A 54,414-nucleotide genomic window follows, 5' to 3' on the forward strand; every position below is an offset into this window, starting at 1 on the left:
TTTTGTTGAATAATATCAAGATGAGTCAAGTGTCATGTGATGGTTCATTCAAGAGTTATGTTTTTTACATATCAAGGGGAAGATGAGATATTTTTGTTTTTTATTGAAACTTTTTGAAAAGTCCGCTGTCTAACCGAATGAGGCCTTAATAAGAAGTAAAGGATTGTTGTTTGTGTTGGAGTTATTCAGTCATTATGTATTGCATTTCGAACGTTATTTTATATTAAGCAGACAAAGCACGCTGCTGATTCAATGGTCAATTGTTGTTCTGGCGGGCATATATCTTTTGGTGCATCATCCCAAAATAAACCGGCAGCGCACAATGTTCTTGGCGGGTGTTATATTGCGGATTGTGCTGCTGGCAGGGGTGTCTGTTGAACTTATTCACCAGGTGCAATCAACAAACTTCACGAGCGTGTACTTAAGAGAGGACGGAAATGAACTGCTGCCGCTGCTGCATTTTTTGTTATACGGTTATGTGCTGCTAACGGCTTTTCACTACATGTTGATGCTTCGTGATCATGGCGGAAAGGGTATGTTTTATACGTTCGACCTGGCCGTTGTCAGTTTGCCGATCGTACAAATGATTTTTAGTTTCTTTTCGTATTGGAAGGAATACCCGGTTGGGATGGAGCCGATTGCATTCGTGTTTCTGTTCTTCATCATCACTCTTCCCATTGTGTTGAATGTAGTGTTTTTCAAGCTGTATTGGAGAACGAATAAGATCTTACTAGGTTTATTTTATACGTTGATTATCGGACTGCTTGTCTTGCTACTTGCGCCATATCCCAATCAAATCTCAAAAGATTATGGTGCAGTAATGCCATATACGATTTATTTGACAATGGCGGGATTTTTGATGAGCTATCATCTGTTCCAAAAGTCAGGAAAGGTTTATGTGCGTGTGAATAAGTGGCTGCCGATGGCTGTCATGGTGTTTTTTGTCCTTCTCTTAAATCCGATATATAACATAGCAACGGCTGCTTTCTCTGTATCAAAACCGATAAATGTCCATGATTCATTCAATTTTGTCGGGGAGCACATTTCATCAGAAAAAGCGGAACAGATACTAAAGTCATTTTTTCCTACGGATGAAACACTTTATTTACACGATACGAACATGGATGTGCATTATTTCTACTCATTTGAAAGCAAGAGTTATAAAGCTGAGGTAGATGAAGTATCGCAGCTGATCCGTAATTATGAATACTTACAAAAAGCGCATGGGAAAAAGCTAACGAATCAGGAGTACAAGCGGAAGTCCATCGCTTTCCTTGAGCGACACGGACGTATGTTACATAAGGATCATATCGAAACAAACGTATCTAATGAGGACGGCCAGACAGTCGTACGTATATACCTGAAAAACCGACTTCATAAAAAAGATCATGCTGATGATGGCGCGGTATTTTATTGGGAAAAGGAAACCTTAATGGGTTTTAGTGAAGATCCTTCGATTTATCAGCTTGACTCTCTTTTGCATGTTCATATAACAGAACAAGACATTCACGACAAAGTGGAACAAATGTTTACAGCGCTGAACATATCAAAACAGCCTTATCAGATCACTGGTATTGAAAGCGACAGCCTGCTCGGAAGCATGGTGCGTGTTGAAACAAAAGAGGGAGTTATATTGGAATTTGATGGAGAATCCGGTAGTTTACACAGTCTCTCGATTCCAATGAAAAAGGAAATTTCACTGACTAACAGCCGGCTGCAGCAGCAGGTATTAACGGTCTTCGATGCTGATGTATCAGAAATGAAGAAAAAAAGCAGGAAGAGTGACTTGGTAATGTATACTGATTCTTCTAAAACATATGAGTTTTTTGAAGATCAAGGTCAGCTAAATGTTTATGTATACAGCGATACACCTGATCAGGCATTCCCATATACGTATCGTGATGGAACATTGGCTTACGAAAAAGTAGCTTCTGCATATCAGGATGTCATTTACAAAAAGCGTATGCGTCCGATTATCGTTCAAAGAGGGGATGAACGACATTATGCATGGCTGATCATTATTCAGCCGTTTGGTTCAAATCGCCATGATGCCTATGTAGTGGATGGAGAAACACAAGAGGTGAAAAGTCTTTATGAATCATAAAGAAAAAGAGTCCGTTTTTTTAGACTTATACGACTTGTATAAAGAAGGAGAGTTAGAGGATGAATCAATGGAATGGATGAAACAGCATGAGTCCCTATTTGAAAAGAATGCGGAGGATTTAAAGAGTAGAACTTGTTTAAAGAGAAGCCCTGGTGCTGAGGAAGAAAGCCAAATGAGATATATGAAAGTATACCTGTCTTCCATGTATATCTGTTTCATTTTATTGGCCATTTGGATGACGGTGTGGTTTTACTTTTAATGAAGCATAGGGATTCCATTGAGGACTTGTATCGGCAGTATTATCAAGAAATTTTAAATTATTTATTCAGAAGGACTCATCACCTTGAAACAGCCAAGGACTTAGCGCAAGACACGTTTGTGAAAGCTCTTAACGGCCTGGCCTCGTTTAGGGGGCATTCTTCCATCAGAACATGGCTCTACACCATTGCCCATCACACCTTTATCAATTGGTACCGCAGGGATGTCAAATACCAATTTACTGATATCAGCAAAAATGAAGGGTTAACGCAAACAACTTATGAGCAGCCTGAACAGTATCTGTCACGGACGGTAAAAAGCGAAACGCTGCGGCAGGAGCTCCTGAAGTTAAAAGATCAGCATCAATCCGTTTTGATTTTAAGAGAATTCCAAGAGCTTACTTATGAAGAAATCGCTGAGATATTAGGATGGAGTCTTTCTAAGGTGAAAACCACATTGCACCGGGCTAGATTAGAGCTGAAGAAAAACATGACGAAAAGGAAAGAGGAGGAGCGGATATGACGTGCTATTTAGTAAGGGACCTGCTTCCTCTGTATCTTGAGGGTGATTGTAAAAGAGAAACGGAACACATCATAGAAGAGCATTTAAAAATATGCAGCAACTGCAAAGACATGTATGACACGATGGCTGAGCCATTTGAATTGGAAAGTGAGCAGGCTGTTGAGGAGGCTTTTCTGCCGGAAGAAGAAATGCGTTTTAAACAGAGGTACTATGGTTTACTGATCATAAAAGCTGCCTGCTGGTTTGGAGCGGCATTTGCCGTGATGCTGATCATCAAACTGCTAATATAAAGCAAAGCGCTTGTCCGTCTGACAAGCGCTTTTTTAGATTAAGCCTGGGGATGAATCATATCGTAGATAGCGGCAAGCTGTTCTTGTGACAGGGCACTGAAGAGTTTTTCATAAACGTCAGCTTGCATTGGCGTTGCGCCTGCTTGTACCGCTGCATCTTTATCATAGCTGTATACATCATCTTGCAGCACAATGGCTGCTTGAAGAATGTGAATCTTTAAGGAAACAGCGGAGAAAAATTGTTCAAGTGCAAGTGCTTCTTTTTCTGTGAAGCCAAGTTCAACTGCTTTTTCTGTATCAAATTTATAATCTCCATCCTCGAGATACACACATTGTGAAACAATGCTGAAAAATTCTGATGTCGATTCCCACAATTTTGCGATGACTTGAGCCTCTTCTTTTGTCATTCCTAACTCGACAGCTTTTTCGCTGTCGAAATAATATACACCGTCTTGTTCGTATATACACTGATTTAGAATATCAATAAATGCATTGATATCTTCGTTTGTGACTGTCTGATGCTGAACATAAACATCAGTGTGATCAGCCGGTGTTTTTGCGCTGGCTGCATCAGGGCCGAACGTTAATAGAGCAGCTGAGGTCATTGCGGCAGTCGTTAGCATCGCTTTTTTTACAAATGTGTTCTTCATGTTTCTTCTCTCCCTTTTATGGATTGTGCTACAAATTCCATTATAGGGAGTGATTACCGATAGAGAAATAGGCGCTATGGTATTTTATGTGTATCGTTGTCGAACTACTTTTTGAAGGCTGCGTGTGTGATCGTTAGAACGATTGTCTATGTATGAAGGATGATTTGCATCTTCCTAACTAAGAAACAGGGGAGATAAGGCTTAAAGAAATGAAAAACACCGCTTTCTTTGCGGTGTTTTTTGATTACAATGTCGCCGGCGGGGCAATGCTTTTAATCAAGCAAACCCTGTTCGCGCATTTTCTTTTTCAATGTAAATCCGCCGCCCATAACGGCGCAAACAAGTACAATGCTGGCGATAATGCCAATAGCGCTTTTTTCAGCGATAAAGACGCCGATCAGCATAATGCTGAAAACCGCTGCAAATGCAAATAATAGTAAAAGCCAATTCGTTTTTTTCATATTTTCCATCCCCTTTTACGTCTTATATTAAGTTTACTGAAAAACGTGACGCTTTTAAAGAGGATGTGTGGTATAATATGAAAGTTATCTAATTTTTTTAGGAGATGAAAAAGTGAAACTTCGAAATGATCTTCGCAACATCGCGATTATTGCCCACGTTGACCATGGGAAAACGACTTTAGTCGATCAGCTTTTACATCAGGCTGGAACGTTCCGTGCCAACGAACAGGTTGCTGAACGCGCAATGGACTCTAATGATCTTGAACGCGAACGCGGCATTACAATTTTGGCGAAAAATACTGCGATTAACTATAAAGATACACGTATCAATATTTTGGACACCCCTGGACACGCAGACTTTGGGGGAGAAGTAGAACGGATTATGAAAATGGTTGACGGCGTAGTGCTTGTCGTTGACGCATATGAAGGCTGTATGCCTCAAACTCGGTTCGTTCTGAAAAAAGCTCTTGAGCAAAACCTGAACCCGGTTGTTGTTGTAAACAAAATTGACCGTGACTTTGCCCGTCCTGAGGAAGTAATCGATGAAGTTCTTGATCTGTTCATTGAGCTTGATGCCAATGAAGAGCAGCTCGAGTTCCCAGTAGTATATGCTTCCGCGATTAATGGAACAGCGAGTCTTGATCCGAAACAACAGGATGAAAACATGGAAGCTTTATATGAAACAATTATTAAGCATGTTCCGGCACCTGTTGATAATGCAGAGGAGCCGCTTCAATTCCAAGTTGCTCTTCTTGACTACAACGACTATGTAGGCCGTATCGGAATCGGACGCGTATTCCGCGGCACGATGAAAGTCGGACAGCAGGTTTCTCTTATGAAGCTTGACGGAACGGCTAAGTCATTCCGTGTAACAAAGATTTTTGGTTTCCAAGGCTTAAAGCGTGTGGAAATTGAAGAAGCAAAAGCGGGAGACCTCGTTGCGGTATCCGGGATGGAAGATATCAACGTTGGTGAAACGGTATGCCCTGTAGACCATCAAGATCCGCTCCCGGTGCTTCGCATTGATGAGCCGACACTTCAAATGACATTTGTCGTGAATAACAGTCCGTTTGCAGGCCGTGAAGGCAAATATGTAACGGCTCGTAAAATCGAAGAGCGTCTTGAATCACAGCTTCAGACGGATGTGAGCTTGCGTGTAGAGCCAACAGCTTCTCCTGATGCTTGGGTTGTCTCCGGACGCGGTGAGCTGCACTTGTCAATTTTAATTGAAAATATGCGCCGTGAGGGTTATGAGCTTCAAGTGTCAAAACCTGAAGTTATCATCAAAGAAATTGACGGCGTACGCTGTGAGCCTGTTGAGCGTGTGCAAATTGATGTGCCTGAAGAGCATACTGGCTCTGTCATGGAATCAATGGGAGCACGCAAAGGCGAAATGGTGGATATGATCAACAATGGAAACGGCCAAGTCCGTCTTATCTTTACAGTTCCTTCCCGCGGATTGATCGGTTACTCTACTGAGTTCCTATCATTAACACGCGGATTCGGTATTCTGAACCATACGTTTGACAGCTACCAGCCGATGCAGGCGGGCCAAGTCGGCGGACGCCGTCAAGGTGTGCTTGTATCAATGGAAAACGGAAAAGCGACATCTTATGGTATTCAAGGAATTGAAGACCGCGGTGTTATCTTCGTTGAGCCGGGAACTGAAGTATACGAAGGAATGATCGTTGGAGAGCATAACCGTGACAATGACCTTGTTGTTAACGTCAGCAAAATGAAACAGCAAACAAACGTCCGCTCTGCGACAAAGGATCAGACAACTACAATTAAAAAAGCGCGCATCATGTCTCTTGAGGAGTCTCTAGAGTACTTAAACGAAGATGAATATTGTGAAGTAACACCTGAATCCATCCGTTTAAGAAAGAAAATCCTCAATAAGAACGAACGTGAAAAAGCGGCTAAAAAGAAAAAAACAGCAGGATTGTCTTAAGCTCGTGCAGAATTTGAAAAGATAGAACCCGTACGTTTACAGGGGAGGGAATCTTTTTGAATGACGTAAGCGAACGCCTGTCGTTCTTCGCCGCTCTATATCAAGTAGACCGGCAGCCTGCGGCAGGCATGTGGCTGCTGTACGGCACGATTTTTGTGTTGGCCGTTATTGTATTTAAGCTTGGATTTGCTAAACGGCTTCCTGTGTTAAAATCAGCGGTGGTGTATGTATTTCTTGCTTTAGGCTGCACTGTTTTGACTTTTTTAGGAGTGTTTTTGCCCGTGGCAGAAGGATTGGTTGTCGCTGCGCTGATTTTAATCATTTACAAAATTCGGCTGTATCAGTCGAAAAAGGGACAGTCTGCAAAATCATAAAAGACTCAGCTTTCAGCTGAGTCTTTTTTTGTTCTGTATGTTAAGCGGCCGCTTTATTTTTTGACTTTTTCTTTTTTCTGCTGTCCCGGGTGAAACGTAAATTTTCCCGTTTTCAGCCGTTCTTCTGTTTTTTTGGCAATCCGATCGTGGCATTCCTGGCACATATATGTATGGATCGGGCGGTTTCGAAGCCGTTTCGCGATCAGGGTATCATCATCAATTGTTTCAATTTTATCGCAAATAGAACATTTGACCCTCATCATATCACCTCTTTCACTAACATGTATTATAGCACGGATCAGAAGCTGTCCAAAATAAGAAAAAGCTAAAGCGCAAGGCTATAGCTTAATCATTGTTGTTCTTTTTCATATGATGATCTGATTGATCGTTTTGTTCCTTCTCCATTTCCTGCTGCTGTTTTCTATTTAATTGATCATTTTGCTGCTTTGTTTGCGGCTCGTCTTCATTGTCAATCACATCGTTAGGCACTTCGGGAAGCACTCTGCCGACAATCGCAGCTAATTCATCCAGTATGCCTGTTACCGGATGGCCCTCACTGATTTCTCTGCTCATTTCACGCAGGCGGCTGACCGTATCGGGATCTGCAATAACAACTGCGTTGGCGCCATATCGATCATTTTTTAGAGCCTGTGCTACAGAGTATTTGATGGTTTCCACTTTGCTTCTGTCCAAAGTGTCATCGACATCAATCCCAACAACAGCATAACCTCCCAGCACAACAGCTGTTGCATCCTTGACGTCGGGGTTTCTATCAGCAACGCTGACCAGATGCTTGGCTATATCCGCTCTAGTTCCATTGTCTTTTGTTTCCTGAGTTGTGTCCTTTACATGAATCGGTTTAGTCTCCTGCTGTCTTGTTGATTCCTTTTCAACATTCTGGTCCTGTTTACCTTGTTGATAGGCACAAGCGGACAGGATAAGCGTCAGCTGTATGATAATGAAAAGAATTCGCACTTGCGGGTCCCTCCTTGAAATGCTTTCATTAATTTTATTGTTGAATTAACCTTCTATCTTTATGCACAAAAACATATATTTTAGCAGGCATTCACCTTTTTCATCAAAAGAGAAGCAGGAAGAACTTTGACCCTTATATCAGGAGGCTGAGACTTGAGTAAAATTTATGTGTTAGATACGAATGTGTTATTACAGGATCCTAACGCGATATTTTCTTTTGAAGAAAACGAGGTTGTCATCCCTGCTGTCGTATTAGAAGAGGTTGATTCAAAAAAACGGTATATGGACGAAGTTGGGAGGAATGCGAGGCATGTATCTAAGCTGATCGATGCGCTAAGGCAAAAAGGCAGGCTGCATGAGCATGTGCCGCTTGACACTGGTGGCACACTGAGAATTGAACTGAATCATCGTTCGTTTCACCAGCTGCAAGAGATCTTTATTGAAAAGACGAACGATAATCGCATATTAGCTGTTGCGAAAAATCTAAGCCTAGAGGAAGAAACAAAGGAAAATGGCAGGCCGGTTATCCTCGTCAGCAAGGATGTACTTGTTAGGGTTAAAGCGGACGCAATTGGACTTCTTGCCGAAGATTTCTTAAATGACAGGGTTGTGGACAATGATGAAATGTACAGCGGCTATAAAGATATATATATCAGCCAGCAGCTGTTCAGCTCTTTTTACGGGAAAAACCAAATTTCTGTAAACGATGTGAAGCAGCATGCGTTTTATCCGAATCAATTTGCTTTAATGAAGGATGAGCTGGGAGGGTCCTCCTCGGCTGTCGGGATTGCAGATAAAACCGGAACGGTATTAAAAAGACTCGTATTTGATGATGAACATATATGGGGGATCAGGCCGAAAAATGTACAGCAGACAATGGCGTTAGAGCTTTTGCTGCGGGAAGATATTCCGCTGGTTACCCTGATCGGAAAAGCGGGGACCGGAAAGACGCTCTTAGCCTTGGCGGCAGGGCTATTACAGACAGAAGACTTGGGGATATATAAAAAGCTGGTCGTCGCAAGGCCAATTGTACCTGTTGGCAAAGACATCGGGTATTTGCCAGGCGAAAAAGAGGAAAAGCTAAAGCCTTGGATGCAGCCAATTTTTGACAACTTGGAGTTTCTGTTCAATGCGAAAAAACCAGGGGAGCTTGAGGCTATTTTGGCGGGAATTGGCTCAATTCAGGTAGAGGCGCTGACTTATATCAGAGGGAGAAGCATTCCAGATCAATTTATTATCATTGATGAAGCGCAAAATTTGACCAGGCATGAGGTAAAAACATTGCTAACGAGGGTCGGTGAGGGCAGTAAAATAGTCTTAATGGGCGATCCTGAACAAATTGATCACCCATATTTAGACAGTCTGAACAATGGTTTGGCCTATGTGGTCGAGCGGTTTAAAGGACAACCCATCTCAGGCAGCGTGAAGCTGTTAAAAGGTGAGAGATCAGGTCTCGCCCAGCTTGCCGCTGACTTGCTGTAACATTAAATGATTTCGATTTCTTTTAAATCGGTAATCGGCTGTTTATGATGAACCGGATTTTCAAAGTAAATATGCACGGGGCCGCCTTCTTGAATCGGCTTACCTGCCTCACTGAAATGGACAATACTGTTCAAAGCGGTTTCCAGAGAAACGGCGGCCTTTCCTGAACTTGTGACAAATACACATTGTGTCGCAGAGCTGTTCGGCTCGGCATTTTTCAGCACAGTCCCAAGTCTCATTGCAAAACTGCCGTTCATCAGTTTTTGCTTCTCGTATTGTTTTTCTGTCTTTAAAGTCGGCGGCGCAATCCGGCCCTCTCTGATGACGCGCTCTGAATCAAGCTCGGATTCATCCCCGGTAGATTGTAATGTGTCTTGACTGCCCCCTTTGCGGTCAAACGAAAATTTGCGATCATCAAAAATCCAGACGCTTGGATCAATGGTAATCGGATATGTAACATTGCCTTTTACTTGGATAACGCTCATAATATGACCCCCTTCTCTCAAAATTATAAAAGTTTTCGCATGAATTGTCACTTTGTGTACAAATTATGTATATTGAAATGCTGAGGGAACGAGGGTGTTTGCATGGTATGCCGGCATAATGATGAGCTTGAAGCCTTAGTGAAAAAGGCGAAAAAAGTAACGGACAAGGGGGAGGTAGCCAGTTATATTCCTGCCTTGGCAAAAGCTGATAAACACGATCTGTCAGTGGCGATTTATTATTCCAATAATGTTTGCCTGTCAGCAGGTGACGTAGAAAAAACATTTACGCTTCAAAGTATATCGAAAGTCCTTGCACTTGCTTTGGTATTAATGGAATACGGCAAAGATAAGGTCTTCAGTTATGTTGGACAGGAGCCGACCGGTGATCCGTTTAATTCAATTATCAAGCTGGAAACAGTAAATCCGAGCAAGCCGTTAAACCCTATGATTAATGCCGGGGCATTGGTAGTGACAAGTTTGATTAGAGGAAGAACGGTGAAAGAGAGACTTGATTATTTGCTATCTTTTATTAGAAGGCTGACAAACAACCAAGAGATTACATACTGCCGGGAAGTGGCTGAATCCGAATACAGCACTTCAATGATTAATCGGGCAATGTGTTATTATATGAAGCAGTACGGCATTTTTGAGGATGATGTAGAAGCAGTAATGGATTTATACACGAAGCAATGCGCGATTGAGATGAGCAGCTTGGATTTAGCGAAAATCGGATCTGTATTTGCATTGAATGGCAGAAATCCTGAGACTGGGGAGCAGGTCATCTCAAAAGATGTCGCAAGAATTTGCAAAACATTTATGGTGACGTGCGGAATGTACAATGCAAGCGGGGAATTCGCAATTAAGGTCGGAATCCCTGCGAAAAGCGGCGTATCCGGCGGGATTATGGGCATTTCACCTTATGATTTCGGGATCGGTATTTTCGGTCCGGCATTGGACGAAAAAGGCAACAGCATTGCAGGTGTAAAGCTTTTGGAAATCATGTCTGAGATGTACAGGCTGAGTATTTTTTAATTTATGTCATCTGCTTAAATCCTCTTGCATTTTCTGCTGATACCCTTTATGATAAATAGAAGAATTAGGTACTCGCCTGGGGAACGGAGGGATACTTTTGGCTTCAGAGATGATAGTTGACCATCGGCAAAAAGCTTTTGAACTCTTAAAAGTTGACGCTGAGAAGATTTTGAAGCTGATCCGAGTACAAATGGATAACTTAACGATGCCTCAATGTCCTCTATATGAAGAGGTCTTAGATACTCAAATGTTCGGGCTTTCGAGGGAAATCGATTTTGCTGTCCGCCTGGGATTGGTTGATGAAAAAGACGGTAAAGACCTTTTATACACATTGGAACGTGAATTGTCTGCATTGCATGACGCGTTTACAAGTAAATAAATGATAAAACTCAAACTTATTAACAGTTTGGGTTTTTTTATAACCGCTATTTTTCTCTCTTAAAGACGGTCTTTTTTTACACATTCCTTCCGAATCGTATAGAGATTCTTCGTCTCGTTTGATAAATTGTAGTAAAATAAAAAAGATAAATACATAAAAACCATAGTTAATGGAAGTTAGAAGCAGGGAAGAGGATGTTATGTTAAAAAAAATGCTAAAATCTTATGATTACTCACTGATATTCGCAATTGTTTTACTGTGCGGATTCGGTTTAGTGATGGTATACAGCTCAAGCATGATTACGGCTGTCTCCCGGTATGGAGTAAGCAGTAATTTTTTCTTCATGCGGCAGCTGTTTGCTTTAATTGCGGGTGGCGCTCTATTTATTCTCATGGCGTTGTTTCCTTATAAAGCACTGGCCCATCAAAAGTTTCAGAAGGGGATACTGCTTGTATCTGTTCTTGCGCTTATCTCACTGTTTGTTTTCGGGCATGTTGCCGGAAACGCGCAGAGCTGGTTTAAAATTGGCGGAATGAGTATCCAGCCGGGGGAATTTGTGAAACTGGTCGTGATTTTATATCTTGCAGCCGTATATGCAAAAAAACAAAGTTATATCGACCATCTGTTAACGGGAGTAGCCCCTCCGGTAGTCATGACGCTTGTGATTTGCGGGTTAATTGCCATGCAGCCAGATTTCGGTACAGCCATGATTATCGGGCTGATTGCGACGTGCATGATCTTGTGCTCCGGCTTCAGCGGAAAGACACTGATGAGGCTTGTCATACTGGGCGGAATTGTTTTGATTTTAGTCAGCCCGATTATCTATTTGAATCAGGATAAAATTTTAACTGAAGGCCGTTTAGCGCGTTTTGAGAGTCTTGAAGACCCATTTAAGTATGCAAATTCATCAGGTTTGCAAGTGATCAATTCTTATTATGCGATCGGCTCAGGCGGCATTTTCGGTCTGGGGCTCGGTGAAAGTATCCAAAAATACGGATATCTGCCTGAATCACACACTGACTTTATTATGGCTGTCATTGCTGAAGAGCTCGGCATTTTTGGGGTATTGTTTGTGATTTTCTTATTGGGTTTTGTCGTCATAAAAGGTTTTTATATTGCCAGAAAATGCGAGGACCCGTTTGGAAGTCTTCTAGCGATCGGCATTTCAAGCATGATTGCCATCCAGTCGTTTATTAACCTTGGCGGTGTCAGCGGATTAATTCCGATTACAGGGGTTACCCTGCCATTTATCAGTTACGGGGGCTCTTCTTTGGTGCTGCTGCTGGGGAGTATGGGGATATTAGCGAATATCAGCATGTTTGTAAAATATTCAGAGAATAAGAAAAAGAGAGAACCCTTGGCGACGAAGGGACTGAAAAAGAAACAGCTTAAAAAAACTGTTTATCAGTAAAAAACAAGTGTGTACAGGGGAAGGATATTCCGCTATGATAGATTATATTCCATTCGGGTAAGGGGGAAAAAAGTTTGTCTCAGCAATCGATACAAAAAGTATTAGTAGCAAACAGGGGAGAAATTGCAATCCGAATATTCCGGGCGTGTACCGAGTTGAATATTCGTACAGTTGCGGTCTATTCAAAAGAAGATTCCGGTTCCTACCATCGGTACAAAGCGGATGAAGCATACTTAGTCGGTGAAGGGAAAAAACCGATTGATGCTTACCTGGATATTGAAGGGATCATTGATATTGCGAAAAGAAACAAAGTCGATGCAATTCATCCGGGATACGGTTTCTTATCTGAAAATATTCATTTTGCGAGACGATGTGAAGAAGAAGGCATCGTATTCATTGGTCCAAAATCCGAGCATCTCGATATGTTTGGTGACAAGGTAAAAGCGCGTGAGCAGGCAGAAAAAGCCGGAATCCCCGTGATTCCCGGAAGCGACGGTCCTGCAGAAACGCTTGAAGCTGTTGAACAATTTGGACAAGCTAACGGTTATCCGATTATCATTAAAGCCTCGCTTGGCGGCGGCGGCCGCGGTATGCGGATTGTCAGAGCTGAAAGTGAAGTCAAAGAAGCATATGAACGTGCAAAATCAGAGGCGAAAGCAGCCTTTGGCAATGATGAAGTTTATGTAGAAAAATTAATTGAAAATCCGAAACATATTGAAGTTCAGGTGATTGGAGACAAGCAGGGCAATGTCGTCCATCTTTTTGAAAGGGATTGTTCCGTTCAACGACGCCACCAAAAGGTCATTGAAGTGGCGCCAAGTGTATCGCTGTCACCTGAATTAAGGGATCAAATTTGTGAGGCGGCTGTTGCGCTTGCGAAAAATGTAAACTATATAAATGCGGGTACGGTCGAATTCCTTGTTGCAAACAACGAGTTCTACTTTATTGAAGTAAATCCTCGCGTACAAGTTGAACACACGATAACAGAAATGATTACGGGTGTCGATATTGTTCAAACACAGATCCTTGTTGCCCAAGGGCACAGTCTTCACAGCAAAAAAGTAAATATTCCTGAGCAAAAGGACATTTTTACAATCGGCTATGCCATTCAGTCACGGGTTACGACTGAGGATCCGCAAAATGATTTCATGCCTGATACAGGAAAAATCATGGCTTACCGTTCAGGCGGCGGTTTTGGTGTCCGTCTTGATACCGGAAACAGCTTCCAAGGCGCCGTGATCACACCATACTATGATTCACTGCTCGTTAAGCTTTCAACTTGGGCTTTAACGTTTGAACAGGCGGCTGCCAAAATGGTACGAAACCTTCAGGAGTTTAGAATCAGAGGCATAAAAACGAACATTCCGTTCCTTGAGAACGTTGCAAAACATGAGAAGTTCCTGACAGGGCAATATGATACGTCTTTCATTGACACAACGCCTGAATTATTTATTTTTCCTAAACAAAAAGACCGCGGAACGAAAATGCTCACTTACATCGGCAATGTGACAGTGAACGGCTTCCCCGGAATCGGGAAAAAAGAAAAACCGGCGTTTGACAAGCCGTTAACCGTAAAGATAGACGCTGATCAGCAGCCCGCCAGAGGAACAAAGCAAATTCTCGATGAAAAAGGTGCAGAAGGGCTTGCAAATTGGGTTAAGGAGCAGAAATCTGTCCTTTTAACAGATACGACATTCAGGGATGCCCACCAATCGTTATTGGCAACTAGAATCAGATCGCATGATTTGAAAAAAATCGCAAATCCAACGTCTGCATTATGGCCTGAACTGTTCAGTATGGAAATGTGGGGAGGCGCGACCTTCGATGTAGCCTACCGATTCCTAAAAGAGGATCCGTGGAAACGTTTGGAAGACCTTCGTGAAGAAGTGCCGAATACCTTATTCCAGATGCTGCTTCGCTCATCAAATGCGGTTGGCTATACGAATTATCCGGACAATGTGATTAAAGAATTTGTGAAGCAATCAGCTCAATCGGGCATTGATGTGTTCCGTATTTTCGACAGCTTAAACTGGGTAAAAGGAATGACGTTAGCCATTGATGCCGTTCGGGATACCGGCAAAGTGGCAGAAGCGGCGATTTGTTATACGGGAGATATCCTTGACAAGAACCGGACGAAGTACGATCTTGCTTATTATACATCGATGGCGAAGGAGCTTGAGGCGGCCGGTGCCCATATTCTCGGGATTAAAGATATGGCAGGGCTGTTAAAACCGCAGGCTGCATATGAACTCGTTTCTGCGTTGAAAGAAACGATCGACATTCCGGTTCACCTTCATACACATGATACGAGCGGAAACGGTATTTATATGTATGCAAAAGCTGTGGAAGCCGGTGTTGATATCATAGATGTGGCGGTCAGCTCAATGGCGGGATTAACGTCACAGCCTAGCGCGAGCGGATTTTATCATGCGATGGAAGGCAACAACCGCCGTCCGGAAATGAATGTTCAAAACGTTGAATTGCTGTCCCAATATTGGGAGTCAGTGCGTAAATATTATAGTGAATTTGAAAGCGGAATGAAGTCTCCGCATACTGAAATTTATGAGCACGAGATGCCAGGGGGTCAATACAGCAACCTGCAGCAGCAGGCCAAGGGAGTAGGCCTTGGCGACCGCTGGAATGAAGTCAAGGAAATGTACAGACGCGTGAACGATATGTTCGGTGACATCGTCAAGGTAACGCCTTCTTCAAAAGTAGTCGGAGATATGGCACTCTATATGGTGCAAAACAACCTGACTGAAAAAGACGTTTACGAAAAAGGCGAATCATTAGATTTCCCTGATTCTGTTGTGGAGCTTTTCAAAGGGAATATCGGGCAGCCTCATGGCGGATTCCCGGAAAAACTGCAAAAGCTGATCTTAAAAGGGCAGGAGCCGATTACAGTCAGACCGGGCGAACTGCTTGAGCCGGTGTCATTTGAAGCGATCAAACAAGAATTTAAAGAGCAGCATAACTTGGAAATTTCGGATCAGGACGCCGTGGCGTATGCCCTTTATCCTAAAGTTTTCACTGATTATGTGAAAACGACAGAAAGCTACGGAGACATCTCGGTATTAGATACACCGACATTCTTCTACGGCATGACATTAGGTGAAGAGATAGAAGTTGAAATTGAGCGCGGCAAAACGCTGATCGTTAAGCTGATTTCAATCGGCGAGCCTCAGCCTGACGCCACTCGCGTCGTTTATTTCGAACTGAACGGGCAGCCGCGTGAAGTAGTCGTTAAAGATGAAAGCATTAAGTCTTCCGTTCAGGAAAGGCTGAAAGCAGACCGGACAAATCCAAGCCACATCGCAGCTTCCATGCCTGGAACCGTTATTAAGGTATTGACTGAAGCAGGTACAAAAGTCAATAAAGGTGATCATTTGATGATTAATGAAGCGATGAAAATGGAAACAACGGTTCAAGCCCCTTTCTCAGGAACAGTCAAGCAAGTTCATGTGAAAAATGGTGAGCCGATTCAAACGGGAGATCTGCTCCTCGAAATTGAAAAAGCATAAAGAACAAAGAGTGTATATCATTTGATATACACTCTTGTTTTTTATAGAAAATGCGGAGTGAAACTGTTTAGAAGAGATGTAAGCGGCCTTCAAAGATTATACAGTAGTGCTGTCACAAGCCATTTCCTTTTCAAAATCAAACAGGCTTTTATACCGGCGATCTTTTAGATACTTTATTACTATAGGCTCTATCTGATTATCCATGGTCAAAAGGGTTTATTTTCATGAAGTGATACTAATACAAAGGCTGGCCATTGAAACAATAAAGCGCCAAAACAAGACATAAAAAAAGACCAAAGCCGCTTAAGGCTTTGGTCTAGAGTCTTTATGACTGTTTGGATTCGTAACGGAAGCGAGCAATCAATAATAAGAAGTAACATAAAACGCCAAACAGACAGGCAATAAAGAACGAGTGGGCAAGTGCAAAGCCCAGTGCCAGTTCAGTGTATACGATCATAATACCTGACAGTGCTTGTAATGTGATGAACATAAGACACGAGATCCATCCCCAAAAAATCTGTTTTTGATCTTTATAGGAAGTGATAGCATGAACAGCGGCAACAATAATCCATACAAATAATAGTAAGGCTGCTGCTCTGTGGCCCATTTGCACCCATTCATGGAATTGGGTCGGAAGTCCATTGTTCAGCGGGCTGCACAGCGGTACATCAGGACATGCCAGACTTGATTCGGTGTGTCTTACATATGCGCCTGTATACACAACGATATAGGAATATATTAAAATTCCTATCATGTGAAATTGCATCTTTTTGCCGATTTGAAGCGGCTTAACCAGTTTTCTGACTGATTTATCAGCTTCAAATATGAGTAATGTCAAAATAAGCACTGAAGCAAAAGAAATTAATGAGATGCCGAAGTGAAGCGCCATTATCAGCGAGTTCGAACCGAATACGACAGCCAATGCGCCAAGCAATGCCTGTAGAAATAAAAAGATAATAGACATGATCGCGAGAAACGTTGTTTCACGGAAAATCGGCGTGATTTTTCTCCATGACCAAAACGCAAGGCTTAACACAAGGATAATAGAGATCCCGCTTGCAAATCTGTGGCTCCATTCAATAATTGAGGCCGGATTCAGTTCAGGGAAAAAACGGCCGTGACACAGCGGCCACTGTCTGCCGCATCCTTGGCCGGAACCTGTTTTTGTAACGAGAGCACCCCCGATTAAAACAATAAGCATGACAAATGTCGTCAAGACACCGAGAGCTTTTAATGCTTTATTCATACAATATTCACCTTCTCAACATACTGCTGCAATTTTATATACGTTCCAAGTGTAAGCGAATATGTGTTTTGTGGCAATTCCCCGAGCCTTTTGTTCACAAAAATATAATAGAATGACGGCTTCTGGAAAATGTACACTTGATTATTCGTGCCGGGTCTGATAGAAATAAGGTAAACGCAATGCCAATTTGGGGATTGCCTGCATCTTTGGTAAAATTCATAAAAAGTTCACAAATAAATTCCTGTTTGTCGTTTAATATTTAATAGGATGTTTTTTTACAAGATGTTATCTTGTATGATAGAGTTGCAGGTTTTTTTATTCTCCTGCGTTAGGTTTGTAAGGGAGGTTTACGTTATGGCTAACTCCAGAATCTTAAATGATACAGCTATAGACGGACAAATTGAAGAAACAACGGCATGGAAAGATTTTCTGTCCCTTATTAAAATAGGGATCGTCAATTCTAACCTCATTACGACTTTCACTGGAATGTGGCTTGCACTACATATTTCCGGTTTAAGTTTTTTAGGCAATATAAACACCGTTCTTCTTACATTAATCGGTTCATCTCTGATTATTGCGGGTTCTTGCGCGATCAATAACTGGTATGACCGGGATATTGACCATCTTATGGAGCGCACGAAAGTAAGACCTACGGTTACGGGTAAAATTCAGCCGAGTCAAGCGTTATGGTCAGGAATTTTGCTGGTTGCTTTAGGATTGATTATGCTGCTGATGACAACTGTCATGGCTGCTGTCATCGGTTTTATCGGAGTCTTTACGTATGTTGTATTGTACACAATGTGGACGAAACGCCGCTATACGATTAACACTGTAGTGGGAAGCGTTTCAGGTGCAGTGCCGCCGCTTATTGGATGGACGGCAGTGGAAGGGAATATCGGTGTCGTAGCATGGGTGTTATTCATGATTTTATTTATTTGGCAGATTCCTCACTTCTTAGCATTGGCTATTAAGAAAACTGAGGATTACAGAGCTGCAAATATTCCGATGCTTCCTGTCGTATACGGATTTGAAGTGACAAAAAGACAAATTATTGTGTGGGTTGCGTGCCTGATGCCGCTTCCGTTTTTCCTTGGTAGCCTAGGGCTTCCAATTGTCATCCTCGGTTTGCTGTTAAATATCGGCTGGCTGATTCTTGGCTTAATGGGATTCCGCTCCAAGAATATCATGAAGTGGGCAACGCAGATGTTCGTATACTCACTTAACTACATGACTATCTATTTCGTTGCCATGGTTGTCTTAACTCTTTTCTAAAAAATAGATATGCTGCTTGTTTTATCGCTTCAAAATAAACGATGACAACTAGTAAATGCCGCCTTGACCTCTTGTTTAATCAGGCGGCTTTACTTTTATACATAGATGGCATTTTGAGTAAAAAAACTCATAATTTAAGAGAAGAGGAAATGTAAGTGCTTTATTGGTGATAGGCTGGAGGCGATGGTTTTCGATCTGCTTTCCGCCTTTGTATTGACCAGAAAAGGGGTTGGGTGAAATGGTAAAGCATTGGCGTCTTATTTTATTATTAGCCTTAGTGCCGCTTCTATTAAGCGGATGTGGAAAACCTTTTTTATCCACGCTCAAGCCTGCTGGCGAGGTGGCTGATAAACAGTATGACCTGACAGTGCTCAGCACATTGATTATGGTGGTTGTTGTTGCAGTAGTATCTGTTATCTTCTTTTATGTGATTGTGAGATTTAGAAGATCACGGGTTGGTGAGAACACGATACCGAAACAGGTAGAGGGGAATAAATTTTTAGAAATCACATGGACCGTGATCCCGATTTTGCTGCTCATTATTCTTGTGATCCCTGTTGTATTATATACGCTGGAGCTAGCAGACACATCACCAATGGATAAGAAAGGCCGCAAAGCTGAGGATGCTCTTGTAGTCAATGTCCGGGCAAATTTATACTGGTGGGAGTTTGAATACCCTGATTACGGCATCATCACAAGCCAGGAGCTGATTGTGCCGACAGACCAGCGTGTATATTTTAATTTAAAAGCTTCTGATGTGAAACATTCCTTCTGGATTCCTTCAGTTGGAGGAAAACTTGATACGAATACGGATAATGAAAATAAGTTCTTCCTGACATTTGATTCAAAACGAAGCAAAGAGGCAGGAGATATGTTTTTTGGAAAGTGTGCAGAGCTTTGCGGCCCTTCACATGCGCTGATGGATTTTAAAGTGAAGACAATGTCTGCAAAGGAATTTCAGGGCTGGACAAAAGAAATGAAAAACTATAAATCTACAGCAGAGAGCGATTTGGCTAAGCAGGGTGAAGAACTGTTTAAAGAGAAAAACTGCCTGAGCTGCCATGCGGTAGAGCCGAATGATAAGCGTGCAGAAGCCGCTAGAACGGCACCAAACTTGGCGACCTTCGGTGAAAGGACAAAAGTGGCAGGGGTGAAAGAGGCTAACAAAGAAAATGTGAAGGCCTGGCTGAAGGATCCTGACAGCATAAAGCCGGGGAACAAAATGACAGGAACATATCCAAAGCTCTCAGACAGTGAAACAGATGCGCTTTATGAATACTTAAAAGGCTTAAAAGCGGAAAGCAAGTAGGGAAGAAAGGGAGATATTGGGGGAGGTCACATATGTTGAATGCGCTTACAGAAAAGCGGACGCGCGGATCTATGCTTTGGGATTATTTGACGACGGTGGACCATAAAAAAATCGCGATTCTTTATTTAGCGGCAGGAGGATTCTTCTTTCTTGTCGGGGGAATTGAAGCGATGTTTATCAGAATTCAGCTTGCAAAGCCGGAAAATGCGTTTCTCAGTGCTCAAGCGTACAATGAAGTAATGACTATGCACGGAACGACGATGATCTTTCTGGCTGCGATGCCGCTCTTATTTGCATTGATGAATGCGGTTGTGCCATTGCAGATCGGGGCTCGGGACGTTTCGTTTCCATTTTTAAATGCGCTTGGTTTTTGGCTCTTCTTTTTCGGAGGCATTTTCTTAAATCTAAGCTGGTTTTTGGGCGGAGCGCCAGATGCGGGCTGGACGTCATATGCCTCTCTTTCGCTTCATTCAAAAGGGCACGGCATAGACTTTTTCGTCCTCGGACTCCAAATATCGGGGCTCGGGACGCTGATAGCCGGGATTAACTTTTTGGCCACGATTATCAATATGAGGGCTCCGGGCATGACGTACATGAGGCTGCCTTTGTTTACATGGACGACATTCGTGGCCTCGGCATTGATCTTGTTTGCCTTTCCGCCGCTTACGGTCGGATTGGCTCTTATGATGCTGGATCGGCTGTTCGGAACCAATTTCTTTAATCCCGAGCTTGGCGGGAATACGGTCATTTGGGAGCATTTATTTTGGATTTTCGGCCATCCGGAGGTTTATATCCTAATTTTGCCTGCATTCGGTATTTTTTCCGAGGTCATCCCTGTTTTCGCCAGAAAGCGTTTGTTTGGCTATTCTTCAATGGTTTTTGCCATCGTGCTCATTGGCTTTCTGGGCTTTATGGTATGGGTGCACCACATGTTCACAACTGGTCTTGGCCCGATTGCAAATGCGATTTTTGCGGTTGCCACAATGGCTATCGCGATTCCGACCGGGATTAAGATTTTTAACTGGCTGTTGACGATTTGGGGAGGAAATGTGAAGTATACAACCGCAATGCTGTATGCTGTCTCATTTATTCCATCTTTTGTGCTTGGCGGTGTGACGGGAGTCATGCTGGCAGCGGCCGCTGCTGATTATCAGTTCCATGATACGTATTTTGTGGTGGCGCACTTCCACTACGTCATCATTGGCGGCGTGGTATTCGGCCTATTAGCCGGTGTTCATTTCTGGTGGCCGAAAATGTTCGGTAAAATTCTGCATGAGACGATGGGGAAAATTTCATTTGTACTGTTTTTTATCGGCTTTCACCTCACGTTTTTCATTCAGCATTTTGTCGGTTTAATGGGGATGCCGCGCCGGGTTTATACGTTTTTGCCAGGCCAGGGTCTTGAAACCGGCAACTTGATCAGTACAATCGGGGCGTTTTTTATGGCGGCAGCTGTTATTCTTCTGCTGGTCAATGTCATTTGGACATCGGTAAAAGGCGAGTATGTAGGCGATGATCCATGGCATGACGGACGTACGCTTGAATGGGCCGTTTCTTCGCCGCCGCCGGAGTATAACTTTAAACAGCTTCCTTTTGTCAGAGGACTTGATCCGCTTTGGATCGAGAAGCAGGCAGGTCACAAATCAATGACGCCGGCGGAACCGGTTGATGATATTCATATGCCAAACGGCTCAATCCTGCCGCTCATCATTTCCTTCGGCCTTTTTGTCGCAGCGTTCGGGCTGCTGTACAGAAGCGATTACGCTTGGGGCTTGCCGGTGATCTTTATCGGGCTCGGCATCACCTTTATTACGATGCTGCTCCGCTCAGTCATTGATGATCACGGCTATCATATTCATAAAGAGGAACTGCCGAACGATGATAAAGGGGTGAAGGCATAATGCAAATTCAAGAAAAATTCACCGCAGAAACCTTTCCAGCTTCTCCTGAAAAAGTAACACTGGAAGGGAAAAATAAATTTCTAGGCTTTTGGCTTTTTCTTGGCGGAGAGACTGTTCTGTTTGCGTCTCTCTTCGCCACGTTTCTGGCGCTTCGGAATTCAAACGCCAGTGATCCGCCTACAACCGAAATGTTCGACGTAACACTTGTATTCATTGCGACAATGCTGTTATTAACGAGCAGTTTAACGAGTGTGTACGCGATGTACCACATGAAGAACTTTTCCTTCGGCAAGATGCAGCTTTGGCTGGGAATTACGGTTTTATTGGGGGCGGGCTTTTTAGGACTGGAAATCTATGAGTTTAAGCACTACACCCATGAATTTGGCTTTACCATCACAAGCTCTGCGCTCGGTTCTGCGTTTTACACGCTTGTCGGTACACACGGCGCCCACGTGGCGTTTGGGCTGATGTGGATCAGCACGCTGATGATCCGCAATGCCAAGAGAGGGCTGAACCTGTATACGGCGCCTAAGTTTTACGTTGCCAGCCTTTATTGGCACTTTATTGATGTCGTGTGGGTCTTCATCTTTACCGTTGTATATTTAATGGGGATGGTGGGATAAACATGGTCGGTAAAAAAAGCAGAGGGCATATCAACAGCGACCTTGAATTTAAGAAAAAAAAGCACGCCCAGGAGATGAAATATCAGGTTTTGTCTTTTGGTTTAATGATCGGTCTTACGATTGTTGCATTTCTGACTGTGGCAACAGATGGTGTTGCAAGCTGGTTTACGATTCCTTTCATTATTTTGCTTGCTGCAATTCAAGTCATCTTTCAGCTGTATTATTTCATGCATATGAATCAAAAAGGGCATGAGGCGCCGGCATTGTTTTTGTATTCAGGGGTGTTTGTCGCGTTTATCACTGTGCTTGCGTTTGTCACAATTATATGGTGGTAATTTGAACAGCCGCCGGAGGTGAAGAAATGAATCAGTTGGAGATATTTGGGTTTCGCGCCATGTGGAGCCCTTATCTTTTTTGTATCCTGTTAGGCATTACGGCGATTTATCTCTATTTTTACAGGAGAATGTTTTCAAAGCCGAATCGAATAACTGGTAAAGAGATGGCGTGTTTTCTGTCGGCGATGCTGTTTTTATATGCGGCCGAGGGAAGCCCTGTTGATTTGCTCGGACATATTATGTTTAGCGCGCATATGGTACAGATGGCTGTCCTGTATTTGGTTGTACCGCCACTGTTGATCGCTGGAATTCCTGCATGGCTCTGGGAGAAAATCATTTTCAGGCCTGCCATCAAACCGGTTTTTTCCTTTTTCACGAAGCCCTTAATTGCTTTGCTTTTGTTTAACGGCATTTTTTCTTTATATCATGTACCGCTTATATTTGATACTGTCAAAACCGATTCATTTTACCATACATTAATCACTTGGCTTATCTTTGTGCTTGCATTCTTCATGTGGTGGCCGCTTGTTCATAAGGTGGGGCGTCTACGGCAGCTCAGCGGCTTGATGAAGCTGGGGTATATTATGGCGGACGGTATGCTGCTCACACCTGCTTGCGCCTTAATCATGTTCAGCGGTGCGCCGTTATACGCCACCTATACAGATCCGTCTGCATGGGCCGAGGCAATGAGCCTTTGCGTGCCTGCGGATATGATGGGGCAGGTCCCATTAACAGGACCGGAGATGTTGAATACACTGCCTTTGTTAGAGGATCAGCAGCTCGGGGCCGTCATGATGAAAATCATTCAGGAAATTGTGTACGGTACTTTTTTGGCGATTATTTTTTTCCAATGGGTGAAGAAAGAAAGGGAAAAGGACGGGCAGGAGGAGCCGCCGTATATTCAGCAGACGATATCATAAAAGGTACAGCGGAATATGCTGTACCTTTTCGTTACATTTGAACTGTTTTTAACATGTCGGATATGTCCTGAATCAGTGCCTTGCTTTTTGTCACAACCTGTACGGGAAACTCTTCCGTTTCTCCATACTCTACTCCGTGCGGGTAGTAATGCTTGCCTAGGAGAGGGGACATTAATTGAATCACCGCGCGTCCGCTTCCGACATCACCCTCTGCCGCAATTCCTTGTATCCGCAGGTAAAACGTGCCCTCAATCGTCGAAAACTTCTTGTCATAGGTGACTCTCTCGTAATCCCATTGGCCCGCTCTGAGTAGACCTTTGCTTTCCATTAAGTCGTCTAGCAAGCTGAGTTCAGCCTTAACCCCTTCAAGTCCGCTTTCAGTAAACTTCAACACCGACCCCTCCTTATAAAAATTACCTTTCCTGACAATCATAGTATGAAAGCGTTAAACTTTCAATGAATCTTCTTCTTTTGAAAGTATGCAAAAATTAAATTTTGACGACAATAGCACTAGACTAAAGGAGGTTAAACGGATGACAAAAATAAAAGATCTGATGACAGCCGACTTGCAATATTGCACGGTATTAGATAATGTATATGAAGCTGCAGTAAAGATGAAGGACGCGAATGTAGGGGCGATTCCAGTGGTTGATGAGGATGGGGAAACATTGGTCGGCATCGTGACCGACCGTGATCTCGTGTTAAGAGGAATCGCCATCAAAAAACCGAACTCGCAAAAAATCACTGACGCGATGACCGAAAAACCTGTCAGTGTGGAGGAAGATGCTTCAGTTGATGAGGTTCTTCATTTGATGGCATCGCATCAGCTCAGAAGGATACCAGTTACAAAAAATAAAAAACTGACTGGAATTGTCACGCTTGGTGATCTTTCTTTATCTGAGCAAACGAATGAACGTGCCGGCAGCGCCTTATCGGATATTTCCGAAGGTGATAATCGAGAAGAAGGCTTTTTTCATTAACACATAAATCTTTGACATGTTAAATAGGCTGTATTGTAATGGGTTGTAAGGCAAGAGATTGTGAATCGCCACGGGGGTGATAGATTGAAAAATATATTGAGAGCAATGGTTATCCTTTTGATTATTTGCGGAACTTATGTTCTGTTTATTCAATATGGATCTGTTCCTGAAAAGAAATCAAATGACAGCGAGCCTCAGGTGTCAAATGAGGAAGCAGAAAGCGGCAAACGAATACATATGCCGACTTCAGGATTATTGTCCTTCATGGGCAAGTCCGCCGATGAAGTAACGAAAAAGCTTGGGGAACCTGAACGCATTGACCCTTCAGCTTATGATTACGATTGGTGGGTATACAATCAAGGTAAGGACCAATATATCCAAATCGGGGTATTAAACAATAAAGTGGTCACATTATTCGCTGCTGGGAATGACATTAACGCCAAGCCTTTCAAAATTGGCGAATCAACCGGAGATGTGTTCAAGACGACCCAGGTGGCGCCATTTGTGAATGTAGAGTATAAAGGAAATTCCTATCGCTTTGAGTTTTCTGAAGAGGATATCAATACAAGACCGACTGTAAAGGTAGGAAAAATGTATGTCCAGCTGTATATGGACAAATTTGAAGGGAAGCTATCCAGCATCAGGGCGTTTGATGCGCAGACCTTTGTAAAGCAAAGACCTTATGAGGTAGTGTACCGCGGGGAATTAATCAAACCGAAAGCCGTTTCAGATGAGAAGTGGAAAAAGATCCAAACAACGAGCGAAAAGCAAATACTTGATTTGACGAATGTCATACGCGTCAAACATGGACTTGCGAAGCTTGAGTGGGATCAGCCGACGGCGGAAGTCGCCTTTGGGCATAGCGAGGATATGAAGGAAAATAATTATTTCTCACATGTTTCTAAGAAATACGGCTCACTGAAAGACCGCTTAGAAGAAGGGCATGTTGACTTTCAGCAAGCGGGAGAAAATATCGCATACAATTATGTGGACGCTCCGGCCGCTGTAGAAGGCTGGCTGAATAGCGAAGGCCATCGAAAAGCGCTCCTGAATTCAGATTATACGCATCTTGGTGTCGGAGTAGACCGAAAGTATTACACCCAAAATTTTATTAAGCGATGGTAATGAAAGCCGCGGACGAATGGTTCCGGGCTTTTTCTAATTTCACACAAGCTGGTCTGCGCTAAGAGAAGTGTAAACACAGACGGTTCAATATGTTACTTTTCTTGCTGTTGAGGAGCCTTCGCCCTTCTTCTTAAGGCTTTTCACCAGTGTTTAGGGACAGCACTAAAAATTCATTTGTGAATGAATATAGGCGAACACAATGCCCGACAAAACGATACATTGTAGTAGGTAACGATTTTCGGAGGGGGTGAGGATTGTGGCGAATCAACATGCCAATCATTCAATCAATGACTTTAAACAATTCGTCAAAAAGCATCCCAAGCTGATAAAAGAAGTGCGAAAAGAACAAAGAAGCTGGCAGGACGTATATGAAAATTGGGTTCTCTTCGGGGAGAGCGACCCGATTTGGGATCCGTATCGGGAACCGGAAGAAGCTGCAGAGGCTGTGCCCGAAACGCCGCAAAAAAATGATTTTGTCACGAAAATGGTGACAGCGGTGAAAAAGATGGATGTCAATCAAATGAACGAACAAATCAATAAAATGAGCCAGTCGATCTCATCGTTGCAAAGCCTTCTTAATACATTTTCCGGGAACAGCCAGAAGCAATCTCAGCCAGGCTCTGGACAGCATCCTTTTTCTTTTCGAAAGGATTAAAAAAGGGGATCTCATATGCGCAAAGAGGTGCAGGAATATATTTTCGCAAACGAAGAACGGAAACGATTCATCAGAGAGCAGCCGATATGGTACCGCAGGCTTTCGAGAAAACCGGATGATCTGTCCACCTTTCAGCTTGAGATGATGAATTTTTATGAAAAAACCATTCCGCATCGGGTGAATCAGTTTACAAACGGGATTCAAATGGCGCAAATGATGATGCAAATGTTCCAAGCGATGCGGACAAAAGATTAAAAGGCCCGGGAAAGGGTCTTTTTCGTGCGTCCATACGGAGTTTGTTTTCGGCTGTGGTTAAGCATTTTCCAATTGGCTGGTTTCATGGTAAACTAACAACTGGAGGTGCATGTTATGTATGCGACGATGGAATCCGTGCGGCTTCAAAGTGAAGCTCAGCAGCTTGCCGAGATGATTCTGCAGTCGGAGACGGCTGAGAACTACCGCAATTGTTACAAGCGTCTCCAGGAAGATGAAGAGGCAGGGCGGATTATTCGTTCTTTTATCAAAATAAAAGAGCAGTATGAGGATGTACAGCGTTTTGGCAAATATCATCCTGACTATAGAGAAATATCCCGGAAAATGAGGGAGATCAAACGTGAGCTGGACCTGAACGACAAGGTGGCTGACTTCAAGAGAGCTGAAAATGAACTCCAGTCCATTCTTGATGAGGTCAGCGTCGAGATTGGGACAGCTGTTTCGGAGCATGTGAAAGTTCCGACTGGGAACCCTTATTTTGACGGTTTGTCTTCATGCGGAGGCGGCTGCGGTTCAGGCGGAAGCTGTGGATGTAAAGTGTCCTGACGAGACTGGCCGTCTCGTCTTTTACATATAAAAGAAATCAGGCAGGTGATTGTATTGGAGAATAGGCGCCAGGGAATGGTTGTGTATCTGCACTCCCTAAAGCAAAGCAAAATGCTGAGAAAGTTCGGGAATGTGCACTATGTATCAAAACGATTAAAATATGTCGTACTGTACTGTGATATGGACCAAATTGAAAAAACAATGGACAAGATTGCGTCTTACTCTTTTGTGAAAAAAGTAGAGCCTTCTTATAAACCGTTTTTAAAATTGGAATTCGAGTCAAAGCTTGATAAGGCAAAAGAATACGATTATAAAATCGGCATATAGCAATAAAAAAAACCCCCGCAGACATCTGCGGGGTCCTTCTATTCCTTAATATGTTAAGGAGAAGGCAAAGGGAGAGGAGAAACCGGAGGAAGAACTTATGGGGAAACGTAAGTCTTCTCCGCGGTTGGCAACAACATCCTCTAGATGCTGTTGCTTATAGTATGGACAAGGATCATGCTGCCTATACACCTGTTTATCAAGATTAGCGTTCATTGTTTGGGAGAATGCTTTATGTTAAGATAGGATTGATTTTTTTCTATGTACATAGCGGCGTCTGGCCGAATAAAGAAACAAAATAGCTTTTAGAAAAAGTGGTGTGGAACATGAGAGTAATTTCTGGATCAAAAAAAGGCCGTTCACTAAAGGCTGTGCCGGGAACATCAACAAGACCGACAACCGACAAAGTGAAGGAATCCATTTTCAATATGATCGGCCCTTATTTTGATGGGGGCAGGGGACTAGACTTATTCGCAGGGAGCGGAGGTCTTGGAATCGAAGCGCTTTCACGCGGGTTTGAGCATTGTATATTCGTTGACCGTGATTTTAAGGCCATTCAAACGGTAAAATCTAATTTGAAAACGCTGGAGCTTACAAAACATGCACAGGTATACCGCAATGAGGCGGAACGTGCTTTGCACGCTGCTGCAAAGAGAGAAACCGGCTTTCGCGGCATTTTTCTCGATCCGCCGTATAAGGAACAAAAGCTGAAAGCACTTTTAACTTTGATTGACGAATATCAAATGCTGGAAGAAGACGGCTTTATCGTCGCTGAGCATGACAGAGAGGTCGAGCTTCCCGAAACCGTAGGAGATCTTGTGATGACAAGAAAAGAAACCTATGGGCTTACAGGTGTGGCGATTTATAAAAAGAGGGGGTAGTGAGGTGGCGAGTATAGCTGTCTGTCCCGGCAGTTTTGATCCGGTGACCTACGGGCATCTGGACATCATCAAACGCGGGGCGCATATTTTTGAACAAGTGTATGTATGTGTGCTGAATAATTCTTCAAAAAAGCCTTTGTTCAGTGTAGAGGAACGGTGTGAGCTTCTGAGAGAAGTGACAAAAGACATTCCGAACATAACAGTTGAAACATCACAAGGATTGTTAATTGATTATGCAAAAAGAAAAAATGCCAAAGCGATATTAAGAGGCTTGAGAGCTGTATCAGATTTTGAATACGAGATGCAGGGAACGTCAGTAAACCGTGTGCTTGATGAATCCATTGAGACATTTTTCATGATGACAAACAATCAGTATTCGTTTTTAAGTTCAAGCATCGTAAAAGAAGTGGCGAGATACAACGGCTCGGTATCAGAATTTGTACCGCCGGAAGTAGAGCTTGCGCTTCAGCAAAAATACAGACAAGGATGAGGGGGGTTGACTCATCCTTTTTTTGTGCCGTTTGTCAGTCTGTAAGAAAAAATGATAATGTACGTAAACAGCGCGCATAGTGTGACAGCAGGTCCGATCTGCACAAGCAGATTCCAGCCGTTTATAAATGCAGTCGGCATGTCACTGCTATTAAAAGATTTAAATACATACTGATAAGGATCATGCCACGCCGTGTAAAGCGGTTTCCATAAAAGCATGACGAAGACAGCGGCATACACGCCCTGCAGCAAACGTGCGATAAAGAATGGTTTAAATCTAATATCGGTTTCCGATAAAATACCTGCCACTTGAGCTTGTACGGAAAAGCCGCTAAACCCGAGAATAAAGCTGACGATAATCGCTTTTTGCAGAAGAGAAACATCTGTCTCGCTGACAAGCTTGCTGCCTAACGTGATTTCAAACATCCCCGATAAAAGCGGAATGTCCAATTGAGCCGGAAGCTGGAACAAAGTCAGCGCGCCTTTTGTGAAAACAGACAAAATATCAGTCAGCTGAACCACGGACAACAGCCGATTGAAGACAGAAAATAAAATAATAAAGCCGCCTACCATAAGAAGCGTTTGAACAGAAGACGTCACGGCGTCGCCTAAAATTTTGCCCAAAGGCCGTTTTTCCGCAAGTCTGGCGGTATGAAGGGCGTGTAACGCATCTTTGATCGAAGGAAAGGGTATCGTTTTCTTTCTTCTGAGATGCTGCTCTTCCTTGCGGCCGTAGGAACGCATCGTTAAACCGACAGCCAGATTCCCCAAATAGTGTGCAGAAGCCAATAAAATGCCTAGTGACGCATTTTGAAAGAAACCGACAGCAACGGCGCCGAAAATAAAGAGCGGGTTTGAAGAATTGGTAAACGACGCAAGCCGTTCTGCCTCTACTCTTGAAATTTGTTTTTCCTGCCGCAGACGGGCAGTGAGTTTTGCTCCCGCTGGGTTTCCTGATGCCATTCCCATAGCAAGAACAAAACCGCCGACACCCGGCACGCGAAAGATCGGCCGCATAAAAGGCTCAAGCAAAACACCGACAAACCGTACAATGCCAAAGCCGATTAAGAGTTCGGACAGAATAAAAAATGGCAGCAATGACGGAAACACAACCTCCCACCACATAGAAAGCCCGGTTTTAGAGGCTTCGAATGAGGCCTGTGGATGTGAGATGACAGTCGCTGTTAAAAAAAGAAAAAACGAGGCAATCAAAAGTGTATTGATCTTCGACAAGTTCATTCTTACCTCCCCGATGCTAAAAATGCCCAATGACATGTATATCATGATAAAATAATGTATGACATGAAACGGTCAAGCAGTACCTGTCCTCTTGATTCTTTGTACTAATATACGAGCATAGGGGTTCAGTTTAGACCATAGAATTCGGTATACAGGGAATTCAGGCAGGAGGTTAACGCTTTGGCCAAACCTAAAATCGGGTTAGCGTTAGGATCGGGAGGGGCCAGAGGGCTTGCTCATCTCGGTGTGCTTTCCAGTTTACATAAGCATCAAATTCATGTGGATATGATTGCAGGAAGCAGCATGGGCGCTTTGGTGGGCAGTTTTTATGCCGCCGGCCATGACGTGGCAACGATGAAAAAAGTAGCCAAAGCCTTTAAACGGAGGCTTTATGCTGATTATACGGTGCCGAAGCTCGGTTTTCTAAAAGGTGACCGCGTCAGACAGCTTGTGCATGCTTATACATTCGGAAAACCGATTGAAGAGCTCCAAATTCCGCTGGGCATTGTTGCATGTGATTTACAGACGGGAGAAAAGATTGTGTTCCGCAAAGGATCAGTGTCAGATGCAGTGAGGGCCAGCATCAGCATACCGGGTATCTTTATTCCGCAGAGGCTGGACGGACGCCTTCTTGTAGACGGCGCGGTCGTCGATCGAATTCCGGTTTCTGTTGTAAAAGACATGGGAGCTGATATTATCATCGCTTCGGATGTTTCCAGGGTTCGAAAAACTGAAACAGCAGTGCATATTTTTGATGTGATTATGCAAAGTATGGATATCCTGCAAAATGAATTGGTGCGGCATCAAACAATTGCCGCAGATATCATGATTCGCCCTTCTCTTGAAACATACAGCTCAAGCTCGTTTGCCAATATTGAAGAAATGATATCGGCAGGCGAAGAGGCGACAAACCGAATGATCAGCAAGATAAGAAAAGAAATAGAGAATTGGGAGGGCTCATAATTTGCTACGTAAAAAACATTTTAGCTGGATGCTCGTCATCCTCATACTGATCGCCGTTTTATCATTTATAAAACTTCCATACTATATTACAAAACCGGGAGAAGCGACAGAGCTTGCTCCATTGATAAAAGTGGAGGGAGGCTACCCGGAAAAAGGAAGCCTGTCCTTAATGACTGTCAAAGTGGGACCGGCTAATCCGTTTACATATGTGTGGGCAAAGATGCACCCTTATTATGAAATTGTTCCTGATGAGAGCATTAAGGAAGAAGGCGAGTCAGATAAGGAGTATATGAAAAGACAGCTTCAAATGATGAAAAGCTCGCAAGAAAACGCGGTAATAGCCGCCTATAAAGAAGCAGGAAAAAAAGTCACCTACTCCTTTAACGGCATATATGCAAGCTCAGTTGTAGAAAACATGCCCGCAAAAGGGAAAATAGAGGTCGGTGATAAAATCATCAGTGCAGACGGCAAAAACTATCAGTCTGCTGAAAAGCTGATTGATTATATCGGCAGCAAAAAAGCGGGAGATAAAGTTACGTTAAAGATCGAAAGAGAAGAAAAAGAAAAGCGTGTCACTCTTACGTTAAAACAATTTCCTGTTGAGCCGCAACGGGCTGGGATCGGTGTTTCACTTTATACGGACAGAAACGTCAAAGTGGAGCCGGATATTGATTTTGAAATCGAGAATATCGGCGGCCCTTCTGCCGGGTTAATGATGTCTCTTGAAATCTATAATCAGCTGACAAAAACAGACGAAACAAAAGGTTATGATATTGCGGGAACAGGTACCATCGATGTTGACGGAAAAGTAGGCCCGATTGGCGGAATTGATCAAAAAGTCGTCGCCGCAGACAAAGCGGGAAAAGACATTTTCTTCGCGCCAAATCAAAACGGCGCCAGCAATTCCGATTATGAAAATGCTGTAAAAACAGCAAAAGATATTGATTCAGATATGAAGATTGTGCCTGTTGATACCATGCAGGATGCGATTGACTATTTGAATAAGCTGAAAGCGAAAAGCACCTGATTCTCAGGTGCTTTTTCTATACATTTAAAAAGTGTTGTCCATCTTCGTCATAGCGAATCGGTGTATGTCCGTATTCCTGCAGGTCAAACTCGGTTCTCAGCGGCTCTTCTATCGGCAGGCTGTAAATTCTGCTTGCTTTTATGTCCAGATCGAGAGCTGGATGAGAGAAAGAGGACAGTTTGCTGACAAGCGGAACAGACAGTGCTTTTTTCTTTTCGGATAAATAAGCCTGTCCTTTTTTCGTCATGCCGAGAAGCCTGATATATGGCACCTTATCGTCGTCAAGCAGCTTTTTTATATCCTGTTTTTTTGTTCTGGTTAAAATGTGCGTATTCATCCGCTGGAGCCTTGTCCATGTATAACGTTTCGTTTTCAGCAGCTCCATATATTCCAGATAGGAGCTGGCTTTTCTGATCGAACGAAGAATTCTGTGCTCTAAACCTTCCTCCACCTCGTATATTTGCTGTAATTCCTGTGCTGTTACTGTTGAAAGGCTGTATTTTAAGTAAGAAAAGTAGCTCTCAGGTGTATGCCACAATCCGAAAGATTTGCGGTAAGCTGCTAATTCTCGTGCAGATGCAGCAGGGAGAAAACGAAGGCAGGCTTCGAGACTCTGGCCAGTCATCGCTTTTCTAATGCTTGTGGCGCTTGCGATAGGGTTTTCGCCTTCAGGGAGATCGGCATCATGATAGTCCGAAGAGATGCGTGCCGTGGTATAAGGTTTCATAGGATATCCCCCGGTTAGAATCGAAGTCACATACTGGTATCCCAAAATGTTATTTGGTTTTGACAAGTCAAGTGCACTTTCGGAATGCAAAATGGAGCTAAAGGCGCTAGCCGCCGCTGCTGGATAACTCGTCCCCGTTTTAAGTTCTTCTTTAATTCGGTCATCAAATGTATGTTTATGCTCATTAATAAGCTGTGCTGTTTCTAAAAACGGCTTGATATCCCCATTCTCACTCCCGAAAAACAGCGCCTCACATTCAATTTCGTTTAGGATGGAAACACTGCCGCGTGCAAAAATGTCCGCTTTTTGCACGGCATAAAGATAAGGCAGCTCAATAACAAGATCAACTCCGCTTTGCAGCGCCATTTTTGTTCGGGCCCATTTTGACACAACAGCCGGTTCCCCACGCTGTAAAAAATGCCCGCTCATCACCGCGACAGCCGTGTCGCATCCGGTTTGCCGCTTTGCTGTTTGGGCATGATAAAGGTGACCGTTATGAAAGGGATTATATTCAACCACCAATCCGACAGCATTCATATTTTTTCCGCCTTTCTTGCTATGTTTAAAAACGTATGGTACATTTGCAAATGAAAACTCTTACGCCTTATTTTTGTTTTAAGTGTATGCATAGCATATTCCGCTGTCAACGATACTTGGATGGCAGCATTATGCTGTAAAGAAAAAATATTGACAAAAACAATCTTAAAAGCTATAATCATGTTTGTTGCTTTCCTGAGGTGATACAAATGAAATGGACGATTTATCAGCTGCATCAAATGCCAAAACAAAGTTTTGAATTTGATGAAACAGTTGAGTTAAATGAGCTGACAAAGCTGAATTCTGACATTCGCCGCATTTCTCCCGTCCGGGTGAAGGGCAGAGCGGATATCAAATCCAAACAGGTTTCGTTTGATTTTACAATTTCAGGCGAAATGATTTTGCCATGCTCAAGAACACTCGTTGATGTCCCGTATCCATTTGAAATTTCAACAAAAGAACTGTTTATATTTCATCACACGGATGATATAGAAGATGATGACGTTCACATTGTTGAGGACGATACTATCGACTTAACTCCGATCGTGAAAGAAGAAATTCTTTTAGAAATCCCTATGCAAATCTTTTGTGAATCTGAACAAGAAAAAGGAGCTGCTCCTCAAGAAGGAAAGGACTGGCAAGTCATTTCGGAAGAAGACAAGAAGAAACAAGTTGATCCGAGACTTGCAGCCCTCGAAAAGCTCTTAAAACAAGATGATGAATCTTAACTCTTTAAGGAGGTGGGAATAATGGCTGTACCTTTTAGAAGAACTTCTAAAATGAAGAAAAGATTGCGCCGTACACATTTCAAACTTAATGTACCTGGTATGACAGAATGTCCGTCATGCGGAGAGATGAAGTTGTCTCACCGTGTATGCAAAGCATGCGGATCATACAACGGCAAAGACATAAATGTAAAAAGTAACTAATGAGAAAAGCGCAGGGTGAAAGCCCTGCGCTTTTTCTTTTTCTCTTCCTGTCAGCTTGCGGAAAATTTGTGAGTGCAAATAGTCTATCTAATCTATTACCGGCATATGTATGAGATAAATAAGCTGACATGGAGGGAGATTGAATTTGACCATTACAAGACAAGATGCTTGGACTCAGGATGAGGATTTGCTGCTGGCAGAAGTGGTGCTTCGTCATATTCGAGAGGGAGGAACACAGCTTTCCGCCTTTGAGGAGGTAGGAAGGGCGCTGACCAGAACTGCGGCAGCCTGCGGTTTCAGGTGGAACTCGTATGTAAGAAAACAATACCAGTCAGGTATAGAGCTTGCGAAAAAGCAGAGGAAAGAACTGAGAAAGCAAATCGGCGTTCATTCGGTCAATATGCCGAATTCCGTGAAGCAGACTGCCTCGACATCGTCAGAAGGAAAACGAGACTTGTCCATTCAGGATGTCATTCAATTTCTCGAACAATTTAAAGAAGCACCTTCTGCACAAGAATTTCAGCTCGAAAGGGAAAAATTGAAGGAGCAAATCCAATCCCTGCAAAAAGAGCTTGAGGATTTGCGGAATGAAAATCAAACATTGCGGAATCAGCTAGAGATGACAGAAGAGGATTACAAGGCACTGATCGACATTATGGATCGGGCCAGAAAAATGGTTGTATCCAAGGAAGACGGAAGAATGAAAAAAGCGGCTCAAGAAACGTAAAGAAACGCTTGAAATGAACCGGCCCTATAGGAAGAATAGGCCGGTTGTTTTTATGTCTAAGCGGACTCTCCCGGTGTCATTTCGCGATCCATATCAGGATGCCAGATGAGCGGGTTTTCCCCTTTGTCCCGCGCCATATCATATTTAACAGTTTTAAAGTTCATTTTGTTCCAAAATTCTGCTGATTTCATTCGCGGATTTGTCCGGATTGGCATTTTGAATGATTTTGCAAATTCAACCAAGGCTCTCCCATATCCCCTGTTCTGGTAGCCTGGAAGAACCTCAAGCTTCCACAGCTCCAAATAATCCTGGCGATTGTCAAAATAGGGATTCGATTTGCCGTTAACTTGATACAGACTCATTCGTGCTACAAGTTTATCGCCGAAATAAATCCCGTAAAAAGGCGAAGTGCTGTCATTTTCAATAATATTATCCTGAAGATCTTCAAGCATTGAAAGCTCCTGAATGCCGTATTCTTTAAATTTCTTGAATTCTTCCAGCGTTTTATAGTTGATAAGCAGACGTTCTACCTTTGTCAAACCAATCTCCCCCTTTGTTGTTTCTATATATATTGTAAACGCTTTATTTAAAAAATCCAAATATTTAAACTTTAATTTTAAGCACATGGGATCTTTGAGAAGTAATTTCTTCATACTTCTGCTATGATAATACGTAAAAGCTAAATTGGGTGTGACATCATGAAAATTGGAATTATCGGCGGAGGCTCCGTCGGTCTTTTATGCGCCTATTATTTGTCACTTGATCACGACGTGACTGTTGTGACGAGGCGGCAGGAACAGGCTGCGGCCATTCAGTCTGAAGGAATCCGGCTTTATAAAGGCGGGGAGGAATTCAGCGCTGATTGCAGTGCAGACACGCGTATCAATTCGGATTTCGATCTGCTTGTCGTGACAGTGAAGCAGCATCAGCTTCAGTCTGTTTTTCCGTCGCTTGAACGGATCGGAAAAACGAATATATTATTTTTGCAAAACGGCATGGGGCATATCCACAACCTAAAAGACTGGCATGTTGGCCACTCCATTTATGTTGGAATCGTTGAGCACGGAGCTGTAAGAAAATCGGATACAGCTGTTGATCATACAGGTCTAGGTGCGATAAAATGGAGCGCGTTCGATGCTGAACCAGATCGGCTGAACATCTTGTTTCAGCATAACCACTCGGATTTTCCGATTTGTTATGAGACAGATTGGTACCGTCTGCTAACGGGCAAGCTGATTGTAAATGCGTGTATTAATCCTTTAACTGCGTTATTGCAGGTGAAAAATGGAGACCTGCTGACAACGCCAGCTTATCTGGCTTTTATGAAGCTGGTATTTCAGGAGGCGTGCCGCATTTTAAGGCTTGAAAACGAAGAAGAGGCTTGGGAGCGGGTTCAGGCCGTTTGCAGACTAACGAAAGAAAATCGCTCTTCAATGCTGGTTGATGTCATTGAAGGCCGGCAAACGGAAGCTGACGCCATCATCGGATACTTATTGAAGGAAGCAAGTCTTCACGGAATTGATGCCGTCCATCTAGCGTTTTTATACGGCAGCATCAAAGCATTGGAGCGAAATACAAACAAAGTCTTTTGAGCTTTTTCGGTAACATGCTATACTCATTTCGGATACCTAACTATTTATTGGAGAAAGGAAGTTCTAGAAGATGCAGCTAACTGAACTTTCCATCAAAAATCAGAATGTGTTTGTACAGCACTATATAGATGGCAAAGAAGAAATGTCTTCTTTTTTTGATTACAGCATTCATCATAAGGATATGTGGCGCGAAAGACTGCAAGACTTATCCTCCCGGTTTTTCGCAAGAGAGGAATTGGCGGCGTACTTATCCTCGTACCATAATAAATTCGGTTCAAGTGCGATGCAGTCCGCTATTGAGAAGCTGAAGGACCCTTCAAGTGCCGCTGTAGTCGGCGGACAGCAGGCAGGACTTTTAACAGGGCCGCTTTACACCATACATAAAATCATTTCAATCATTGTTTTAGCAAAGCAACAAGAAAAGGAACTGCAAGTGCCTGTCATACCGATCTTCTGGGTGGCCGGAGAAGACCACGATTTGGATGAGATTAATTTTGTTCATATTTCTGAAGAGAATGGTCCTGTGAAAAAAAAGCTGTCTCAGTCATATTGGAAGAAGTCATCAGCAGCGAGCACAACGCTTGACCAGGAAAAGTGTTCCGCGTGGATAGATGATGTGTTTGCCGCTTTTGAAGAAACAGACCACACGAATTCACTTCTTGACAATGTGAAACGATGTTTACGAGAATCTGTTACGTTTACTGACTTCTTTGAGCTGCTGATCGCGGATCTGTTCCAAGAGGAGGGCTTAGTTTTATTAAATTCTGGAGATCCTGGGATTAAAAAGCTGGAAACGGCCATGTTCCAAAAGATTCTTCGAGAAAATGATGAACTCGCCCGCGTTGTATCAGATCAGCAGGCCTTCATGCGCCAAGCAGGCTACAAACCGATTATCGAGTCCGGAAAAGAGCAGGCGAATCTGTTTTATGAATATGAAGAAGAGCGTTTTTTAATTGAAAAAGATAACGGCCGATTTGTTGTCAAAGAGCTTGATCTAGGATGGACGATGGATGAACTTCATACGCATATGGAAGAACATCCGGAGCGCTTCAGCAACAATGTTGTAACGAGACCGTTAATGCAGGAATTTCTCATTCCGACTTTAGCATTTATTGCAGGCCCTGGAGAAATCAACTATTGGGGTGAGCTCAAACAGGCTTTTGCGGTGATGGGCTTCAAAATGCCTCCTGTCATGCCAAGACTGAACATTACGATACTTGAGCGGCATATTGAGAAAAAACTGGCTGAACGGAATATCTCGTTACAAGATGCGATTGAGCGCGGAACGGAGAATCAAAGAGAGGCATACTTCGAGCGCCAGATTCCGGAAGAGTTTACGGCGGTGATGGATCAAGCGAGAAGCCAAATTGAAGCGATTCACAAAACGGTCCGGCAGGAGGCGTTAAAGGTTGATCAAAGCATGGAACCCTTACTTCTGAAAAATGCCGCTTTTATTCAGGATCAGCTTCAATTCTTAGAGCGCACGGTGACGAAGCGAATTGAAGAAAAAGAAGGCTACGTTTTGAAGGATTATGAGAGAATTCAAAATAGCATTAAGCCGCTTCTTGCACCGCAAGAACGGATTTGGAATATCATGTATTATTTGAACAGGTACGGTCCAAAATTCTTCATGACATTCAAGAATCTGCCATTTTCTTTTCAAAATCAACATCAAGTTGTCAAACTTTGAAATAAAGTTTTAAAGAACCCTGAATAGTTCAGGGTTTTTTTTTATGGGTAAACAGTGTAAAATGAAGTTGTGGAGCGAAGTGGTGAATAGTGGTGAGTTAAGGAGAGAAAGTGGGGCAAGAGATCATGTTTATGGGTGAATATCAGCATACCATCGATGCGAAAGGCCGCATGATCGTACCCGCTAAATTTAGAGAAGGCCTAGGTGAGCAATTTGTGCTGACTAGAGGGCTTGACCAATGTCTCTTCGGCTACCCTATGCACGAATGGAAACAAATTGAAGAAAAACTGAAAGCTCTTCCTCTCACAAAGAAAGATGCCCGCGCGTTTACCCGTTTCTTCTTTTCAGGGGCGACCGAATGCGAACTGGACAAGCAAGGCAGGGTAAATATTGCATCATCTCTATTGAATTACGCCAAACTGGAAAAAGAATGTGTTGTTATCGGGGTTTCTAATCGAATTGAATTGTGGAGTAAAGTAATTTGGGAACAATACACAGAAGAGCAAGAAGATTCATTTGCTGAAATTGCTGAAAACATGATTGGGTTTGATATATAATGATTCTTCGTGTATAACACTCTAAAAACAATTTCAATTCATCCTGATAAAAGGTGGGACCAACACAAAATGTTTCAACACAAGACAGTACTTCTTCGTGAAACCGTAGACGGACTCAATATTAAACCGGACGGTACATATGTAGACTGCACACTCGGCGGAGCTGGGCACAGTACATACTTATTGCAGCAGTTATCCGAGAAGGGGCGTTTAATCGCTTTTGACCAAGATGATATGGCATTACAGCATGCGAAAGAAGCGTTGTCCGATTATAAAGGGCAGCTTATTCTGATTAAAAGCAATTTCAGGTATTTAAAAGAATGTTTGAATGAACAAGGTATAACAGAAGTAGACGGTATTTTATTTGATTTAGGGGTGTCCTCTCCGCAGCTGGATACACCGGAGCGCGGATTCAGTTACCATCATGACGCACCGTTGGACATGAGGATGGACCAGTCGGCTACGCTTACGGCGAAAGAAGTCGTTAATGAGTGGCGCTATGAGGATCTCGTCCGTATTTTCTTTAAATACGGAGAAGAGAAGTTCAGTAAACAGATCGCCAGAAAAATTGAGGAGGCAAGAATGAAGTCTCCTATTCAAACTACGGGCCAACTGGTCGATCTAATAAAAGACGCGATTCCCGCTCCAGCGAGAAGGAGCGGGGGACATCCCGCTAAACGCGTGTTTCAGGCAATCAGAATTGCCGTAAACGATGAACTTAGGGTGTTTGAAGAAGCTTTGGAGCAGGCAATTGAGGTTCTGAAGCCAGGGGGCAGGGTATCAGTCATTACCTTCCACTCGCTAGAAGACAGAATTTGCAAAACCACTTTTAAAGAAAAGTCGTCGCTTCCGGAACTTCCTCCGGGTCTTCCTGTTATACCGGAAGAGTTTGAGCCGGAGCTGAAGCTCATCACACGAAAACCGATTACGGCATCTCAAGAAGAGCTTGAAGAGAACAACAGGGCCCGTTCTGCCAAGCTTCGGATTGCTGAAAAAAGAAAATAACGAAACGCGAATGCAAAATTAAAAGGAGGTCATCAGCCTATGAGCAATTTAGCTTACCAACCAGAGAAACAGCAGCGGCATGCGATCAATCCTGAGAAAAAAGTGATTGTCAAAAAAAGGGCTTCCATCACTCTCGGAGAAAAAGTGCTTCTTGTCCTCTTTGCTGCGGCGGTGCTCAGCGTATCGCTTTTGATCGTATCGAAGGCATATGCGGCATACCAAACCAATATTGAGGTGCAAAAGCTTGAGGAGCAAATTTCATCCGAAAATAAGCAAATTGGTGACCTCGAAAAAAGCGTTGCTGATTTAAGCAAACCGCAGCGTATTATGGACATTGCGAAAAAGAACGGCTTGAATTTAAAAGATAAAAAAGTGAAAAACATACAGGAATGATTCAAATGCCAAAAAAGAATAAATTTATGAATAGAGGAGCAGCGATTCTAAGTATTTGTTTCGCTCTCTTTTTCTTTGTCATCCTAGGGAGAATGGCATATATTCAAATAACCGGAAAAGCGGACGGCGAAGTGCTTGCTACAAAAGCGACAGAGCAGCATGAAAAGAAACGGACCATCGAGGCAAGCCGTGGCTCGATTTTAGATCGAAACGGAAAAGTGATTGCTGAGGACACGGCGACGTATAAGCTGATTGCGATTCTCGATAAAAAAATGACCACTGATGTCAAGCATCCTCAGCATGTCGTAGACAAAGAAAAAACGGCGGAAGCATTGTCTAAAGTGATAAACTTGGACAAGGCCGACATCCTTGATATCTTAAATAAAGATGCAAAACAAGTCGAGTTTGGCTCAGCGGGCCGGGATATTACGTATTCACAAAAGCAAAAAATTGAAAAAATGAAACTCCCGGGCATTTCATTTTTACGGGATACAAAACGGTACTATCCAAATGGTATTTTCGCATCTAATCTAATCGGCTATGCCGAGGTTGATCAGGACACAAATGAAATTTCCGGCGCGATGGGATTAGAGAAAGTGCTGGATAAGTATTTGAAGGAGCGGGACGGATATGTGACATATGAAAGCGACAAATCCGGCTGGGAGCTCCCGAACAGCAAAAACAAAATTACCGCGCCAAAAAATGGTGACAATGTATATTTAACCATTGACCAGAAAATTCAAACCTTTTTGGAAGACAGCATGTCGAAAGTAGCGCAAAAGTATAACCCGAAAAAAATTATGGCCGCAGTCGTCGATCCGAAAACCGGCAAAGTCCTTGCCATGGGACAGCGGCCAAGCTTTGATCCGAACAAGCGCGATGTGACAAACTACTATAATGATTTGATTTCATATGCGTATGAACCTGGATCAACGATGAAGATATTTACACTTGCTGCTGCGATGCAGGAAAACGTGTTTAATGCGAACGAAAAATATAAATCAGGTACATTTGAAGTTGGCGGGGAACCTGTCAGGGACCATAATAGAGGTATAGGCTGGGGGCCGACAACCTATCATGACGGCGTCCTTAGATCGTCAAATGTTGCATTTGCGAAACTGGCGAAAGAAAAGCTGGGATATGACCGCCTCAATCAATATTTGCACAAGTTCAATTTTTACCAGAAAACAGGTATTGATTTGCCAGGAGAAGTCTCCAGCAAAATCAACTTTAAATATGAATTTGATAAGGCGTCAACTGCATACGGCCAAGCGTCTGCGGTCACACCAATTCAGCAGATTCAGGCCGCAACGGCAATTGCGAATGACGGTAAAATGATGAAGCCTTATGTGATTGACCATATCGTTGATCCCGATAAAGATAAAACTATTTATCAAAATAAGCCGGAATCAGCCGGAACCCCAATTTCTGCAAGCACAGCGAAAAAGGTGCGGGATATCTTGGGAGAAGTCGTTACATCGAAAATCGGAACAGGGCAAGCCTATAAAATCGAAGGTTTTGATGTTGCCGGGAAAACAGGTACTGCGCAAATAGCCGGTAAAGGCGGATATTTAGACGGAACAGATGACTATATCTTTTCGTTTATGGGTATGGCACCAAAAGATGATCCTGAGCTTTTGATTTATGTTGCTGTTCAGCAGCCGCAGTTAAAAGCAGGACAAAGCAGTTCAGATCCAGTATCAGAAATCTTCAACCCAACAATGAAAAACAGCCTGCATTACCTAAACATAGAGCCAACTGAAAAATCTGACTCAGATAAGGAAGAAACAAAAGCGCAGACAATGCCTGATTTAACAGATCAAACGGTTACTGCTGCTCAAAAGAAAGCAAAAGAAGAGAATCTCACACCGATTGTCATCGGCAGTGATGTCGCTGTAAAAGAACAGTATCCGGCAGCTGGTGAGGAAGTTCTCACCAATCAGAAGGTTTTCCTGAAAACGGGCGGCAAAATCAAAATGCCTGATATGACAGGGTGGTCGAGAAGAGAGGTTCTTCAGTACGGCGAGCTCGCGGGAATTCATATTGAAGTAAACGGCCAAGGCTACGCTGTCAGCCAAAGCGTCAAGAAAGACAAAGAAATAAAAGATAAAACCGTAATCAAGGTTCAGTTTAAAAATCCTGATTAAAAAGAAAGCTTGCGTTATGCAGGCTTTCTTTTTTTATGCCTTCAGAGGAGCCTCGTTCTACCTGTCCAATTTCAGGCATAAAATGAAACAAGCCTAAATAAGGAGTGAACGGTCTCTTGCGCGTCTCGAATGTAACGGTTAGAAAACGTTTATTATTTGTTTTGCTTTTTGGCGTGATCGTGTTTCTGATCATTGATACAAGGCTGGGGTATGTTCAGTTTGTGATGGGCGAAAAACTGACTTCGCTGGCGAAAGATTCCTGGAGCCGTAACTTGCCGTTTGAGCCGGAGAGAGGCGAGATTCTGGACCGGAACGGCGTGAAGCTCGCAACAAACAAAAGTGCGCCGACCGTATTCGTCGTGCCGCGCCAAGTACAGAATCCGATGAAAACGAGCAAGCAGCTTGCGGCGGTGCTCAACATGTCAGAAGAAAAAGTATATAAACATGTGACAAAAAAAGCGTCAATCGAAAAGATCACTCCTGAGGGGAGAAAAATTTCAAATGAGAAGGCGAAGGAAATCAAAGCGCTTGATTTAAAAGGTGTGTATGTTGCGGAGGACAGTATCCGTCATTACCCGTTCGGCAGCTTTTTATCTCATGTGCTTGGATTTGCAGGAATTGACAACCAAGGGCTCCTTGGACTGGAAGCCTATTACGACGATGATCTAAAAGGGGAAAAAGGTTCTGTTAAGTTTTATACAGATGCCAAGGGAAAGAAGATCCCTGATGAAGCGGACGACTATACGCCGCCTAAGGATGGGCTTGATATGAAGCTGACAGTTGATTCAAAGGTTCAGACGATACTGGAAAGAGAGCTTGATAACGCTGAGGCCAAATATCATCCGGACGGTATGATTGCCGTAGCTATGAATCCGAAAAACGGAGAAATCTTGGGGATGTCTAGCAGGCCTGACTTTGACCCTGCTGATTACCAATCAGTCGATCCGTCCGTCTACAATCGAAATCTGCCAGTATGGAGCACGTATGAACCGGGATCTACCTTTAAAATCATTACGCTTGCAGCAGCCCTTGAAGAGCAAAAAGTTAATTTAAAACGGGATCAATTTTATGATAAGGGGCATGCGGAAGTGGACGGAGCGAGACTGCGGTGCTGGAAAAGAGGCGGGCACGGGCTGCAGACGTATCTAGAAGTTGTACAGAACTCCTGCAACCCGGGGTTTGTTGAATTGGGCGAGCGCTTAGGAAAAGAAAAGCTTTTCAAATATATCAAAGACTTTGGTTTTGGACAAAAAACGGGGATTGATCTTCAAGGCGAGGGAACAGGCATCTTATTCCCGCTTGACAGAGTGGGCCCGGTGGAGCAAGCAACTACGGCTTTCGGACAGGGAGTATCCGTTACGCCGATTCAGCAGGTTGCAGCCGTATCTGCCGCTGTAAACGGAGGGACGCTCTACACACCTTATATTGCAAAGGAATGGATCGATCCTGTTACGAAGAAAACGGTCAAAAAACAATCACCAATCGCAAAGAAACAAGTCATTTCTGAAGAAACATCCAAACAAATCCGCTATGCTCTAGAAAGCGTTGTCGCAGAAGGCACCGGCCGCAATGCATTTGTGGAAGGATATCGTGTCGGAGGAAAAACGGGAACGGCACAAAAGGTTAAAGATGGAAAATACCTCGAAAACAACCATATTGTATCATTTATCGGTTTCGCGCCCGCCGATGATCCGAGTCTGGTTGTCTACGTTGCGGTGGATAACCCGAAAGGCACAATTCAGTTTGGCGGAACGGTTGCAGCGCCTATTGTCGGGAGTATTATGAGAGACAGCCTGCCGGAACTTGGTGTGAAGCCCCGGAAAAATCAAATCGAGAAAAAATACCAATGGAACGACACAAAAACAATAGAAGTTCCGAATGTTGTAGGGATGTCTGTCTCAGATCTTGAGTCACTATTGGTGAATCTCAATGTAGATGCTTCCGGGAAAGGAAGCAAAATCGTTAAACAATCGCCAGCTGCCGGAACGAAAGTAAAAGAGGGTTCGAAGATACGAGTGTATTTGACTGAAGAAGATGAAAAGGAGGCAGCCGATTGATTCGGGCTGCCTATTCTTTTATTGCAGAAAAAATGCTGATATCTTTCAAGATTAGCTGGATGTATCCTTTTATTTACGCTAAAATATGAACTGTATGCTTAAAATCATTACCACATCCTTTGATGTGACTTCAATGATAAAAAGAACGAATTAGAATGTTGAGAGGTTTGATACGATGAAACTTACAAAGCTGCTTACATACTTAACAACCGAACCTTCTGTAAACGACTCACAAGACCCTGAAATAACTTCAATTGAGATGGACTCCAGAGAAGTAAAGAAAGGGAGTCTTTTTGTATGTGTAAAAGGGTATACGGTGGATGGCCACGATTTTGTGCAAAAAGCAGTAGAAAACGGCGCAGCGGCTATTGTGGCAGAACGAGAGGTCGATGTGGATGTTCCTGTTATTATTGTCCGGCAGTCACTTCGCGCGCTCAGCGTTTTGTCTGATGCGTTTTACGGACAGCCGACGAAAAAGCTTCAGCTGATCGGGATAACGGGGACAAACGGCAAAACATCAACGACCCATATGGTCGATGAGATCTTGAAAAAAGCGGGAAAACGCACAGGCTTGATCGGTACAATGTACATGAAAATCGGAGACGAAACACTTCCAGTGAAAAACACGACTCCGGAAAGCGTCACGCTGCAGAAAACGTTTAAGAAAATGAATGACAAGCACGTCGACACTGCTATCATGGAGGTTTCTTCCCACGCCTTGTCTTTAGGACGCGTCCATGGCTGTGATTATGATATTGCCGTGTTTACGAATTTAACGCAGGACCATTTGGACTATCATAAAACGATGGATGAGTACCGGCATGCAAAAAGCCTGCTCTTTTCCCAACTTGGCGGGGCTTTCAACCATGAACATCCAAAGCGTGCCGTACTGAATGCTGACGATGAGGCGAGCGCTTATTTTGAAAAGGTAACAGCAGCGCATATCTCTACATACGGAATTAAAAACAATGCTGACGTGATGGCGAAGAACATCAATATCACTGCACAGGGCACAAGCTTTGATCTCGTGACAAACAAAGGCACGAAGCACATCACGATGTCTCTCGTCGGACAATTTAATGTGTATAACGTGCTGGCCGCTGTTGCGACATGTATTGCAGCAGGCATACCATTTGAAATCATCACTGAGGCTGTTGAAGAATTGCGTGGTGTAAGAGGACGTTTTGAATTGGTCAATCAGCAGCAGGAGTTTCCAGTCATTGTAGACTACGCGCACACACCTGACAGCCTTGAAAATGTGCTGCAGACCTGCAGAGACATGACAGAAGGAAAGTTATTTGTCGTTGTCGGCTGCGGTGGAGACAGAGATAAGACGAAACGCCCGAAAATGGCTAAAATTGCTGTGGAGCTGGCTGACGAGCCGATTTTTACTTCAGATAACCCGAGAAGCGAAGACCCTCGCGCGATTTTAAGAGATATGGAAGCCGGGGTAGAGAACGCATACTATCACAGTATTGCAAACCGCGAACAGGCGATCTTTTTCGCGATTGCCAATGCCAAAAAAGGCGACGTTGTCCTCATTGCAGGAAAAGGACATGAAACCTATCAGCAGATCGGAAATGAAACCTTCGATTTTGATGATGCTGAAGTAGCGGCGAGAGCCATTGTTGAACTCAATAAGAATAAGACGAATTCATAGGAAAGAGATGTTATTGAATAATGGAGCTTGAAAAGATTTTTCATATGGAAAAAAATCATGAATATGATAACTACGTATGTCGTTTGAAAGAAACAGGAGGAGAAAAGGACAATGCTTGAGCAAGTCATTCTGTTTACAATTTTAATGGGTTTTTTAATTAGTGTTCTGCTCTCTCCGATTCTTATTCCGTTTTTAAGAAGATTAAAATTCGGCCAGAGTATTAGAGAAGAAGGACCGAAATCACATCAGAAAAAATCAGGGACACCGACAATGGGCGGGGTCATGATTATACTTTCTATCATAGTGACAACAATTGTGATGACACAGAAGTTTTCAGAAATAAGCCCCGAAATGGTGCTGCTTCTGTTTGTTACGCTAGGCTACGGTTTGCTTGGCTTTTTAGATGATTACATCAAGGTTGTCATGAAGCGCAATCTTGGATTGACGTCAAAGCAAAAGCTGATCGGACAAATTATTATTGCAGTTGTATTTTATGCGGTGTACCATTACTACAATTTTGCGACAGATATTCGCGTTCCTGGAACTGACTTCTCATTTGATCTAGGCTGGGCTTACTTTATTCTGGTGCTCTTTATGCTTGTCGGCGGATCAAATGCAGTTAACCTGACTGACGGCCTTGACGGCTTATTATCCGGTACCGCGGCGATTGCTTTTGGCGCCTTTGCCATTCTGGCATGGAATCAGTCTCAATATGACGTAGCGATTTTCTCAGTGGCCGTTGTCGGCGCAGTTCTGGGCTTCCTTGTATTTAATGCTCATCCGGCCAAAGTGTTTATGGGAGATACGGGATCGCTTGCATTGGGAGGAGCCATCGTTACCATTGCCATTTTAACGAAATTAGAGATCCTGCTGGTTATCATTGGCGGTGTATTCGTTATTGAGACATTATCTGTTATTCTGCAGGTCATCAGCTTTAAAACGACAGGTAAACGAATTTTCAAAATGAGTCCGCTTCATCACCATTACGAGCTTGTCGGCTGGTCTGAATGGAGAGTAGTCGTGACGTTTTGGGCTGCGGGACTGTTGCTTGCCGTTTTAGGAATTTACATCGAGGTGTGGTTATAAGTGGAAAATGATCAATTTTTACAGAATCAGCATTTTTTAATCCTTGGGCTTGCGAAAAGCGGGTATGCGGCGGCCTCCATTCTTCATGAAAAAGGCAGTTATGTTGCAGTCAATGACCAAAAGCCTTTTGAAGAAAACGAACCGGCACAAAAGCTCTCTGAAAAAGGAATCGAAGTGGTTTGCGGAGAGCATCCAGTTTCTCTGTTCGATCAGCATCAAATCACGATTCTGATCAAAAACCCGGGAATTCCTTATGAAAACATTATGGTTCAGGAAGCGGAGAAAAGAGGCATTCCGGTCTGGACGGAAATTGAGCTCGCTTACTACCTGACAAATGCCAAGTTTATCGGAATTACCGGATCGAACGGTAAAACAACCACGACAACGCTGATTTACGAAATGCTCAAAGCTGACTCGCAAAAAGCACTGATTGCCGGAAACATCGGCACAGTCGCAAGTGAGGTTGCCTATCATGCTGATGGGGACGAATGGATCGTTACTGAACTGTCTTCGTTCCAGCTGATGGGAACACACGCTTTCAGACCGGAAATCAGCCTGATTTTAAATGTATTTGACGCCCATTTGGATTATCACCATACACGGGAAAACTATGAAAAAGCGAAACAGAAAGTGTATCTTCATCAGACTGCCTCAGATAAAGCCATTGTCAACCAAGATGATGACACGGTTGTGCGTCTTGCTGAAGCTGGAAAAGCCGAAACAGTCTCATTTTCAGTCAGCAAAACGCTTGAACAGGGCGCTTATGTAAAAGACAGTATGATTATGTTTAACGGCGAAGCCATTCTTCCTCTGGAAGAGGTTGTCCTGCCCGGAGCTCATAACCTGGAGAACATTTTAGCAGCGATTGCAGTTGTGAAAACGGCAGGTGCGTCCAATGAGGCGGTTAAAAAAGTGCTGACAAGCTTTACTGGCGTGAAGCACCGCCTCCAATATGTGACGACAGTGAATGGCCGCAAATTTTATAACGACAGTAAAGCAACAAACATTTTGGCGACAAGCAAGGCGCTATCAGCTTTCGATAAGCCGGTCATTCTGCTTGCGGGCGGACTGGATCGCGGAAATGGTTTTGATGACTTGAAACCTTATATGAAGCATGTCAAAGCAGTGCTTACTTTTGGCCAGACGGCGCCAAAACTCGAGAAACTCGGCAATGAGCTGGGAATACAACATGTCAAACGTGTCGATAATGTTGAACAAGCAGTATCTGCGGCGTTTGCGATCTCAAATGAAGGAGATGTCATCCTGCTGTCACCCGCGTGTGCGAGCTGGGATCAATTCAAAACATTTGAAGAACGCGGTGACATGTTTATAGATGCCGTGCATATGCTTAAGTAAGGGCTTGTCTTGAAGTAATCGGCAGCCCTAATGACTTTAAGCTTGGGGTGTCGATTGCTTTGACTACTAAAAAAACATCGCCTGATTTGTTATTGGTCATCATTACGTTATTATTATTAACAATCGGATTAATTATGGTGTACAGTGCGAGTGCGGTATGGGCGGATTATAAATTTGACGACTCATTCTTTTTCGCGAAACGGCAGCTTTTGTTTGCGGGAATCGGCGTCATAGCTATGTTTTTTATCATGAATGTCGATTATTGGACTTGGAGGACATGGTCCAAATTGCTGATGGTTATCTGCTTTTTCCTTCTGGTGCTTGTTTTGATACCGGGCGTCGGAATGGTGCGGAACGGTTCAAGAAGCTGGATCGGAGTCGGAGCATTCAGCATACAGCCTTCAGAGTTTATGAAGCTTGCGATGATTGCATTCCTTGCTAAATTTCTCTCTGAAAAACAAAAAAACATCACATCGTTCAGACGGGGGTTCATCCCTGCACTTGGCATCGTGTTTTCAGCATTTTTGATTATTATGTGCCAGCCTGACCTCGGAACGGGGACAGTAATGGTCGGAACTTGTATTGTCATGATTTTTGTAGCCGGCGCGCGGATCGCCCATTTCGTCTTTCTCGGGCTGATCGGCCTCAGCGGATTTGTCGGGCTCGTCCTATCGGCTCCATATCGGATTAAGCGGATTACCTCATACTTAAATCCATGGGAAGATCCGCTCGGAAGCGGATTTCAGATCATTCAATCGCTTTATGCAGTGGGGCCCGGCGGATTGTTCGGAATGGGACTCGGACAAAGCAGACAGAAGTTCTTTTATCTGCCTGAGCCGCAAACAGACTTTATTTTCGCCATCTTGTCAGAGGAGCTGGGCTTTATCGGGGGAACACTTATTTTGCTCCTCTTCAGCATCCTGCTTTGGAGAGGAATCAGAATTGCGCTTGGTGCGCCTGATCTGTACGGAAGCTTTGTCGCAGTCGGTATTATTTCAATGATTGCCATTCAAGTCATGATCAATATCGGCGTAGTCACAGGCCTGATTCCGGTAACAGGCATCACGCTCCCGTTTCTGAGCTACGGAGGCTCTTCATTGACTCTGATGCTGATGGCAGTCGGGGTGCTGCTGAATGTAAGCCGCTACTCGAGGTATTAACGAATGTTTTGCCTAGCGCCCTGTCTAACAGGAAGCTAGGAAACAATTGATGCGATAACCCTGTCCAACAAAACAGGGTTATCGTTATGTTATAGAGAAACTTAGACTGGGGGAAAAGATATGCGAATTGCAATAAGCGGAGGCGGTACAGGGGGACATATTTATCCCGCGCTTGCTTTTATTAAAGAAGTGCAAAGACGTCATCCTAATGTGGAATTTTTATATATCGGGACAGAAAACGGGCTGGAGAAAAAAATTGTTGAGCGGGAGAATATACCGTTTCGGTCAATTGAAATTACAGGATTTAAAAGAAAGCTGTCATTTGAAAACGTCAAGACTGTGATGCGTTTTCTAAAGGGCGTCAAAAAGAGCAAATCGTATTTAGCGGAATTTAAGCCCGATGCTGTGATTGGAACGGGCGGTTATGTTTGCGGGCCGGTGGTCTATGCCGCTGCGAAAATGGGAATTCCGACTATTGTCCATGAGCAAAACAGCCTGCCGGGCATCACAAATAAGTTTCTTTCAAAATATGTTAATAAGGTAGCGATTTGTTTTGAAGAAGCAAAATCACATTTTCCTAGTGAGAAAGTTGTATTTACGGGAAACCCGAGAGCTTCTGAAGTCGTCTCAATAAAGACGGGCCGATCAATGGCTGAATTTGGGCTTTCTGAAGAGAAAAAAACCGTTTTAATCTTTGGCGGAAGCAGGGGTGCAGCACCGATTAACCGCGCTGTCATTGAGATGCAGGATGAGTTAAAAACAAGAGACTACCAAGTGCTGTATATCACCGGTGAAGTTCACTATGAAAAAGTAATGAATGAGCTGAAAAGCAAGGGTGCAGCTGATAATATGGTCACAAAGCCGTTTCTTCATCAAATGCCGGAGTATTTAAAGGCCATTGATGTCATTGTGGCCAGAGCCGGTGCGACTACGATTGCCGAAATTACTGCTCTTGGAATTCCAAGTGTTCTGATCCCGAGTCCATACGTGACAGCGAACCACCAGGAGGTCAATGCGAGATCTCTCGGCCAGCATGATGCGGCGATTGTACTGAAAGAAACAGAGCTCAGCGGGGAGAAGCTGATTGAAGCGCTAGACCGGATTGTACTGAATGAGCAAACGTTAAAGGAAATGAGCGAACGAACAAAGTCACTCGGTGTTCCTGACGCGGCTGCCCGTCTATACAGCGTACTCGAGGAATTGAAAAAATAATAGAAAAGCAAATGGAATGCGGAGGTTTACGATGGAGAAAGTGATACAGGAATTAAAAGAACGCGAAGTCGGCAAGGTTCTTGCAAATGAACCGCTCGCGAATCATACAACAATGAAAATCGGCGGACCTGCGGATGTATTGGTCATTCCAAGCAGTGTAGATGCTGTTAAAGACATCATGGACGTGATTAAAAAATATGATGTGAAGTGGACAGTCATCGGACGCGGATCAAATCTTCTTGTTTTAGACGAAGGAATAAGAGGCGTAGTGATTAAGCTGGGCGCGGGTCTTGACCACTTGGAGCTTGAAGGGGAACAAGTAACAGTCGGAGGCGGTTATTCAGTGGTCCGCCTTGCTACATCATTGAGCAAAAAAGGCCTGTCCGGTTTGGAATTTGCTGCCGGCATTCCAGGATCAGTCGGCGGCGCGGTTTATATGAATGCCGGCGCTCACGGTTCTGATATGAGCGAGATCCTCGTCAAAGCGCACATATTATTTGAAGACGGTACGATTGAGTGGCTGACAAATGAACAGATGGATTTCAGCTACAGGACATCTGTATTGCAAAAGAAACGCCCGGGCGTTTGCCTTGAAGCTGTTTTGAAGCTGGAGCAGAAGGATAAGGAATCAATCGTTCAGCAAATGCAAAGCAATAAAGACTATAGAAAAAATACACAGCCGTATTCAAGCCCATGTGCGGGAAGCATCTTTAGAAATCCGCTTCCGAATCATGCCGGGAACCTTGTTGAAAAAGCAGGCTTGAAAGGATATCAAATCGGCGGTGCAAAGATATCGGAGATGCACGGAAACTTTATCGTCAATGCGGGGGGAGCATCAGCAAAGGATGTACTTGATCTTATTGACCATGTGAAAAAGACAATCCGTGAAAAATACGAGATTGATATGCACACAGAGGTTGAAATCATCGGCGGAAATCGCTGATTCAAGTTCTGACTGAAGCTGTTCATATGATATACTGTAAGCAAACGACAAACGGCATCATAGCATGCCGTTTGTTTTGGAATAGACAGACTTTTAACAGCTGTTTCATTTGAATGAGGTGAACAGGCAATGAACCCGGGTCAAGACCGAGAAAAAATCGTTAACATTGAAGAGCGTATCCCTAAAATTAAAGAGCAGAGGAAACAGAAGGCAAACCGCCGTCTCATTTCATTTATTATGCTCTTTTTTATTATGGTGCTGGTCATTGTGTACCTGCAAACGCCAATCAGTAAAGTATCAACAATCTCTGTTACTGGGAATGAAAATGTATCTAAAAAGGAAATTATCGACCTTTCCGATATTAACAGCGGAGATACTGAGTTTTGGAGTTTGGACAAGCAAAAAACAGAAAAGAAGATTCAGCAAAATAAATTAGTGAAAAAAGCGGAGATCAGCAAATCGCTTCCTAATAAAATCAACATTGCAATCGAAGAATATAAAGCGATTGCTTATTTAGAAAAAGACGATGTGTACTATGAAGTGCTTGAAAATGGCTCAGTTCTGCCAAATGAAGTAACACCGGATGATGCCGGGCCAATTTTGGTGAATTGGACAAATGCGAAGAAACGCTCTCAAATGGCCAAGCAGCTTGATGAGTTGTCAAATTCGCTAAAACAGTCGATTTCAGAAATTTATTATACGCCTGTAAAAATGGATGAAAACCGTATTAAGTTGTACATGAACGACGGTTATGTTGTCACCGCGTCTATTAAAACCTTTGCAGACCGAATGAAGACGTATCCTTCTATCATTTCACAGCTTAGCAGCAATAAAAAAGGAATTATTCATTTAGAAGTTGCCACCTATTTTGAAGAGTTCGGAAAGAACGATAAAGCTGCCAAAAAGGAAGATGAAAATTGAGGGGCAAATCAGCAGTCCTTCTTTCCTTGATTATGCTTATCGCAGGCTTTTTGATTTCATTTTCTTTTCAAATGACAAAAGAAAACAACAAAAGCGCGGCTGAGACGGAAGAGTGGAAAAAAGAATATGCACTGAGAGATGAACTTCTGAAACAAGAGAAAGAAAATAGGAAGCTTGAAAAAGAATTATATCAAAAGCAAAACAAAGTCCGCCAGGCGGAAAATAAGCTGAAGAAAGAGAAGACGGAATACTATAACGTCCTCGAAGATACAGAAAAATACAGGATGTATATTGGGGAAGTCGGCGTGCAGGGAGAAGGCGTTGAGGTGACATTGGAAGATGCGTCATACATACCGGAAGGGGAGAATGTGAACAGTTATATCGTTCACGAAAGCCATATCTTCCAAGTGGTAAACGAACTGTATATCTCGGGAGCAGCTGCCGTCGCCGTAAATGGACAGCGGTTGACGCATGATTCTTATATCAAGTGCAATGGTCCTGTTGTAACGGTAGACGGGGTGCAGCATCCCGCTCCGTTTACGATATCTGCTATTGGAGATCCGGATGTCCTGCTGCCTTCGTTAAATATCGCAGGAGGCCTGATCGATCAGCTGTCACTGGATCATATTTCTGTTTCGGCAGAAAAAGAGAAAAACGTACAAATGAAACCGATTCTGAAAACGAAGGAATGACTGAAAAAGCGGGTGAAACAGATTGAAAATAAAGCGTTCCTTCATAAGCATCAGTGTGCTTATGGTCATCTTCGGCCTGATGATTTCTGTTCAGTTTAATTCATTAAAACACCCTCAAGTCCGGGATACAAGAGATATGTGGGACATTAGGGAAGAGCTGACATCAGAGCAGAAGAAGCAGGAAAAGCTGCTGGCTGAAATAAACAAATATGATAAACTGCTGAATAGCTATTCGCAAACGAAAGAAATGACAAAAGAAACCGCGCTCAATAATACCTTGCAAACCTTAAAAAAAACAGCCGGCATGACCGATATAACAGGTAGCGGAATTGTCATCACTATTTCCCCGCTTTTTTCTGAAAGCTTAACAGGAGAGGCGATCGAAAATCCGCCTCCGGATTTGCTGAAAAAGCTGATGAATGAACTCAACTTCTTCGGTGCAGAGCATATCTCAATTAACGAGCGAAGAGTTGTGAATCATACAGTCATCAGAGATATCAACGGCACAACAAAAATAGACGGGTACGCTCTTGACGATTATCCTTTAACAGTAAAAGTGCTTGCCAAAGATCCGGACATGTTGTACAGCAGAGTGAAGGGGTCAGGCCTTGAGGATCTTTTTGCATCTGAAAATTTAGCATTAAAAGCCGGTAAATCTGAAAGCAAACTAACATTAAAAGCATATGACAGACCATTAGACGTACAACAGCTGAAACTGCTTAAAGACTGAAAAGGAGGAGAATTGTCATGTGGCTGCCCGTGTTGGGACTGGTGCTCGGAATAGCGATTGGACTGATGACAAACTTAACGATACCGAGTGAATACTCAAACTATTTATCGCTTGCGGTGCTTGCCGCACTTGATACATTAATCGGCGGAATCAGGGCGCATTTACAAGGTACATATGATGAAATGGTATTTGTTTCCGGTTTCTTTTTTAATATTATATTGGCAATAAGTTTAGCTTTTCTGAGAGTCCATCTTGGTGTAGACTTGTATTTAGCAGGTATATTCGCTTTT

At 43.3% G+C, this 54,414-nt stretch carries 58 protein-coding genes; 47 read left to right on the forward strand and 11 right to left on the reverse strand.

Going from position 1 to position 54,414, the window contains the following annotated elements:
• Positions 1-163 precede the first annotated feature (163 nt).
• From C1T29_RS09140 to C1T29_RS09155, 4 genes are read left to right on the forward strand one after another with little or no spacing between them, the layout of a single operon-like run.
• Complete coding sequence (locus C1T29_RS09140) at positions 164-2,104, forward strand: hypothetical protein (RefSeq protein ID WP_103748807.1); 1,941 nt, start codon at positions 164-166, stop codon at positions 2,102-2,104.
• Positions 2,094-2,363, forward strand: coding sequence for a hypothetical protein (locus C1T29_RS09145; RefSeq protein WP_040083248.1), 270 nt, complete (start codon positions 2,094-2,096; stop codon positions 2,361-2,363). Before C1T29_RS09140 ends, C1T29_RS09145 begins: the two co-directional genes overlap by 11 nt.
• Positions 2,363-2,884 carry an RNA polymerase sigma factor YlaC gene (ylaC, locus tag C1T29_RS09150; protein ID WP_071580734.1) on the forward strand — a complete coding sequence of 174 codons (522 nt, stop codon included), beginning with the start codon at positions 2,363-2,365 and terminating at the stop codon, positions 2,882-2,884. The genes C1T29_RS09145 and ylaC overlap by 1 nt, the downstream gene beginning before the upstream one ends.
• Entirely contained in the window at positions 2,881-3,174 is a 294-nt protein-coding gene (locus C1T29_RS09155) for an anti-sigma factor family protein (RefSeq protein WP_103748806.1), read from the forward strand. The genes ylaC and C1T29_RS09155 overlap by 4 nt, the downstream gene beginning before the upstream one ends.
• 38 nt (positions 3,175-3,212) lie before the next feature.
• Here the strand turns inward: C1T29_RS09155 and C1T29_RS09160 are convergent, their stop codons facing one another.
• Positions 3,213-3,824: a hypothetical protein gene (locus tag C1T29_RS09160; protein WP_014663847.1), complete on the reverse strand. Its 612-nt coding sequence runs from the start codon at positions 3,822-3,824 to the stop codon at positions 3,213-3,215.
• 272 nt (positions 3,825-4,096) lie between these two features.
• Positions 4,097-4,285, reverse strand: a complete 189-nt coding sequence (locus tag C1T29_RS09165; protein ID WP_040083245.1) for a YlaF family protein — start codon at positions 4,283-4,285, stop codon at positions 4,097-4,099.
• Between the two features lie 112 nt (positions 4,286-4,397).
• Here C1T29_RS09165 and typA point away from each other — a divergent pair, with 112 nt between their 5' ends.
• Positions 4,398-6,236, forward strand: coding sequence for a translational GTPase TypA (typA, locus tag C1T29_RS09170; RefSeq protein WP_095431384.1), 1,839 nt, complete (start codon positions 4,398-4,400; stop codon positions 6,234-6,236).
• 56 nt (positions 6,237-6,292) lie between these two features.
• Positions 6,293-6,610 carry a YlaH-like family protein gene (locus C1T29_RS09175; protein ID WP_003232274.1) on the forward strand — a complete coding sequence of 106 codons (318 nt, stop codon included), beginning with the start codon at positions 6,293-6,295 and terminating at the stop codon, positions 6,608-6,610.
• Positions 6,611-6,663: 53 nt separating this feature from the next.
• Here the strand turns inward: C1T29_RS09175 and C1T29_RS09180 are convergent, their stop codons facing one another.
• Together C1T29_RS09180 and C1T29_RS09185 are read right to left on the reverse strand one after the other, a co-directional pair.
• Positions 6,664-6,873: a YlaI family protein gene (locus C1T29_RS09180; protein ID WP_003232271.1), complete on the reverse strand. Its 210-nt coding sequence runs from the start codon at positions 6,871-6,873 to the stop codon at positions 6,664-6,666.
• Positions 6,874-6,955: 82 nt separating this feature from the next.
• Positions 6,956-7,585 (reverse strand): YhcN/YlaJ family sporulation lipoprotein, encoded by a 630-nt coding sequence (locus tag C1T29_RS09185; RefSeq protein ID WP_014663849.1) that lies wholly within the window; start codon positions 7,583-7,585, stop codon positions 6,956-6,958.
• 153 nt (positions 7,586-7,738) lie between these two features.
• On the opposite strand from C1T29_RS09185, the gene C1T29_RS09190 reads away from it, so the two are divergent.
• Positions 7,739-9,067 (forward strand): PhoH family protein, encoded by a 1,329-nt coding sequence (locus tag C1T29_RS09190; protein ID WP_014663850.1) that lies wholly within the window; start codon positions 7,739-7,741, stop codon positions 9,065-9,067.
• A 2-nt stretch (positions 9,068-9,069) separates the two neighbouring features.
• Here C1T29_RS09190 and C1T29_RS09195 read toward each other — a convergent pair whose 3' ends face one another.
• Entirely contained in the window at positions 9,070-9,552 is a 483-nt protein-coding gene (locus tag C1T29_RS09195) for a hypothetical protein (RefSeq protein WP_103748805.1), read from the reverse strand.
• A 102-nt stretch (positions 9,553-9,654) separates the two neighbouring features.
• On the opposite strand from C1T29_RS09195, the gene glsA reads away from it, so the two are divergent.
• From glsA to pyc, 4 genes are all read left to right on the forward strand, one after another.
• Positions 9,655-10,584 (forward strand): glutaminase A, encoded by a 930-nt coding sequence (gene glsA / locus C1T29_RS09200; protein ID WP_014663852.1) that lies wholly within the window; start codon positions 9,655-9,657, stop codon positions 10,582-10,584.
• 97 nt (positions 10,585-10,681) lie between these two features.
• A complete protein-coding gene (locus C1T29_RS09205; protein WP_014663853.1) occupies positions 10,682-10,963 on the forward strand; it encodes an Fpa/YlaN family protein in 282 nt (93 codons plus the stop codon).
• A 199-nt stretch (positions 10,964-11,162) separates the two neighbouring features.
• On the forward strand, positions 11,163-12,374 hold the full coding sequence (gene ftsW, locus C1T29_RS09210) for a cell division protein FtsW (protein WP_014663854.1): 1,212 nt from the start codon (positions 11,163-11,165) through the stop codon (positions 12,372-12,374).
• A 74-nt stretch (positions 12,375-12,448) separates the two neighbouring features.
• The gene (pyc, locus tag C1T29_RS09215; RefSeq protein ID WP_103748804.1) at positions 12,449-15,895 is read left to right on the forward strand and encodes a pyruvate carboxylase; all 3,447 of its coding nucleotides are present in this window, start codon (positions 12,449-12,451) and stop codon (positions 15,893-15,895) included.
• 325 nt (positions 15,896-16,220) lie between these two features.
• Here the strand turns inward: pyc and ctaA are convergent, their stop codons facing one another.
• Positions 16,221-17,141 (reverse strand): heme A synthase CtaA, encoded by a 921-nt coding sequence (ctaA, locus tag C1T29_RS09220; protein WP_103748803.1) that lies wholly within the window; start codon positions 17,139-17,141, stop codon positions 16,221-16,223.
• Between the two features lie 354 nt (positions 17,142-17,495).
• Here ctaA and cyoE point away from each other — a divergent pair, with 354 nt between their 5' ends.
• From cyoE to ctaG, 6 genes are all read left to right on the forward strand, one after another.
• The gene (cyoE, locus tag C1T29_RS09225; RefSeq protein ID WP_003232250.1) at positions 17,496-18,413 is read left to right on the forward strand and encodes a heme o synthase; all 918 of its coding nucleotides are present in this window, start codon (positions 17,496-17,498) and stop codon (positions 18,411-18,413) included.
• Positions 18,414-18,651: 238 nt separating this feature from the next.
• Positions 18,652-19,722, forward strand: coding sequence for a cytochrome c oxidase subunit II (gene coxB / locus C1T29_RS09230; protein WP_014663859.1), 1,071 nt, complete (start codon positions 18,652-18,654; stop codon positions 19,720-19,722).
• Positions 19,723-19,754: 32 nt separating this feature from the next.
• On the forward strand, positions 19,755-21,623 hold the full coding sequence (ctaD, locus tag C1T29_RS09235) for a cytochrome c oxidase subunit I (protein WP_014663860.1): 1,869 nt from the start codon (positions 19,755-19,757) through the stop codon (positions 21,621-21,623).
• Positions 21,623-22,246 (forward strand): cytochrome c oxidase subunit III, encoded by a 624-nt coding sequence (gene ctaE / locus C1T29_RS09240; protein ID WP_014663861.1) that lies wholly within the window; start codon positions 21,623-21,625, stop codon positions 22,244-22,246. The genes ctaD and ctaE overlap by 1 nt, the downstream gene beginning before the upstream one ends.
• A 2-nt stretch (positions 22,247-22,248) precedes the next feature.
• Complete coding sequence (ctaF, locus tag C1T29_RS09245) at positions 22,249-22,581, forward strand: cytochrome c oxidase subunit IVB (protein ID WP_014663862.1); 333 nt, start codon at positions 22,249-22,251, stop codon at positions 22,579-22,581.
• A gap of 26 nt (positions 22,582-22,607) precedes the next feature.
• On the forward strand, positions 22,608-23,501 hold the full coding sequence (gene ctaG, locus C1T29_RS09250) for a cytochrome c oxidase assembly factor CtaG (RefSeq protein WP_095431250.1): 894 nt from the start codon (positions 22,608-22,610) through the stop codon (positions 23,499-23,501).
• Positions 23,502-23,532: 31 nt separating this feature from the next.
• Here the strand turns inward: ctaG and C1T29_RS09255 are convergent, their stop codons facing one another.
• Positions 23,533-23,895 carry a YugN family protein gene (locus C1T29_RS09255; RefSeq protein WP_095431251.1) on the reverse strand — a complete coding sequence of 121 codons (363 nt, stop codon included), beginning with the start codon at positions 23,893-23,895 and terminating at the stop codon, positions 23,533-23,535.
• A gap of 139 nt (positions 23,896-24,034) precedes the next feature.
• Here C1T29_RS09255 and C1T29_RS09260 point away from each other — a divergent pair, with 139 nt between their 5' ends.
• From C1T29_RS09260 to coaD, 8 genes are all read left to right on the forward strand, one after another.
• A complete protein-coding gene (locus tag C1T29_RS09260; protein ID WP_003221362.1) occupies positions 24,035-24,481 on the forward strand; it encodes a CBS domain-containing protein in 447 nt (148 codons plus the stop codon).
• A gap of 84 nt (positions 24,482-24,565) precedes the next feature.
• Positions 24,566-25,606 carry a CAP domain-containing protein gene (locus C1T29_RS09265; RefSeq protein WP_095431252.1) on the forward strand — a complete coding sequence of 347 codons (1,041 nt, stop codon included), beginning with the start codon at positions 24,566-24,568 and terminating at the stop codon, positions 25,604-25,606.
• A 256-nt stretch (positions 25,607-25,862) separates the two neighbouring features.
• Positions 25,863-26,261 carry a YlbD family protein gene (locus C1T29_RS09270; protein WP_014663866.1) on the forward strand — a complete coding sequence of 133 codons (399 nt, stop codon included), beginning with the start codon at positions 25,863-25,865 and terminating at the stop codon, positions 26,259-26,261.
• A gap of 15 nt (positions 26,262-26,276) precedes the next feature.
• The gene (locus tag C1T29_RS09275) at positions 26,277-26,516 is read left to right on the forward strand and encodes a YlbE-like family protein (RefSeq protein WP_014663867.1); all 240 of its coding nucleotides are present in this window, start codon (positions 26,277-26,279) and stop codon (positions 26,514-26,516) included.
• A 114-nt stretch (positions 26,517-26,630) separates the two neighbouring features.
• Positions 26,631-27,080: a regulatory iron-sulfur-containing complex subunit RicF gene (gene ricF / locus C1T29_RS09280; protein WP_003221370.1), complete on the forward strand. Its 450-nt coding sequence runs from the start codon at positions 26,631-26,633 to the stop codon at positions 27,078-27,080.
• Positions 27,081-27,134: 54 nt separating this feature from the next.
• The gene (locus tag C1T29_RS09285) at positions 27,135-27,407 is read left to right on the forward strand and encodes a YlbG family protein (protein ID WP_009967171.1); all 273 of its coding nucleotides are present in this window, start codon (positions 27,135-27,137) and stop codon (positions 27,405-27,407) included.
• Positions 27,408-27,730: 323 nt separating this feature from the next.
• Positions 27,731-28,285, forward strand: coding sequence for a 16S rRNA (guanine(966)-N(2))-methyltransferase RsmD (rsmD, locus tag C1T29_RS09290; protein ID WP_069838810.1), 555 nt, complete (start codon positions 27,731-27,733; stop codon positions 28,283-28,285).
• A gap of 4 nt (positions 28,286-28,289) precedes the next feature.
• Entirely contained in the window at positions 28,290-28,775 is a 486-nt protein-coding gene (gene coaD / locus C1T29_RS09295; RefSeq protein ID WP_014663869.1) for a pantetheine-phosphate adenylyltransferase, read from the forward strand.
• A gap of 11 nt (positions 28,776-28,786) precedes the next feature.
• Here coaD and spoVV read toward each other — a convergent pair whose 3' ends face one another.
• Positions 28,787-30,013, reverse strand: coding sequence for a dipicolinic acid transporter SpoVV (spoVV, locus tag C1T29_RS09300; RefSeq protein WP_069838809.1), 1,227 nt, complete (start codon positions 30,011-30,013; stop codon positions 28,787-28,789).
• A gap of 180 nt (positions 30,014-30,193) precedes the next feature.
• On the opposite strand from spoVV, the gene C1T29_RS09305 reads away from it, so the two are divergent.
• Together C1T29_RS09305 and ddcP are read left to right on the forward strand one after the other, a co-directional pair.
• Positions 30,194-30,976 (forward strand): patatin family protein, encoded by a 783-nt coding sequence (locus tag C1T29_RS09305; RefSeq protein WP_069149551.1) that lies wholly within the window; start codon positions 30,194-30,196, stop codon positions 30,974-30,976.
• A 1-nt stretch (position 30,977) separates the two neighbouring features.
• Positions 30,978-32,003, forward strand: a complete 1,026-nt coding sequence (gene ddcP, locus C1T29_RS09310) for a protease DdcP (protein ID WP_103748802.1) — start codon at positions 30,978-30,980, stop codon at positions 32,001-32,003.
• Positions 32,004-32,019: 16 nt separating this feature from the next.
• Here the strand turns inward: ddcP and C1T29_RS09315 are convergent, their stop codons facing one another.
• Positions 32,020-33,267: a nucleotidyltransferase gene (locus tag C1T29_RS09315; RefSeq protein WP_103748801.1), complete on the reverse strand. Its 1,248-nt coding sequence runs from the start codon at positions 33,265-33,267 to the stop codon at positions 32,020-32,022.
• Positions 33,264-33,449, reverse strand: coding sequence for a hypothetical protein (locus C1T29_RS09320; protein ID WP_014663874.1), 186 nt, complete (start codon positions 33,447-33,449; stop codon positions 33,264-33,266). Before C1T29_RS09320 ends, C1T29_RS09315 begins: the two co-directional genes overlap by 4 nt.
• Before the next feature lie 27 nt (positions 33,450-33,476).
• Between C1T29_RS09320 and C1T29_RS09325 the strand changes: the two genes are divergently transcribed.
• The 3 genes from C1T29_RS09325 (at position 33,477) to gerR (ending at position 34,923) form a co-directional block, all read left to right on the forward strand.
• The gene (locus C1T29_RS09325) at positions 33,477-33,995 is read left to right on the forward strand and encodes a YceD family protein (RefSeq protein ID WP_069837491.1); all 519 of its coding nucleotides are present in this window, start codon (positions 33,477-33,479) and stop codon (positions 33,993-33,995) included.
• 21 nt (positions 33,996-34,016) lie between these two features.
• Complete coding sequence (gene rpmF, locus C1T29_RS09330) at positions 34,017-34,196, forward strand: 50S ribosomal protein L32 (RefSeq protein WP_003154457.1); 180 nt, start codon at positions 34,017-34,019, stop codon at positions 34,194-34,196.
• Between the two features lie 145 nt (positions 34,197-34,341).
• Positions 34,342-34,923: a sporulation-specific transcriptional regulator GerR gene (gerR, locus tag C1T29_RS09335; RefSeq protein ID WP_095431258.1), complete on the forward strand. Its 582-nt coding sequence runs from the start codon at positions 34,342-34,344 to the stop codon at positions 34,921-34,923.
• 56 nt (positions 34,924-34,979) lie between these two features.
• Here gerR and C1T29_RS09340 read toward each other — a convergent pair whose 3' ends face one another.
• Complete coding sequence (locus tag C1T29_RS09340) at positions 34,980-35,462, reverse strand: N-acetyltransferase (protein WP_040083224.1); 483 nt, start codon at positions 35,460-35,462, stop codon at positions 34,980-34,982.
• A gap of 159 nt (positions 35,463-35,621) precedes the next feature.
• Here C1T29_RS09340 and C1T29_RS09345 point away from each other — a divergent pair, with 159 nt between their 5' ends.
• The 17 genes from C1T29_RS09345 to C1T29_RS09425 all read left to right on the forward strand — a co-directional run.
• A complete protein-coding gene (locus C1T29_RS09345) occupies positions 35,622-36,515 on the forward strand; it encodes a 2-dehydropantoate 2-reductase (RefSeq protein WP_069149555.1) in 894 nt (297 codons plus the stop codon).
• Positions 36,516-36,585: 70 nt separating this feature from the next.
• Entirely contained in the window at positions 36,586-38,205 is a 1,620-nt protein-coding gene (gene bshC, locus C1T29_RS09350; RefSeq protein WP_095431260.1) for a bacillithiol biosynthesis cysteine-adding enzyme BshC, read from the forward strand.
• A gap of 125 nt (positions 38,206-38,330) precedes the next feature.
• Positions 38,331-38,762, forward strand: coding sequence for a division/cell wall cluster transcriptional repressor MraZ (mraZ, locus tag C1T29_RS09355; protein WP_003221402.1), 432 nt, complete (start codon positions 38,331-38,333; stop codon positions 38,760-38,762).
• Between the two features lie 69 nt (positions 38,763-38,831).
• Entirely contained in the window at positions 38,832-39,767 is a 936-nt protein-coding gene (gene rsmH / locus C1T29_RS09360; RefSeq protein ID WP_014663880.1) for a 16S rRNA (cytosine(1402)-N(4))-methyltransferase RsmH, read from the forward strand.
• A 39-nt stretch (positions 39,768-39,806) separates the two neighbouring features.
• Positions 39,807-40,160 carry a cell division protein FtsL gene (ftsL, locus tag C1T29_RS09365; RefSeq protein ID WP_040083221.1) on the forward strand — a complete coding sequence of 118 codons (354 nt, stop codon included), beginning with the start codon at positions 39,807-39,809 and terminating at the stop codon, positions 40,158-40,160.
• A complete protein-coding gene (gene pbpB / locus C1T29_RS09370; RefSeq protein ID WP_095431261.1) occupies positions 40,157-42,307 on the forward strand; it encodes a penicillin-binding protein 2B in 2,151 nt (716 codons plus the stop codon). Before ftsL ends, pbpB begins: the two co-directional genes overlap by 4 nt.
• 116 nt (positions 42,308-42,423) lie before the next feature.
• Positions 42,424-44,364, forward strand: a complete 1,941-nt coding sequence (locus tag C1T29_RS09375; RefSeq protein WP_103748800.1) for a stage V sporulation protein D — start codon at positions 42,424-42,426, stop codon at positions 44,362-44,364.
• Between the two features lie 175 nt (positions 44,365-44,539).
• Positions 44,540-46,024, forward strand: a complete 1,485-nt coding sequence (locus tag C1T29_RS09380) for a UDP-N-acetylmuramoyl-L-alanyl-D-glutamate--2,6-diaminopimelate ligase (protein ID WP_103748799.1) — start codon at positions 44,540-44,542, stop codon at positions 46,022-46,024.
• Positions 46,025-46,135: 111 nt separating this feature from the next.
• Positions 46,136-47,110, forward strand: a complete 975-nt coding sequence (mraY, locus tag C1T29_RS09385; RefSeq protein WP_103748798.1) for a phospho-N-acetylmuramoyl-pentapeptide-transferase — start codon at positions 46,136-46,138, stop codon at positions 47,108-47,110.
• Positions 47,111-48,466 carry a UDP-N-acetylmuramoyl-L-alanine--D-glutamate ligase gene (gene murD, locus C1T29_RS09390; RefSeq protein WP_103748797.1) on the forward strand — a complete coding sequence of 452 codons (1,356 nt, stop codon included), beginning with the start codon at positions 47,111-47,113 and terminating at the stop codon, positions 48,464-48,466.
• 59 nt (positions 48,467-48,525) lie between these two features.
• Positions 48,526-49,626 carry a stage V sporulation protein E gene (gene spoVE, locus C1T29_RS09395; RefSeq protein WP_071580676.1) on the forward strand — a complete coding sequence of 367 codons (1,101 nt, stop codon included), beginning with the start codon at positions 48,526-48,528 and terminating at the stop codon, positions 49,624-49,626.
• Positions 49,627-49,746: 120 nt separating this feature from the next.
• Positions 49,747-50,838, forward strand: coding sequence for an undecaprenyldiphospho-muramoylpentapeptide beta-N-acetylglucosaminyltransferase (gene murG, locus C1T29_RS09400; RefSeq protein ID WP_040083217.1), 1,092 nt, complete (start codon positions 49,747-49,749; stop codon positions 50,836-50,838).
• A gap of 31 nt (positions 50,839-50,869) precedes the next feature.
• A complete protein-coding gene (gene murB, locus C1T29_RS09405) occupies positions 50,870-51,781 on the forward strand; it encodes a UDP-N-acetylmuramate dehydrogenase (RefSeq protein ID WP_014663889.1) in 912 nt (303 codons plus the stop codon).
• Between the two features lie 129 nt (positions 51,782-51,910).
• A complete protein-coding gene (gene divIB, locus C1T29_RS09410; RefSeq protein WP_014663890.1) occupies positions 51,911-52,702 on the forward strand; it encodes a cell division protein DivIB in 792 nt (263 codons plus the stop codon).
• Complete coding sequence (locus tag C1T29_RS09415) at positions 52,699-53,394, forward strand: DUF881 domain-containing protein (protein WP_014663891.1); 696 nt, start codon at positions 52,699-52,701, stop codon at positions 53,392-53,394. The genes divIB and C1T29_RS09415 overlap by 4 nt, the downstream gene beginning before the upstream one ends.
• Before the next feature lie 22 nt (positions 53,395-53,416).
• Positions 53,417-54,124, forward strand: a complete 708-nt coding sequence (locus C1T29_RS09420; protein WP_041521328.1) for a DUF881 domain-containing protein — start codon at positions 53,417-53,419, stop codon at positions 54,122-54,124.
• A gap of 17 nt (positions 54,125-54,141) precedes the next feature.
• Positions 54,142-54,414: small basic family protein (locus tag C1T29_RS09425; RefSeq protein ID WP_208945661.1), on the forward strand; the 273-nt coding region annotated here is incomplete at its 3' end.

The sequence above is a fragment of the Bacillus sp. MBGLi79 genome (assembly GCF_002953915.1).

Excerpts from the sequence above, each read along its gene's own strand:
- C1T29_RS09380 (WP_103748799.1), top strand. The coding sequence starts at position 44,540 with ATGAAACTTACAAAGCTGCTTACATACTTAACAACCGAACCTTCTGTA.
- C1T29_RS09145 (WP_040083248.1), top strand. The coding sequence starts at position 2,094 with ATGAATCATAAAGAAAAAGAGTCCGTTTTTTTAGACTTATACGACTTG.
- ctaF (WP_014663862.1), top strand. The coding sequence starts at position 22,249 with ATGGTCGGTAAAAAAAGCAGAGGGCATATCAACAGCGACCTTGAATTT.
- divIB (WP_014663890.1), top strand. The coding sequence starts at position 51,911 with ATGAACCCGGGTCAAGACCGAGAAAAAATCGTTAACATTGAAGAGCGT.
- murB (WP_014663889.1), top strand. The coding sequence starts at position 50,870 with ATGGAGAAAGTGATACAGGAATTAAAAGAACGCGAAGTCGGCAAGGTT.
- mraZ (WP_003221402.1), top strand. The coding sequence starts at position 38,331 with ATGTTTATGGGTGAATATCAGCATACCATCGATGCGAAAGGCCGCATG.
- C1T29_RS09345 (WP_069149555.1), top strand. The coding sequence starts at position 35,622 with ATGAAAATTGGAATTATCGGCGGAGGCTCCGTCGGTCTTTTATGCGCC.
- mraY (WP_103748798.1), top strand. The coding sequence starts at position 46,136 with ATGCTTGAGCAAGTCATTCTGTTTACAATTTTAATGGGTTTTTTAATT.
- rsmD (WP_069838810.1), top strand. The coding sequence starts at position 27,731 with ATGAGAGTAATTTCTGGATCAAAAAAAGGCCGTTCACTAAAGGCTGTG.
- bshC (WP_095431260.1), top strand. The coding sequence starts at position 36,586 with ATGCAGCTAACTGAACTTTCCATCAAAAATCAGAATGTGTTTGTACAG.
- ctaG (WP_095431250.1), top strand. The coding sequence starts at position 22,608 with ATGAATCAGTTGGAGATATTTGGGTTTCGCGCCATGTGGAGCCCTTAT.
- C1T29_RS09195 (WP_103748805.1), bottom strand. The coding sequence starts at position 9,552 with ATGAGCGTTATCCAAGTAAAAGGCAATGTTACATATCCGATTACCATT.
- spoVV (WP_069838809.1), bottom strand. The coding sequence starts at position 30,013 with ATGAACTTGTCGAAGATCAATACACTTTTGATTGCCTCGTTTTTTCTT.
- C1T29_RS09260 (WP_003221362.1), top strand. The coding sequence starts at position 24,035 with ATGACAAAAATAAAAGATCTGATGACAGCCGACTTGCAATATTGCACG.
- ctaE (WP_014663861.1), top strand. The coding sequence starts at position 21,623 with ATGCAAATTCAAGAAAAATTCACCGCAGAAACCTTTCCAGCTTCTCCT.
- ctaA (WP_103748803.1), bottom strand. The coding sequence starts at position 17,141 with ATGAATAAAGCATTAAAAGCTCTCGGTGTCTTGACGACATTTGTCATG.
- ctaD (WP_014663860.1), top strand. The coding sequence starts at position 19,755 with ATGTTGAATGCGCTTACAGAAAAGCGGACGCGCGGATCTATGCTTTGG.
- C1T29_RS09325 (WP_069837491.1), top strand. The coding sequence starts at position 33,477 with ATGAAATGGACGATTTATCAGCTGCATCAAATGCCAAAACAAAGTTTT.
- C1T29_RS09160 (WP_014663847.1), bottom strand. The coding sequence starts at position 3,824 with ATGAAGAACACATTTGTAAAAAAAGCGATGCTAACGACTGCCGCAATG.
- C1T29_RS09165 (WP_040083245.1), bottom strand. The coding sequence starts at position 4,285 with ATGAAAAAAACGAATTGGCTTTTACTATTATTTGCATTTGCAGCGGTT.
- ftsL (WP_040083221.1), top strand. The coding sequence starts at position 39,807 with ATGAGCAATTTAGCTTACCAACCAGAGAAACAGCAGCGGCATGCGATC.
- C1T29_RS09320 (WP_014663874.1), bottom strand. The coding sequence starts at position 33,449 with ATGATTATAGCTTTTAAGATTGTTTTTGTCAATATTTTTTCTTTACAG.
- ylaC (WP_071580734.1), top strand. The coding sequence starts at position 2,363 with ATGAAGCATAGGGATTCCATTGAGGACTTGTATCGGCAGTATTATCAA.
- glsA (WP_014663852.1), top strand. The coding sequence starts at position 9,655 with ATGGTATGCCGGCATAATGATGAGCTTGAAGCCTTAGTGAAAAAGGCG.
- coxB (WP_014663859.1), top strand. The coding sequence starts at position 18,652 with ATGGTAAAGCATTGGCGTCTTATTTTATTATTAGCCTTAGTGCCGCTT.
- ricF (WP_003221370.1), top strand. The coding sequence starts at position 26,631 with ATGTATGCGACGATGGAATCCGTGCGGCTTCAAAGTGAAGCTCAGCAG.
- C1T29_RS09315 (WP_103748801.1), bottom strand. The coding sequence starts at position 33,267 with ATGAATGCTGTCGGATTGGTGGTTGAATATAATCCCTTTCATAACGGT.
- cyoE (WP_003232250.1), top strand. The coding sequence starts at position 17,496 with ATGGCTAACTCCAGAATCTTAAATGATACAGCTATAGACGGACAAATT.
- C1T29_RS09180 (WP_003232271.1), bottom strand. The coding sequence starts at position 6,873 with ATGATGAGGGTCAAATGTTCTATTTGCGATAAAATTGAAACAATTGAT.
- rsmH (WP_014663880.1), top strand. The coding sequence starts at position 38,832 with ATGTTTCAACACAAGACAGTACTTCTTCGTGAAACCGTAGACGGACTC.
- pbpB (WP_095431261.1), top strand. The coding sequence starts at position 40,157 with ATGATTCAAATGCCAAAAAAGAATAAATTTATGAATAGAGGAGCAGCG.
- murG (WP_040083217.1), top strand. The coding sequence starts at position 49,747 with ATGCGAATTGCAATAAGCGGAGGCGGTACAGGGGGACATATTTATCCC.
- rpmF (WP_003154457.1), top strand. The coding sequence starts at position 34,017 with ATGGCTGTACCTTTTAGAAGAACTTCTAAAATGAAGAAAAGATTGCGC.
- C1T29_RS09155 (WP_103748806.1), top strand. The coding sequence starts at position 2,881 with ATGACGTGCTATTTAGTAAGGGACCTGCTTCCTCTGTATCTTGAGGGT.
- ftsW (WP_014663854.1), top strand. The coding sequence starts at position 11,163 with ATGTTAAAAAAAATGCTAAAATCTTATGATTACTCACTGATATTCGCA.
- C1T29_RS09275 (WP_014663867.1), top strand. The coding sequence starts at position 26,277 with ATGCGCAAAGAGGTGCAGGAATATATTTTCGCAAACGAAGAACGGAAA.